Here is a 55,828-nt window from a genome sequence, read left to right as displayed (position 1 = left end):
CTCGCTCTGCGGCTCGACCCGCGTGCCCTCGACCGCCTGCAGGCGCATCGTCGTGGGCTCGGGGACGGGCGGCTGCTGCTCGCCCCGCTCGTCGCCAGTCATGTCGTCCTACCACCCTCTCCGTCGGCGGTCGCCGGGACCTGCCACCCTAGATCACGACGGGACGGAAGTCCCGACCCGGGGGGAAACCGGTTGCGCAGGGCAGCGATCAGGACAGCTGGGCGCGGTAGGCGTCGACGTCGAGCAGGGCCGCGACGGCCGCGTCGTCGGCCGGGCGCAGCTCGTACATCCAGCCCTCGCCGTACGGGTCGGAGTTGACGAGCTCGGGCGTGGCGTCGAGGGCGTCGTTCACGGCGGTGACCTCGCCGGCGACCGGCGCGTAGAGGTCGCTGACCGACTTCGTGGACTCGACCTCGCCGCAGGTGTCGCCGGCGGTGACGGTGGTGCCGACGGCCGGCAGGCTGACGTAGACGACGTCGCCGAGGGCCTCCTGCGCGAAGGCCGTGATGCCGATGCGCACCACGCCGGCCTCCTCGCGGACCCACTCGTGCTCGGCGGTGTAGCGCAGGCCGGCGGGGTACTCGAGGTCGCTCATGGTTCTCCTGTCTCGGACGCGGTCGGCGTCAGGGGGTGGTCGTGGGTACGGGCCGAGCGTACTGAGGCGCGGTGACGCTCAGCAACGCGTCGACCTCCACCTCGTCGCGGATGTCGACGGAGGCCTCGGCGCCGACCCGGCGGGCGGTCGCCGTGACGCCGCCCGGGATCTGCATGGCCCCGGCGAGGGTGTTGGGGTCGCCGATGGCGCGGATGACGTACGGCGGGCTGACCGAGGTGCCGGAGACCGAGATGTCGCCCTCGGGCGTGTCGGCGAACCACGTCGAGGCGACGACGCGCACGTCGCCGACCTGGATGGCCTCGGCGCCCGCGGCCCGCAGCTCCTGGACGGCGTCGAGGAGGAGGTTCTGGCGCACCTGCCGCTGCGGGTCCTCGAGGCGCAGGAGGATGCCGGGCCCCTTCGCCGGGGCGGTGCCGGCGAGGATGGCGAGCGCGTCGAGCCGCTCCTGCGCCGCGCGCTGCGCCTCCTGCTCGCCGGTCGTGCGGCTCTTGAGCAGCTCGAGCGAGGACTGCAGGTCGCGGACCTCGCCGGAGAGCTGGTCGCCGTCCTGGTCGACGTCGGCGAGGATGCGGACGAGCTCGTCCTCGCGGAGGGTCTCCAGGCCCTGGAGCGAGGTCTGGCGCACCTGGGCGATGATCGCGAAGCCGAGCGCGAGGGCGAGAACCATCGCGAAGAGGTTGGAGCGGCTCAGGCGCGGCGAGCCGGCGCGGCGCAGGCGGGACCACGCGTGGTGGGCGTCGCGGGGTCCGCTCGGGGTGGCGTCGTGCGGCTCGGTCATGCGTCGAAGAGGTGGCGTCGGATGGAGGCCACGTTGGAGAAGATCCGGACCCCGAGGACGACGACGACGCCGGTGGAGAGCTGGCTGCCGACCCCGAGCTTGTCGCCGAGGAAGACGATGAACGCGGCGACGACGACGTTGGAGAGGAAGGAGACGACGAAGACCTTGTCGCTGAAGATCCCGTCGAGGATCGCGCGCACCGCGCCGAAGACCGCGTCGAGGGCGGCGATGACCGCGATCGGCAGGTAGGGCTGGAGCCACACCGGCACGGTGGGCTGGAGGAGCAGGCCGACGACGACGCCGATGGCCAGGCCGAGGGCTGGGATCACGACGGGCCGTCCTCCTGGTCGCTGCGCGTCCCGCCGGTCGGGGACGCCCCAGTATCCACCGGCGTCGCCTCGCGCAGCGTGAGGCCCCGGCCCGCGGGCACCGACAGGTCGTCCGACGAGACGTCGGTGTCGGCGCGGATGCCGAACGTGCTGTGCAGCGTCGAGAGGTAGCTGCCACCCACGCCGTCGGCGAACGCGGCGGGCATCGACTGCGGGTCGCCGAGCGCGGTGATCCGGTAGGGGCGGGCCAGCGGGCGGAAGTCGACGACGAGGGCGGAGCCGGCGAAGCGGATCGCGGAGACCGACGTCATCCGGTTGCCGTTGATGCTCACCGCCTCGGCGCCCGCCTGCCACAGGGCGTTGACGACGTACTGGAGGTCCTTGGAGAGCACCCGCTGGTCCTCGGCGGCGTCCGTGCCGTCGGCGGCGTCACCGGCCGGGGCGTCGTCGAGCGTGACGACCATCCCGGGGCCGGTCATCGCGACGGCGCCGACCGCCTGGGCGAGGGTGCGGCCACGGGCACCACCGGCGGCCGAGGGGCCGAGCTGGGCGGCCTCGAGTGTGGACACCTGCGCCTGGAGGCGCTGCTGCTGGGCGGACAGCTGCTCCACCTGGGTGCGCCGCTCCTCGATCTGGCGGACGAGGTCGGCGCGGGCGGCGGAGCGCGGCGTGTCGGGCGCGGTGAGGTTGGAGGCGGCCACCCCGACGACGAGCCCGAGGGCCACGGCCGCGGCGAGCAGCCGCGGGGCGCGCAGGGAGGTCGAGCGGGGCAGGCCGGCTGCCTCGCGCCGGGTCGCGGCCGCCGCGTACCCGGGGTCGAGCGGGCGCTCCATCATCGTCCGGATGAGCGTCATCGACGCGTCCGGACGGCGGCCACCCGCATCGCTCACGCCGGGACCGCCCGCTCGTGCGCGAGGAGGTGGCGCAGCTGCGCGGCGTAGATGAACGCCGAGAGCCAGTACAGGACGATGCCCCACCACGCGAAGCCCCAGCCGACCGGCTCGGCGACCCGCGCGAGGGTGCTCTCGCCGTCGGCGAGGAGGAGCAGCGGGAAGGCGTAGAGGAGGTTGAAGGTCGCGGCCTTGCCGGCGAAGTGCACGGGCAGCCCCACCCATCCGTGCCGCTTGGCCACGAGCACGACGATCGCCATGAACGCCTCGCGGGCGAAGAGGACGACGACGACCCACCACGGGAGGATGTCGCGGTAGGCCAGCCCGAGCAGGGTCGAGGCGATGTAGAGCCGGTCGGCCACCGGGTCGAGGAGCTGGCCGAGGCGCGACTCCAGGCCCCAGGCACGCGCGATCTTGCCGTCGAGGTAGTCGGTGAGGCCCGAGGCCATGAGGAGGACGAGCGCGAGGACGTCCTGCTCGGTGACGATCGCCCAGAGGAAGACCGGTACCCCGACCAGCCGCAGCGAGCTGAGGACGTTGGGGAGGGTGAGGACCCGGGAGCTGGCCGGTGCCGGGGACCCCTCGTGCGTCATGCGCGCCACTGTATGGGGTGGCACCGGGTCGGCGCGTCGTCGCCTCGCCGGGCGGGCGGGCCCAGGCGCCCTAGGGTGGCGGGATGACGACGACGAGCATCCTCGGCGCCTCCGAGACCGAGCTGCGGCGCGACCGCACGAGCGTCAAGTGGCTGGCCTACCCGTCCGACGTCCTGCCCCTGTGGGTGGCCGAGATGGACTGCGACCCCTGCCCCGCGGTCGCCGACGCCGTCGCGTCCGCCGTCTCCCGCGGCGACACCGGCTACGGCTGGGCGCCCCTGTACGCCGCCGAGGTCGCGCGCTACGCCGGGGCGACGTGGGGCTGGGACGTCGACCCCTCCGCGATGCTCGTCGTCACCGACGTGATGATCGGCGCGAGCGAGGTGCTGCGGATGCTCACCGACGAGCGCGGCGCGGTCGTCGTCTCCCCGCCGGTCTACGACTCGTTCTTCGGCTTCGTCGACGCCATCGGCCGGCGGCGCGTCGACGCGCCGCTCGGCGCGGACGGGCGGCTGGACCCCGAGGCGCTGCGCACGGCCTTCCGCGAGGCGACCGCCGGCGGTGGGCGGGTCGGCTACCTCCTGTGCAACCCGCAGAACCCCACGGGCGTGACCCACTCCCCCGACGAGCTCGCGACCCTCGCCGCGCTCGCCCGCGAGTTCGGGGTGCGGGTCGTGGCCGACGAGATCCACGCCCCCCTCGTCCACGACGGCGGCCCGGCGTTCACGCCCTACCTCACCGTGCCGGGCGCCGAGGACGCGTTCGCGGTGTTCTCGCCCTCGAAGGGCTGGAACCTCGCCGGGCTCAAGTCCGCCGTCGTCGTCGCCGGCCCGCAGGCCCGCGCGGAGCTCGCCCGCCTGCCCGAGGTGCACACCCACGGCAGCTCGCACCTCGGCGAGATCGCCCACGTCGCCGCGATGCGCGACGGCCTCGACTGGCACGCCCGGCTGCGCACCGAGCTGACGGCCAACCGCGACCTCGTCGGGCGCCTGCTCGCGCAGCACCTGCCGGACATCCGCTGGACGGCGCCGGAGGCCACCTACCTCGGCTGGCTCGACTGCCGCGCCCTCGACCTCGGCGACGACCCGGCCACCGCCTTCCGCGAGCGGGGACGCGTCGCGCTCGGCTCGGGGCCGCGCTACGGCGCGCAGGCCGGCCGCGGCTTCGTCCGGCTCAACTTCGCGACCTCCCCCGCCATCCTCGAGGAGGCCGTCCGTCGGATGGCGACCGTGGTGGGCTGAGCGCTCACCGAGCGTCTGCGCCGTCACCGTGACGACGTGGAAGTTCCGGGCGGACGCGGATGCATCCCCGTCACCGGCCGGCTTCTGCGCCGTCGCCGTGATGACGCGGAACTTCCCTGATACCCGGGCTCGGCTGACAGGACGCCGCGCTCCTGCCATCCCGTCAGTCCCGACAACGAGAGAGCCGCTGCGGTCGACTCCGTCGATCCACAGCGGCTCTCTCGTTCTGTCGGGCTGACAGGATTTGAACCTGCGACCCCTTGACCCCCAGTCAAGTGCGCTACCAAGCTGCGCCACAGCCCGTGGCTCGCCCCCTCGCGGGAGCGTCGAAACCTTATCCCACGCGCGCCCGCGCGACCCAATCGGCCTGCCCCGCGGACGCGCGCGAGAGGTCAGCGTCGGTCGCGACGCTTCTCGCGCACCCGGACCGAGATCTCGATCGGGGTGCCCTCGAAGCCGAACTCCTCGCGCAGGCGGCGCTCCACGAAGCGGCGGTAGCCGGCCTCGATGAAGCCCGACGCGAAGAGGACGAAGCGCGGCGGGCGGGTGCCGGCCTGCGTCGCGAAGAGGATGCGCGGCTGCTTGCCGCCGCGCACCGGGTGCGGGTGGGCCGCGACGACCTCGCCGAGGAACGCGTTGAGGCGACCCGTCGAGATGCGGGTCTCCCACGACTCCAGCGCGCGGTCGATCGCCGGGACGAGCTTCTCGAGGTGGCGGCCGGTGCGCGCCGAGACGTTGACGCGCGGCGCCCACGGCACCTGGACGAGGTCGCGGTCGATCTCGCGCTCGAGGAAGTGGCGGCGCTCCTCGTCGGTGAGGTCCCACTTGTTGTAGGCGATGACGAGGGCGCGGCCGGAGTCGATGACCTGCTGGATGACGCGGACGTCCTGCTCGGCGATCGTCGCGCTCGAGTCGACGAGGACGACGGCGACCTCGGCCTTCTCCAGCGCCGTCTGCGTGCGCAGCGAGGCGTAGAAGTCGGCGCCGCGGGTCTGGTGCACGCGGCGGCGGATGCCGGCGGTGTCGACGAAGCGCCAGGTGCGCCCGCCGAGCTCGACGACCTCGTCGACCGGGTCGCGGGTGGTGCCGGCGACGTCGTCGACGACGACGCGGTCGGTGCCGGTCAGCTTGTTGAGCATCGAGGACTTGCCGACGTTCGGGCGGCCGAGCAGCGCGACCCGCCGGGGCCCGCCGCGGGCGTAGGCGCCGACGGCCGAGACCTCGGGCAGCACGTCGAGCAGCGCGTCGAGGACGTCACCGCTCCCCCGGCCGTGCAGGGCCGAGACCGGCCACGGCTGGCCGAGCCCGAGGTTCCACAGGGCGGCGGCGTCGGCCTCGGTGCGCTGGTCGTCGACCTTGTTGGCGACGAGGACGACCGGCTTGCCGGCGCGGCGGAGCATCCGGACGACGGCCTCGTCGTCGTCGGTGGCGCCGACGGTGGCGTCGACGACGAACATCACGGCGTCCGCGAGCTCGACGGCGATCTCGGCCTGCTCGGCGACGCGCAGGTGGATGCCGGTGGCGTCGACCTCCCAGCCGCCGGTGTCGACGACGGTGAAGGGGTGCCCGGTCCACTCGGCGTCGTAGGCGACGCGGTCGCGGGTGACGCCCGGCACGTCCTCGACGACGGCCTCGCGGCGGCCGAGGATGCGGTTGACGAGCGTCGACTTGCCGACGTTCGGGCGGCCGACGACCGCGACGACCGGCGCGGGCCCGCCGCGCTCGTCGTCGGCGTCCGGGTCGCCCTCTCCGTCGAGGAGGGCGCGGTCCTCGTCGTCGAGGTCGAAGTCCTCGAGTCCGGCCCGCAGGGCGCGCTCGACGGCCTCGGGGTCCTGCGTCTGCGTCGGGTCGTCGGTGCTCACGGGTCCATCCTCCCGCACGGGACCCCGCTCCCCCGAATCGCGCCGGTCGGACGGGTGTGCGGAGACCCGGCACGTGGAGGCTTTCCGCGATCCGCGGAGGCGACCGGACAGCCATAACCCTGCACGTGCGGGCTCTCCGCGACCCGGGAGGCGACCGGACAGCGATAACCCCGCACGTGCGGGCTTTTCCGGGACCCCCGACCCACCCGACAGCGATAACCCCGCACGTGCGGGGTCGGCCGTCAGGCGCCCGGTTCGTCCGCTGCCGCGACGACGTCGAGGACGGCCTCGATGCTCTGCTCGAGGTCGAGGTCGGAGGTGTCGACGAGGACGACGCCCTCGGCGGCCTCGGTGAAGGTCGAGACGGTCGAGTCGTCGCGGTCGCGGCGCACGACCTGGTCGCGCGTCGCCTCGACGGCGGCGGCGTCGGCGGTGCCGTGCAGCTCGGTGCTGCGCCGGCGCAGCCGGGCCTCCTCGGAGGCCGTGAGCAGGACGCGCACGCGGGCGTCGGGCGCGACGACGGTCGTGATGTCGCGCCCCTCGGCGACGACCCCGCCGGTGCGCTCCGCCGCCGCCGCCATGAGGTCGCGCTGGAGCTGCTGGAGCACCGGGCGCACCTTTCGGTTGGTCGCGACCGCCGAGACGGCGGTGCTCACCTCGGAGGTGCGGATCGCTTCCGTCACGTCGGTGCCGTCGACGAGCACCCGCGGCGAGGACGGGTCGGTGCCGAGCTCGAGCGGCAGCTCGCGCGCCGCGGCCGCCACCGCACCCGTGTCGGCGAGGTCGATCCCCCGCTCGCCGCACCACCAGGTGAGCGCCCGGTAGGTGGCCCCGGTGTCGACGAACCCGATGCCGAGGCGCTGCGCGACGGCGCGCGCGACGCTGCTCTTCCCGGAGCCGGAGGGACCGTCGATGGCGATGGTGAGCGGCGCGGTCATGGGGGGAGAGCCTACTGACGTGCGTCAGCCGTGGAGGCGCCAGCCCCGCTCGGCGAGGGCCTCGGCGAGCCCGGCGGCCGCGCTCGGCACGACGTCGACCTCGGCGAGCCCGAACGGCTGGCCGAGCCCGTGGTCGAGGTGGAACTCCTCGATGTTCGTGCCGATCTCGCCGACGTCCGCGAAGAGCCGGCCGAGCTGGCCCGGCTCGTCGGGGATGAGGACGCGCACGGTCGTGTAGGCCGTCGGGGCGGCGCCGTGCTTGCCGGGGATGCGGGCGTGGCCGGCGTTCCCGGCGGCGATGGTGCGGGCCAGCGTGCCGCGGGCCCCGACCGGGTCTCCCCCGGCCTCCAGCGCCCCGAGCGAGTCGACGACGGCCGACAGGTCGTCGGCCAGCGCGGCGAGGACGGCGCGCACGGCGCCGGCGTTGCCGGCGAGGATCTGGGTCCACAGGTGCGGGTCGCTCGCGGCGATCCGGGTGACGTCACGCAGGCCCTGGCCGGCGAGGGCGACGGCCGGCTCGTCGAGGTCCTCGAGCCGGGCGGCGACGAGGCTGGCGGCCAGCTGCGGCACGTGCGAGACGGCGGCGACGGCCCGGTCGTGGGCGTCCGGGGGCAGGCGGCGCACGGCGGCGCCCGCGGCGGTCGCGACGGCGGTCACGAGGTCGAGGACCTCGGCCCGCGTCTCGTCCGTCGGGGTGACGACCCACGCGCGGCCGTCGAAGAGGTCGTGCCGGCCCGACACCGCGCCGGAGCGCTCGCGCCCGGCCATCGGGTGGGAGCCGCAGTACCGGGTGAGGTCCGCGCCGGCCGCGCGCAGGGCCGAGAGGACCGCGCCCTTGACCGACGCGACGTCCGTGACGGCGGCGTCCGGCCAGCGACGCAGCGCCTCCAGGACGCACCCGGCCGTCACGTCCGGCGGTGCGGCGACGACGACGAGGTCGGGCGCGAGCTCCTCGCCCTCCCCCGGCAGCCGCCCGGCCCCGAGGTCGCGGGCCAGCGCGGCGTGCGTCGGCACGGCGTCCTCGAGCGTCACGTCGTCGCCGTGCCGGGTCAGCGCCAGGCCGAGCGAGGCGCCGATGAGCCCGGTGCCGACGACGTGGACGCGCATCAGAGCCCTGCGGCCTTGTACAGCGCGGCGACCTCCGCGCTCGAGAGCGAGCGGAACTTGCCCGGCTTGGTCTCGCCGAGGCGCACCGGCCCGACCTGCGTCCGCACGAGCGAGAGGACGGGGTGGCCGACCTCGGCGAGCATCCGGCGCACGATGTGCTTGCGCCCCTCGTGCAGGACGACCTCGACGATCGCCTTGCCGGGCTGGGAGTCGACGACCCGGAAGGAGTCGACCTGCACCGGCCCGTCCTCGAGCTCGACGCCCTCGCGCAGCCGCTTGCCGAGGTCGCGCGGGACGGGGCCGGGGATCTGGGCGAGGTAGGTCTTGAGGACGCCGTAGCGCGGGTGCTGGAGCCGGTGGGCGAGGTCGCCGTCGTTGGTCAGCAGCAGCAGGCCCTCGGTGTCGGCGTCCAGGCGCCCGACGTGGAAGAGGCGCTCCTTGCGGTCGCCGAAGTAGTCGCCGATGTCGACCCGGCCGAGGTCGTCGCTCATGGAGGTGACGACGTTGAGCGGCTTGTTGAAGGCGAGGTAGACCCGCGACTCGTCGAGCTGGACGCGCTCGCCGTCGACGTGGACGGTCTGCGTGGCCTTGATGCGCACGCCGAGCTCGCGCACGACCTGCCCGTCGACCTCGACCCGGCCCTGCGAGATGAGGTCCTCGCAGACCCGGCGCGACCCGACGCCGGCGGCGGCGAGCAGCTTCTGCAGGCGCACGCCGTCGGGGTCGTGGACGTCGATGACGGGCCGCTGCGGCTCGCGCTTGGTCTGCGTCGGCTGGCTGGGCCGGGTGGTCCCGGTGCCGCGGGCGCGGCCGGAGCCGGCACCCTGCTGCGGGCGGCCGCCCTGCAGAGGGCGACCTCCTCGTCCGGCGTTCCCACGGTTCTTCGGCGGCGTCATGCGCGGCCTCCTTCGGCGATCTCGTCGAGCACGTCGACCTCGGGCAGGTAGGGGGCGAGCGCCGGCAGGTCGTCGATCGACTGCAGACCGAGGCGCTCGAGGAAGTAGCTGGTGGTGCCGTACAGGGTCGCGGTGGACTCCTCGTCCTGGCCGAGCTCCTCGATGAGCCCGCGGGACAGGAGGGTCCGGATGACGCCGTCGACGTTGACGCCGCGCACCGCCGCGACGCGGGAGCGGGACACCGGCTGGCGGTAGGCGATGACCGCGAGGGTCTCGAGGGAGGCCTGCGTGAGGCGGGCCTGCTGGCCGTCGAGGACGAACTTCTCGACGACGGGGGCGTACTCGTGGCGGCTGTACATCCGCCAGCCACCACCGACCTGGCGCAGCGTGAAGCCGCGCAGCTGCTCGGCGTAGCCGGCCTCGAGCTCGGCGAGGGCCTCCTCGACGTCGCCGACGGGCTGCTCGACGGCCGAGGCGAGGGCCATCGTCGTCACCGGCTCGTCGACGACCATGAGGACGGCCTCGATCGCGCCGCGGATCCCGCCCGGGAAGTCGGCGACGTCGAAGGCCAGCTGGTCCTCCGGGACGGCGTCGGGCACGACGCCGTCGTCGACGTCGGGCACGGGCTCACTCATCGGGGGTCTCCTCGGGGGTCTCGGGCGGGTCGTCGAACTCGTCGGTGACCTGCACCTCGCCGTCGTCCGGGCCGGTCCAGCGCACGGTCAGCTCCCCGAGCGCCTCGGCCTGCTCGAAGCCGATGGCCGCCTCCCGGAAGAGCTCGAGCAGCGCGAGGAAGCGGGCCACGACGACGAGGGTGCTGTCGGCGTCCTGGACGAGGCTGCGGAAGGACGCGACGCGGTCGCGGCGCAGCCGCTCGCCGATGAGCGTCGCCTGCTCGCGCACGCTGACCTGGGGTGCGTGCAGGTGGGCGAGCCCGACCGTCGGGACCGGCTTCGGGGTCAGGGCGCGGGCGGCGATGATGGCCAGCCGGTCCGGCGAGACGGTCATGACGAGCTCGGGCAGGAGCGCGGCGAGGTGCGGCTCGAGCGCCACCGCACGAGGGTGGCGCCGGCCGGCGGTGGCCATCCGCTCGGCGAAGGTGCGCGCGATGTCCTTGAAGGCCCGGTACTGCAGGAGCCGGGCGAAGAGGATGTCGCGGGCCTCGATGAGGGCGAGGTCCTCCTCGTCCTCGGGGCCGGACTGCGGCAGGAGCCGCGCCGCCTTGAGGTCGAGCAGGGTCGAGGCGACGACGAGGAACTCGGTGGCCTGCGAGAGGTCCCACGCGTCGCCCTGCTCGCGCGCGGCGCGGATGAAGGCGATGAACTCGTCGGTGACGGTGGCGAGCGCGATCTCGGTGATGTCGAGCTTGTGCTTGCTGATCAGCCCGAGGAGCAGGTCGAACGGGCCGGTGAAGTTGTCGAGGTGCACCTCGAAGGGCGTGACCGCCGCGCGGCGGGTGAGGACCCCGCCGGGGACGACCGCCTCGTGCTCCGCGGCCCCGGGGGGCGAGGACATCGGGTCAGGCCGCCCCGCCCCGCGCGATGAGCTCGCGGGCCAGCTGACGGTAGGAGTCGGCGCCCTTGTGGGCCGACTCGTACGTCGTGATGGGCTCGGCCGCGAGCGAGGCGTCGGGGAACTTGACGGTCCGCGAGATGACGGTGTGGAAGACCCGGTCGCCGAAGTGCTCGACGACGCTGGCGACGACCTCGCGCGAGTGCAGCGTGCGCCCGTCGTACATCGTCGCGAGGATGCCGTCGATGGTCAGGCGCGGGTTGAGCCGGTCGATGATCTTCTCGATCGTCTCGACGAGCAGGGCGACGCCGCGCATCGCGAAGAACTCGCACTCGAGCGGGATGACGACGCCGTGCGCCGCGGTGAGGGCGTTGACGGTGAGCAGCCCGAGCGAGGGCTGGCAGTCGATGAGGACGACGTCGTAGTCGTCGAGGACCGGGCGCAGCACCCGGGCGAGGATCTGCTCGCGGGCGACCTCGCCGACGAGCTGGACCTCGGCGGCGGAGAGGTCGATGTTGGCCGGCACGACGTCGAGGTTGGCGACCTTCGTGTGCTTGATGACGTCGCGCACGTCGAGGCCGCGCTCGACGAGGAGGTTGTAGATCGTCACGTCGAGGTCGTGCGTCGGGATGCCGAGGCCGACCGAGAGCGCGCCCTGCGGGTCGAAGTCGACGAGGAGCACCTTGCGCCCGAGCTCGGCCAGGGCCGCGCCGAGGTTGATGGTCGTCGTCGTCTTGCCGACGCCGCCCTTCTGGTTGCACATCGCGATGATGCGCGCCGGCCCGTGGGCGGTCAGCGGGGCGGGCTGGGGGAAGTCGGGCATCGGGCGCCCGGTGGGCCCGACCTGTCCGTCGATGCGGATCTGGAACGCCGCCTCGGTCTCCGCCACCTGTGTACTCCCCGGTCCCTCTCGTGCGTCGGTCAGCCTCTCGCTGATCGGTGTCGACCCTATCAGCGTGCGGCGGGGCCGCCGGTTGCGCCTCGGCGGGCGCGCGGGTGGCTCTGGGCGTAGACCTCGCGCAGCTGCTGGACGGTGACCCGCGTGTAGATCTGGGTCGTCGTCACCGACGCGTGGCCGAGCAGCTCCTGGACCACCCGGACGTCCGCGCCGCCCTCGAGCAGGTGCGTGGCGAAGGAGTGGCGCAGCGTGTGCGGCGAGAGGTGCCCGCGCAGGTCGGCGCGGTCGGCGACGGCCCGCAGCACCGCCCAGGCGCTCTGCCGCGAGAGCCGGGCGCCGCGCACGCCGAGGAAGACCGCCGGGGTGCCCCTCCCCTGCCCGGCGAGCACCGGGCGGCCGCGCACGAGCCACGCCGAGAGGGCCGCGGCCGCGTAGGACCCGAGCGGGACGATGCGCTCCTTCCCGCCCTTGCCCCGCAGCCGGACGACTCCCTCGTCGGTGTCGAGGTCGTCGACGTCGAGCCCGACGGCCTCCGAGATGCGCGCCCCGGTGCCGTAGAGCACCTCGAGCAGCGCGCGGTCGCGCAGCGCGGCCGGGGTGTCCCCGAGCGAGGCGGCCTCCAGCAGCCGCTCGACGTCGGCCAGCGCGATGGCCTTGGGCAGCCGGTCCGGTGCGCGCGGCGGGGTGACGTCGCGCGAGGGGTCGGCGTCGAGCACCCCCTCGAGCGCGAGGAAGCGGTGCAGGCCGCGCACCGCGACGAGGGTGCGCGCGGCCGACGACGCGGCCAGGGGCGGGTGGTGGTCGTCGCCCTCGCGCAGCCCGGCGAGGAAGTGGGTGACGTGCGCCTGCGTGACGTCCTCGGGCCGCTGCACGCCGGCCGCGGCGAGGTGCGCGCTCCATCGGGCCAGGTCCCGGCGGTACGCGGCGAGGGTGTTGGCCGACACGCCGCGCTCGACGTCGAGGTGGGTCAGCCACGCGTCGACGGCCCGCCCCACGGGGGTGGGGCGGGCCGTCGGCGTGGGGGCGTCCTGGGTCAGGAGAGCGCCTCGTCGAGCGTGATGCTGTCCATCCCGAAGGCGTCGGCGACGGCCCCGTAGGTGATGTGGCCGTCGTGCGTGTTGAGGCCCAGGGCCAGCGCGCGGTCGGCCCGCGAGGCCTCGAGCCAGCCGTGGTCGGCGAGCTTCGTGGCGTACGACAGGGTCGCGTTGGTCAGGGCCCACGTCGAGGTGTGGGGCACCGCGCCCGGCATGTTCGCGACGCAGTAGTAGATCGAGTCGTGGACCTGGAAGGTCGGCTCGGCGTGCGTGGTGGGGCGGGAGTTCTCGAAGCAGCCGCCCTGGTCGATGGCGACGTCGACGAGGACCGAGCCCGGCTTCATCTGCGCGACCATCTCGTCGGTGACGAGCTTCGGGGCCTTGGCGCCCGGGATGAGGACGGTGCCGATGACGAGGTCGGCCTGGAGCACCTGCTCGCGCACCGACATCGCCGAGGACGCGATCTGCGCGACGCGGTTGTCGTAGCGCCAGAAGCTCATCCGCAGCTTGTCGAGGTCGGTGTCGAGGAGGGTGACGTCGGCGCCCATGCCCAGCGCGATGTTCGCCGCGTTCTGGCCGGCGACGCCCGCGCCGAGGACGACGACCTTGGCGTTCGCGACGCCGCCGATGCCGCCCATGAGGACACCACGGCCGCCCTGCGCCTTCATCATCGAGTGCGCGCCCACCTGGGGGGCGAGGCAGCCGGCGACCTCGGACATCGGGTAGAGCAGCGGCAGCAGGCCCGAGGGCAGCTGCACGGTCTCGTACGCGATGGAGGTGACCTTCTTCTCGACGAGCTCGCGGGTCAGCGGCTCGTCGGCGGCGAGGTGGAGGTAGGTGAAGAGGGTCAGGCCCTCGCGGAGGCGGTGGTACTCCTCGGCGACCGGCTCCTTGACCTTCATGACCATGTCCGACGCGCCCCAGAGGTCGTCGGCGGAGTCGACGATGCTCGCGCCCTGCGAGACGTACTCGTCGTCGGTGATGGAGGAGCCGAGCCCCGCGCCCTTCTGGACGAGGACCTCGTGCCCGCGGCGGACGAGCTCGTGCACGCCGACGGGGGTGATCCCGACGCGGAACTCGTTGTTCTTGACCTCGGTGGGGATGCCGACCTTCACGGATACCAGCCCTGTCTCGTGTCGATGACCCCGGGCGACGCTGCCCGTGGTGGCGCACCCCGACGGGAGTGCGGTGGAAGTCTAGTGCCGAGCCGGACCGGCCCCCGACACCGCAGGAGACCAGCGTGAAGCCCTACAGCGACCTCCCCGCCCGCCGCACCGTCCAGGTGCTCGCCGACGTCGGCGTGGTCGCCTGGGTGTACCTCTGCGTCCGGGTCGCGCAGCGGGTCCACGACGCGACGCTCGGGCTCGCCGAGCCCGGGCGCCGGCTCGAGGCGGCGGGCACCGGGTTCACCGACCGGATGAACGCCGCGGGCAGCTCGGTCGACGACCTGCCGCTGCTCGACGACCGCATCGCGGCGCCGTTCCGGTCGGCGGCCGGGGTGGGCGACCAGTTCTCCTCCGCCGGACGCGACCTCGTCGGGGCGGTCGAGCGCTTCGCGACCGTCCTCGGGCTCGTCACGGCCCTCACGCCGATCGTGCTCGTCGTCGGGCTGTGGCTCGTGGTGCGGGTGCGCTTCGTCCGGCGGGCCACGGCGGCGCAGCGCTTCGTCGACGGCGCGCCCGACCTCGACCTCTTCGCGCTGCGGGCGATGGCCAACCAGCCGATGACGCGCCTCGCGCGGATCTCGTCAGACCCGGCCGGGGCGTGGCGGCGCGGCGACCCCGAGGTCGTGCGCGCCCTCGCCGTCCTCGAGCTGCGGGACGTGGGCCTGCGCCCGCCGCCGGTCGGCTGACCCTGCCCGGTCCGGACCTCACGAGTATCGGGTCACCCGATACGGGCGCGCTTCACCCCGGAACCGTTCCGGGGTGAAGCGCAGCGGTATCGGGTCACCCGATACGCGAGTGACTCGCGGGTGGGGTCAGCCCTCGCGGGTGACGATGCCCGGGCACAGGTCGGCCTCCGGGCACGCCCACGCGCCGGCGTCGGCGTCGACCTGGTCGCCGGAGCGGATGTCCTTGACCTGGTCGCCCCCGTCCTCGCCGGCACCCGGGAACCAGACGAACGGGATGCCGCGGCGGTCGGCGTAGCGGATCTGCTTGCCGAACTTCGCCGCGCTCGGCGCGACCTCGCAGGGCACGCCCCGGGCGCGCAGGGCGGCGGCGACGGCGACCGAGCGGGAGCGGGTCTCCTCGTCGACGACCGCGACGAGCACGGCGGCCGGGGTCGAGCGGCTCGCCGTCAGCCCGCGCTTGGCGACGAGCAGGTGCACGAGCCGCGAGAGGCCGATCGAGATGCCGACACCGGGGTAGGTGGTGCGGCCGTCGGAGGCGAGCGAGTCGTACCGGCCGCCGGAGCAGACCGAGCCCCACTCCTCGTTGCCCACGACCTGGGTCTCGTACACGGTGCCGGTGTAGTAGTCCAGGCCGCGTGCGATCGAGAGGTCGGCGACGAGCGTCCCCGGCGCCTGCTCGAGGCCGGCGCGGATGACGGCGGCCAGCGCCTCGAGCCCCTCGTCGAGCACGGGGTGCTCGACCCCGAGGGCCCGCACCGCCTCGACGAACGAGGTGTCCTCGCTGCGGATGCCGGCCAGCGCCAGGCACAGCCGGGCCTGCTCGTCGGTGGCCCCGGCCTCGACGAGCTGCGCCGCGACCTTCTCGGGGCCGATCTTCGCCAGCTTGTCGACGACGCGCAGCGTCCCCGCGACGTCGGTCAGGCCGATCCCGAGGTAGAACCCCTCGGGCACCTTGCGGTTGTTGACCTGGATGCGGAACTCCCCCACCGGGAGGCGCCGGAAGGCCTCGGCGATGACGAGCGGCATCTCGGCCTCGAAGTGCGGCGCGAGGGTGCCGACGTCGACGACGTCGATGTCGGCCTGGGTGAACTCGCGGAAGCGGCCCTCCTGCGGGCGCTCGCCGCGCCAGACCTTCTGCACCTGGTAGCGGCGGAACGGGAAGGAGAGCTTCCCGGCGTTCTCGAGGACGTAGCGCGCGAACGGCACGGTGAGGTCGAAGTGCAGCCCGAGGTCGGACTCCTTGCCGGTGTCCTCGCCCGCGAGGCGGCGGATCCCGTAGATCTCCTTGTCGGCGTCGCCGCCCTTGCCGAGCAGGCGCTCGACCGGCTCGACGGCCCGGGTCTCCAGCGGCGCGAAGCCGTGCAGCTCGAAGACCTCGCGGACGGTGTCGAGGAAGTGCAGCTCGAGGAGCCGCTCGGCGGGCAGGAGCTCGGGGAAGCCCGAGATGGGCGTCACCTTCTGGGCGGGAGCGTTCACGCGTCCAATCCTCGCAGGTACGGGTTGCTCGCCCGCTCCCGGCGCATCGTCGTCGCCGGGCCGTGCCCGGTGAGCACGAGCGTGGAGTCCGGCAGCGGCAGCACGACGTCGCGCAGGGAGCGCTGCATCGCCGCGCCGTCGCCGCCGGCGAGGTCGGTGCGGCCGATGGAGCCGGCGAAGAGGACGTCGCCGGAGACGACCGTGCGGTCCAGGCCCTCGTCGGCGGGCAGGCCGTCCGGGACGGTGTCGAGGGCGAACATCACCGAGCCCTCGGTGTGGCCGGGGGCGTGGAGCACCTCCAGCGGCAGGCCGGCGAGGTCGATGCGCTGGCGGTCGGTCACCTCGAGCACGCGCTCGGGCGCGCGCCAGGTGGCCCGCTGCCCGAACTGGGACTCCATCATCGCCAGGGTGCCCGGGTCGATGGTCGACAGCGGGTCGTCCAGCCGGTAGCGGTCGTCCGTGTGGACGTAGGCCGCGGTGTCGCCGCCACAGACCGGGGTCACCGAGTAGACGTGGTCGAGGTGGCCGTGGGTGAGCAGCACTGCGGCCGGGCGCAGGCGGTGCTCGGCGAGCACCTCGCGCAGCGTGTCCTCGACGCCGATGCCCGGGTCGACGACGAGGCACTCCTCCCCCGGGCCCGTCGCGAGGACGTAGCAGTTGGTGGCGAAGGCGGCGGCGGGGAACGCGACGGCGAGCACCCGGCGAGCCTAACGGCGCCGTGCCTACACTGGGCGCCGCTGGCGATCGACGACGACGACGAAGGACCACGGGTGACGAAGAAGCAGGAGCGGGCGCGGGCTCGCCGCCGCTGGGAGAAGCAGCAGGCCAGGCAGTCGCAGCGGCAGAGCGACCGGGCCCGTCTCCAGCGCCTCGTGGCGGTCGTCGGGGTGGTCGTCGTCGTCCTCGGCATCGTCGGCGTGCTCGCCGTGACCGTCGGGCGCGGGGACGGCGGCGGGGGCGACACGCCCGGGAGCGACAACACCCCGGCCACGGTCGTCGCCGGCTGCCAGCCGCCGCCGAGCCCGCTCGGCACCAAGGCCGAGCTGACCCTGCCCGACGCGACGACCGCGCGCGGCAAGGTCTTCGACGCGACGATCGCGACCAACTGCGGCGACATCGTCGTGCGCCTCGACGGCACCAAGGCCCCCCAGGCCGTCGCCTCGTTCCTCCAGCTCGCTCGCGAGAGCTACTGGAAGGACTCCCCCTGCCACCGGCTGACGACCGCCGAGAGCCTCAAGGTCCTCCAGTGCGGGGACCCGACGGGCACCGGCCAGGGCGGCCCCGGCTACGGCTTCGGCGTCGAGAACGCCCCCCAGGACGGCGCCTACCCGCGCGGCACGCTCGCGATGGCCCGGACCCAGGACCCGAAGGAGGGCAACGGCGGCCAGTTCTTCATCGTGTACGGCGACTCGAGCCTCCCGGACCCCGACGGGTACACCGTGTTCGGCACGGTCACCTCCGGGTTGGATATCGTCGACCGCGTCGCCGCCGAAGGGGTCGCTCCCAACACGAGCTCCCCGGACGACGGATCGCCTGCCGCACCGATCAGCATCCTCAGCGTTGCTGTCACCGAGGAGAAGTCCTGACCGTGTCCGAGGACCAGCCCACACCCCGTCCCGCCGTGCCCTCGCCGGCCGCGCTCGCCAAGCGCGTCGCGCCCCGGCCGGCGGCGCCGCCCGCCGCCGTGCCCGAGCACTCCGAGTCCGCCCGCTTCGGGCGCGTCGACGACGAGGGCCACGTCTTCGTCACCGTCGGTGACGAGGAGCGCGAGGTCGGCTCCTACCCGGGCGCCACGCCCGACGAGGCGCTGCAGTACTTCGCCCGCAAGTACGACGAGCTCGCCGCGTCCGCCACGCTGCTCGAGGCGCGCCTGGCCATCCCCGACGTCTCCGCGAAGGAGGTCGCCGACGGGCTCAAGACGCTCCAGGAGCACCTCGAGCAGGCCAACGTCGTCGGTGACCTGCCCGCCCTGCACGCCGTCGTCGAGCGGGTCGAGGCCGGCCTCGAGGCCAAGCGCTCGGCGGAGTCCGAGCAGCGCCGGGCCGCGCGCGCCGAGGCGGCGGCCCGCCGCGAGGCCGTCGTCGCCGAGGCCGAGACCATCGCCGCGCAGCCCCCGGGCAGCACGCAGTGGAAGCAGAGCGGCGAGCGGATGCGAGCCCTGCTGGACGAGTGGAAGACCCACCAGCGCAGCGACGTCAAGCTCGACAAGCCCACCGAGACCGCGCTCTGGCAGCGCTTCAGCCACGCGCGCAACGCGTTCGACAAGGCGCGGCGCTCGTGGTTCGCCGAGCTCGAGACCACCCGGGCCGACGCGAAGTCGACCAAGGAGTCGCTCGTCGCGCAGGCCGAGGCGCTCTCGACGAGCACCGACTGGGGCCCCACGGCCCGCGCCTACAAGCAGCTGATGGACCGCTGGCGCCAGGCCGGCCGGGCCAGCCGCAGCGACGACGACGCCCTGTGGGAACGCTTCCGGGCGGCCCAGGACGCGTTCTTCACCGCGAAGGACGCCGTCTCGGCCGCCGAGGACGAGGAGTTCCGCGGCAACCTCGCCGTCAAGGAGGAGCTGCTCGTCGAGGCCGAGGCGCTGCTCCCGGTCACCGACCTCGAGGCCGCCAAGACGGCCCTGCGGGGCATCCAGGACCGCTGGGAGGCCGCCGGCAAGGTCCCGCGCGGCGACATCGAGCGCGTCGAGAAGCGGATGCGCCGCGTCGAGACCGCGGTCCGCGAGGCCGACGACCAGCGCTGGAAGGCCACCAACCCCGAGCTCTCGGCCCGGGCGCGCAGCATGGCCGAGCAGCTCGAGGCGGCCGTCGCGAAGGCCGAGGCCGACGTCGCGAAGGCGGAGGCCTCCGGCGACGAGCGCAAGGCGGTCGCGGCCCGCGAGCGGCTGGCCTCCCAGCAGCAGTGGCTGGACCAGGCCCGCGCGGGCCTGGACGAGTTCGGCGGCTGACCCGCGACCGGCGGGGCGCCGCGGACCTCAGTGGTCCCGGCGCCCGCCGGTGACGCGCTCGGCGTCGAGGACGCCGTCGACGTTCTGCACGGCCCGGATGACGTGCCCGAGGTGGCCCGGGTCCCCCATCTCGAAGGTGAACCGGAGGATGGCCACCCGGTCGCGCGAGGTCTGCACCGACGCCGACAGGATGTTGACCCCGTGGTCGGAGATGACCCGGGTGACGTCCGAGAGCAGGCGCGAGCGGTCGAGCGCCTCGACCTGGAGCTGGACGAGGAAGAGGCTCGCCGAGGTCGGCGCCCACTCGACCTCGATGATCTTGTCGGACTGCGCGAGGAGCGAGTCGGCGTTCGTGCAGTCGCGGCGGTGCACCGAGACGCCGTTGCCCCGGGTGACGAAGCCGAGGATGTCGTCGCCGGGCACCGGCGTGCAGCAGCGCGCGAGCTTCACCCAGACGTCCGACATCCCCTTGACGACGACCCCGGGGTCGCCCGAGCGGCGCGAGCGCGGCCGGCTGAGCACCGGGGAGGCGACCTCGGCGATGTCCTCGCTGGCGCCCTGCTCGCCGCCGACGGAGGCGACGAGGCGCGAGACGACGTGCTGGGCGCTGACGTGCCCCTCCCCGACCGCGGCGTAGAGCGCGTCGATGCCGGGGTGGCGCAGCTCCTCGGCGACGCCGGTCAGCGACTCGACGGAGGTGAGCCGTTGCAGCGGCAGGCCCTGCTTGCGCATGGCCTTCGCGAGGGCTTCCTTGCCCTCCTCGATCATCTCCTCGCGGCGTTCCTTGGTGAACCAGTGCTTGATCTTGTTGCGCGCGCGGGCGGAGCGCACGAACGAGAGCCAGTCGCGCGAGGGGCCGGCGGAGTCGGCCTTGGAGGTGAGCACCTCGACGACGTCGCCGTTGTCGAGGCGGCTCTCGAGCGGGACGAGGCGCCCGTTGACGCGCGCCCCGATGCAGTGGTGCCCGACCTCGGTGTGGACGGCGTAGGCGAAGTCGACGGGCGTCGCGCCGGCCGGCAGGCCGACGAGCTGGCCCTTGGGCGTGAAGACGTAGACCTCGCTCGCGGTGATCTCGAAGCGCAGCGACTCGAGGAACTCGCCGGGGTCGGAGGTCTCCTTCTGCCAGTCCAGGAGCTGGCGCAGCCAGGCCATGTCGTTGACCGGGCCGGTCTGGCCGTCGCGGGCGTGGGCGCCGGGCGCGGGACCGTTGGGGTCCTCCTTGTACTTCCAGTGCGCGGCGACGCCGTACTCCGCCCGACGGTGCATGTCGTGGGTGCGGATCTGGATCTCGACGGCCTTGCCGCCGGGGCCGATGACCGTCGTGTGCAGCGACTGGTACATGTTGAACTTCGGCATCGCGATGTAGTCCTTGAACCGGCCGGGGACCGGGTTCCACCGCGCGTGGAGGGCGCCGAGCGCCGCGTAGCAGTCGCGCACCGTGTCGACGAGGACGCGGACCGCGACGAGGTCGTAGATCTGGTCGAAGTCGCGGCCGCCGACGATCATCTTCTGGTAGACGGAGTAGTAGTGCTTCGGGCGGCCGGTGACCGTCGCCTTGAGCTTGGCCGAGCGCAGGTCGGAGCCGACCTCGTCTCGCACCTGGGTCAGGTACTCCTCGCGGGCGGGGGCGCGCTCGGCGACGAGCCGGACGATCTCGTCGTAGACCTTCGGGTAGAGGGTCTGGAACGAGAGGTCCTCGAGCTCCCACTTGATCGTGTTCATCCCGAGCCGGTGCGCCAGCGGAGCGTAGATCTCGAGCGTCTCCTTGGCCTTGCGCTGCGCGCTCTCCTGGCTGACGTAGCGCCAGGTGCGGGCGTTGTGCAGGCGGTCGGCGAGCTTGATGACGAGGACGCGGATGTCGCGGGCCATCGCGACGACCATCTTGCGGACGGTCTCGGCCTGGGCGGCCTGCCCGTAGGTGACCTTGTCGAGCTTGGTCACGCCGTCGACGAGCATCGCGATCTCGTCGCCGAAGTCGCGGCGCAGCGCCTCGAGGCTGTAGGCGGTGTCCTCGACCGTGTCGTGCAGGAGCGCGGCCGCGAGCGTCGTCGGCGTCATGCCGAGCTCGGCGAGGATGGTCGTCACGGCGAGCGGGTGGGTGATGTAGTCGTCGCCGCTGCGGCGCTTCTGCCCCTGGTGGGCGCGCTCGGCGACGGCGTAGGCGCGCTCGACGAGCCCGATGTCGGCCTTGGGGTGGGTGCTGCGGACCGTCTGGAGCAGCGGCTCGAGGACCGGGTTGCTCGGCGGGCGGTTGCGCCCGACCCGCGCGAGGGCGGCCCGCGCCCGCGCCCGGGACCCCACCCCGGCAGCGCTGTTCCCCGGGGTGGCGGCTGTGGTGTGCTCCGCCATGCCGGGAGTCTAGTCGCGCGTCAGGCGACGACGTGCAGCGCCCGCACCTCGCGGGCACCGAGGCGCTCGCGCCCGCCGAGGAAGGCGAGCTCGACGACGCAGTCGAAGCCGACGACGTGACCGCCGACGCGCTCGAGCAGCTCCCACGCGGCGAGGGCGGTGCCCCCGGTCGCGAGGACGTCGTCGACGAGGACGACCCGCGAGCCGGCGGGCACGGCGTCGGCGTGGACCTCGATGGTCGCCGAGCCGTACTCGAGGTCGTAGGACGCGGCGACGGTGTCGCCGGGCAGCTTGCCGGCCTTGCGCACCGGCACGAACCCGACGCCCATCGCGTGGGCCAGGGCCGCCCCGACGACGAAGCCGCGGGCCTCGACCCCGGCGACGAGGTCGACCTCGCCGCGCCGGCCGTCGGCCAGCGCCCCGATGACCTCGGCGAAGGCCACCGGGTCCGCGAGCAGCGGGGTGATGTCCTTGAAGACGACCCCGGGGCTCGGGAAGTCGGCGACGTCGCGCAGCGAGCGGGCGACGACCTCGTCGACGCCGCCGTGGGGCAGCGCGCTCACCGCTTGGACTTCGGGGTGCGCCGCGGCTGGTTGCGCGGGCCGGAGCGCGCGTACTCGTGGACGGTGCGGCCGGTGAGGGTCGCCCCCTCCACGCGGTCGACCTGGCCGGCCGCGACCGAGGCCGCGGGGGCCGCGGCGTCGCCGGAGGTGGGCACGGCCTCGCCGGCGTCCTTGGCCTTCTTCGTCTGGTGGCGCAGCGCGCGCTTCTCGAGGTCGACGACCTTCTCCTCGTTGCGTCGCAGCGAGACGAGGACCGGGGTGGCGATGAAGATCGAGGAGTAGGCGCCGACGAGGATGCCGACGAACAGCACGAGCGAGAGGTCGACGAGCACGCCGGGGCCGAGGAAGACCGAGCCGACGGCGAGCACCGCGGCGATCGGCAGCAGGCCGATGACCGTCGTGTTGATCGAGCGGACCATCGTCTGGTTGACCGCGAGGTTGGCGGCCTGCGCGAAGGTCATCCGGCCGTTGGCGAACGCCTCGTTGGTGTTCTCGCGGACCTTGTCGAAGACGACGACGGTGTCGTAGAGGCTGTAGCCGAGGACGGTGAGGAAGCCGATCATCGTGGCCGGCGAGATCTCGAAGCCGCTCAGGCTGTAGATGCCGACGGTGATGACGAGGTCGTGGACGAGCGCGACGAGTGAGGCGGCCGCCATCTTCCAGTTGCGGAAGTAGATGCTCAGCATGATGACCACGGCGACGAGGAAGATGAGCAGCGCGCGCAGCGCCTGCCCGCTGACCGAGGCGCCCCAGGACGGCCCGATGAACGTCGCGCTGACGTTCTCCTCGGGCACCCCGAAGGCCTGCGCGAGCTCGCCGCGGACCTGCTGGCTGTCGGTGTCGGTCAGCTTCTCGGTCTGGACGCGGACGGTGTTGGTGCCGACGAGGGTGACGTTGACGCCGCTGGCGTCCTCGGCGGCGCCGACGGCCTGGCGGGCGGTCTGCTCGTAGTCGCTCGGCGTCGAGCCGGTCGCGATGCGGAACTCGGAGCCGCCGCGGAACTCGAGGCCGAGGTTGAGGCCCTGCACCGTCAGGCCGAGGACCGCGACGACGATGAGGACGAGCGAGCCGAGGTAGAACGAGCGGCGCTTGGCGACGACCGGGATCGAGCGCTTGCCGGTGTAGAGGTCGTTGCCGAAGTCGGAGAACGAGGTGCTCACGCGCGGCTCCCTTCGGTGGCGGGGGCGGAGGGTTCGACGGGGGTGAACCGGCCGCGACCGGCGTAGCTGCGCTTCTTCGCGCCGAGCTTGCGCGGGTCGAGCCCGGAGAACCGGTGCCCGTCGCGGAAGAACGGCACCCGGGTCAGGAGCGTGAGCAGCGGGTGGGTGAACCAGAAGACGACGAGCAGGTCGATGAGCGTCGTCAGGCCGAGCGTGAACGCGAACCCGCGCACGCTCGAGCTCGCGAGCAGGTAGAGGACGATCGCCGCGAGGAAGTTGACGCCGTCGGCGATGAGGACCGTGCGCTTGGCGCGGTTCCACCCGGTCTCGACGGCGCTGGCGAGGGAGCGGCCCTCGCGCAGCTCGTCACGGACCCGCTCGAAGTAGACGATGAAGCTGTCGGCGGTGAACCCGATGGCGACGATGAGGCCGGTGACGCCGGCCATGTCGAGGCGGAAGTTCTGCGCCCAGCCGAGCACCGTGATCGCCAGGTACGTGAGCAGGCCGGCGACGACGATCGAGCTGATCGTCACGAAGCCGAGCATCCGGTACTGGAAGAGCGAGTAGACGACGACGAGCAGGAGGCCGATGAGGCCGGCGACGAAGCCGTAGCGCAGCTGCTCCCCACCGAGGGTCGGGCTGATGTCGACGCTCGACTGCTCCTCGAAGGACAGCGGCAGCGCGCCGAACTTCAGCTGGTCGGCGATCTCCTTGGCCCCGGCGAGGGTGAAGCCGCCGGTGATGCTCGCGCGGCCGTTGGGGATGGCCTCGTTGAACTGCGGCGCGACGATGACGCGCGAGTCCAGGACGGTGGCGAGCTGGTTCTGCGGCGAGGGCAGCCCCACCATCGTGCGGCTGATGTCGGCGTACTGGCGGGCCCCCTCGCTGTTGAAGGTGAGGGCGATCTCGACGGTGCTCGTGACGGCGCCCTGCGGGTTGCTCTGGTAGCCGGCGGTGGCGTCGGTGATCTTGTCGCCGGAGACGGCGACCGGGCCGAGGATGTACTTGGTCGAGCCGTCCTCGGAGCAGGTGACGAGCGGCTCGGCTGCGACGTCGCGGACGGTCTCGAGGGCCTTCGGGTCGGCGCAGTTCAGGGCGTCGTAGGCCTGCTGGACCTCGGGGGTGATCCACGCGAGGTCGGTGGGGCCGCTCGGCGCGGCGGAGCCGCTGCCGCTCGCGCTCGGGCTGGGGCTCGCGCTCGGCGAGGCGCTCGCGGAGGCCGAGCCGCTGGGGCTCGGGCTCGGGCTGGCGGCGGTCAGCGCCTCGTTGACGGCGCTGTTCTGCGTCGAGGAGGCGCTGGGGGCCGGCGAGGCGGTGGAGCCGGCGGACGGCGAGGCCGAGGGCGAGGCGGACCCGCTCGCCGACGCGCTCGGCGCGGCGCTCGGGGAGCCGGTCGGGACCGGGATGCCCGAGCCGATCGCGAGGACCGCGCGGAACTGCATCTGCGAGGACTGGCTGATCGCGTTGCGGACGGCCTGGGTCGGGATCTCGGGGATGCTCACGACGATGTTGCTCTCGCCCTGGGTCGTCACCTCGGCGCCGGAGACGCCGTTGGAGTCGACGCGCTGGACGATGATGTCGCGGGCCTGGGCCAGCGACTCCGCGGAGACCGCCTGGCCGTTGGTGACCCGCGGCTCGAGGATGATCTGGGTGCCGCCCTCGAGGTCGAGGCCGAGCTTCGGCGTGGTCTGCCCGTCGCCCCAGACGACCGAGCCGGTGAGGACGCCACCGAGGGCGACGACGAGGACGGTCAGCGCGATGAGGGCCCGGCGGGCCGCGGTGCGCGGTGCGGTGCTCGCCACGTCAGCCCACCTCTCCCGCGCGCATCCCGATGGCCCGGCGGTCGAACCGCAGCGTGACCCCGTTCCCGACGTCGAGCGTCGCGACCCGGTCGTCGAGGGCGGTGAGGGTCCCGTAGAGACCGGACGTCGTGACGACCTCCTCCCCGACGGCGAGGGAGGCCTGGAGGGCCTGGACCTGCTGTCCGCGCTTGCGCTGGGTGAAGAACATCCAGACGAGGAGGAGGAACGGCAGTCCCAGGATCAGGAGGTAGGTCAGGCCGGAGCCGGAGCCGGAAGACATCGGAGTTGGTCCTTCGGAGCGGGGGTCCCCCGCGCTGTGGTGAACAGTGGGTCGGCCCGGGAGCACCGGGCCGAGGACTCACTGTAGGCGAGACGCGGACGCCCCACCAACGATCCGACACGCCCGCGCGTGCCCCGGGGGGCGCCCGGGAGCGGGGTCAGCCGCCCAGCCGTCCGGGGCCGTCGTCGAGCAGCGGCAGCGCGCCCTGCTGCGGCGCACCGGCGGGGGGACGCAGCCCGAGGTGGCTCCAGGCCCGGGCGGTCGCGGCCCGGCCGCGGGGGGTGCGGGAGATGAAGCCCTCCCGCACGAGGTAGGGCTCGGCGACGGTCTCGACGGTGTCGGACTCCTCCCCCACGGCGACGGCGAGGGTCGAGAGGCCGACCGGCCCGCCGGCGAAGCGGCGGCACAGCGCCTCGAGGACGGCGCGGTCGAGGCGGTCCAGCCCGGCGTCGTCGACGTCGAACAGCGCGAGGGCGGCCCGGGCGGCGGCGTGGTCGACGTGCCCGTCGCCGTGGACCTGGGCCCAGTCGCGCACCCGGCGCAGCAGCCGGTTGGCGATGCGGGGCGTGCCGCGGGAGCGGCCGGCGACCTCGGTGATGCCCTCGGCGTCGGCCTCGACCCCGAGCAGGCCGGCCGAGCGGCGCAGGATCGTCACGAGGTCGGCGACGTCGTAGTAGTCGAGGTGGCCGGTGAAGCCGAAGCGGTCGCGCAGCGGCGCCGGGAGCAGCCCGGCCCGGGTCGTCGCGCCGACGACGGTGAACGGCGGCAGCTCGAGCGGGATGGCCGTCGCGCCCGGGCCCTTGCCGACGATGACGTCGACCCGGAAGTCCTCCATCGCGAGGTAGAGCATCTCCTCGGCGGAGCGGCTCATCCGGTGGATCTCGTCGAGGAAGAGGACCTCGCCCTCGTCGAGGCTGGAGAGGACCGCGGCGAGGTCGCCGGCGTGCTGGATGGCCGGGCCGCTCGTGACCCGGATCGGGCGCTCGAGCTCGGCGGCGACGATCATCGCCAGCGTCGTCTTGCCCAGGCCGGGCGGGCCCGAGAGCAGGACGTGGTCGGGCGGGCTGCCGCGGCGGCGGGCGGCCTCGAGCACGAGCCCGAGCTGGTCGCGCACCCGCGGCTGGCCGGGGAACTCGGCGAGGCGGCGCGGGCGCAGGGCGGCCTCGACGACCCGCTCGTCGTCGCTGCCCCCGGCGTCGACGACGCGGGCGGTGGCGTCGAAGGAGCCGTCGTCCTCGCGGTCGTCGGCCTCGTGGACCTCGCTCCCCCAGCCGCGGGCCGCGCTCACGGCCGCAGCTCGCGCAGGGCCAGGCGCAGCAGCGCGGCGATGTCGGCGTCGGCCGGGGCGGTGCCGGCGACCCGCTCGACGGCGTCACCGGCCTGCTTCGCCGACCAGCCGAGCCCGACGAGGGCCTCGGCCACCTGGCCGCGCCACGGCTCCTCGCCCGGGACGACCGGCGCGGGGGCACCGGGGCCGGCGCCGGTGCGCACGGCGCCGACCTTGTCGCGCAGCTCGAGGACGAGCCGCTGGGCGGACTTGGCGCCGATGCCGGGGATGGCCGTCAGGGCCTTGGCGTCGCCGGAGGACAACGCCGTCGCGAGCTGGTCCGGGCCCATGACCGAGAGCATCGCGAGGGCCAGGCGCGGCCCGACGCCCGAGACCGTCTGGACGGTCTCGAACATGTCGCGCTCGGCGGGGCTGCCGAAGCCGTAGAGGGTGAGGGAGTCCTCGCGCACGACGAGGGTCGTCGCGAGCGAGGCCTCCTGCCCGCGATGGCAGGCGGCGGCGGTCGCCGGGGTGGCGTGCACGAGCATCCCGACCCCGCCGACCTCGAGGACGACGTGGTCGAGGCCGACGTGCGTGACGGCCCCGCGCAGCGAGGCGATCATCCGCGGGCCGCCTTCGCGAGGGCGTCCAGGCGCGCGGACTGCGCGCCCCGCCAGGTGTGGCAGATGGCCAGGGCGAGGGCGTCGGCGGCGTCGGCGGGCCTCGGCGGCGTCGCGAGGCCGAGGATGCGGGTGACCATCGCGGTCACCTGCGCCTTGTCCGCGCGCCCGGAGCCGGTGACGGCGGCCTTGACCTCGGTCGGGGTGTGGAAGACGACGGGCACCTCACGCTTGGTGGCGGCGAGCAGCGCGACCGCCGTGGCGTGCGCGGTGCTCATGACGTTGGTGATGTTGGAGTCGGCGAAGACCCGCTCGACGGCGACGACGTCGGGGCGGTAGCGGTCGAGCCAGCCCTCCATCTCGCGCTCGAGGTAGACCAGGCGCTCCCCCGGGTCGCCGTCGCTCGGGGTGCGCACGACGCCGACGGCGACCATCCGGGCACGCCCGAGCCGACCGTCGACGACCCCAAGGCCGCAGCGGGTGAGACCGGGGTCGACACCGAGGACGCGCACGCGGGCTCCTTCACCGAGCGATGGAACAGGTGTTCGACGCCCACGCTACGGCCCCGCCGGGTGCTCCCCCGGCACCGACACGCGGCGCCGCTCAGTCCTCGGCGTCGAGCTCGGCGAGGACGGAGTCCGGGATGTCGCCGTTGGCGAAGACGTCCTGGACGTCGTCGGAGTCCTCGAGGGCCTCGATGACGCGGATCATCTTCTTCGCGCCGTCGGCGTCGAGCGGCACCTGGAGGTTGGGGACCCAGGAGGCCTCGGCCGAGTCGTAGTCGATGCCGGCGTCCTGGAGGGCCGTGCGGACCGCGACGACGTCGGTCGCCTCGGAGACGACCTCCCACGAGTCGCCGTTGTCGTTGACCTCCTCGGCGCCCGCCTCCAGGACGACCTCGAGGATCTCGTCCTCGCCCTTGTCGTCGCTCTTGGGGACGATGACGACGCCCTTGCGGTGGAAGACGTAGGCCACCGAGCCCGGGTCGGCGAGCTGGCCGCCGTTGCGGGTCAGGGCGGTCCGGACCTCGGCCGCGGCGCGGTTGCGGTTGTCGGTGAGGCACTCGATGAGCAGCGCCACCCCGCCGGGGGCGTAGCCCTCGTAGGTGATGGTCTGCCAGTCGGCGCCGCCCGCCGTCGCACCGGACCCGCGCTTGACCGCGTTGTCGATGTTGTTGTTGGGGACCGACGACTTCTTGGCCTTCTGGATCGCGTCGTAGAGCGTCGGGTTGCCCGTCGGGTCACCGCCGCCCGTGCGGGCCGCGACCTCGATGTTCTTGATGAGCTTGGCGAAGAGCTTGCCGCGCTTGGCGTCGATCGCCGCCTTCTTGTGCTTGGTGGTCGCCCACTTGGAGTGGCCGCTCATGAACGCTCCCTCTGGCTCTGCTGCACGATGTCGACGAAGAGGCGGTGGACCCGGTGGTCACCGGTCACCTCCGGGTGGAAGGACGTGACCAGCAGGTTCCCCTGCCGCGCGGCGACGATCCTACCCGCGGCCGGACCCTGCTCGACCCGCGCGAGGACCTCGACGGCCTCCCCCGCCTCCTCGACCCACGGCGCCCGGATGAACACCGCGCGCACCGGCTGGCCGCCGAGCTCGCGGATGTGCAGGTCCTCCTCGAAGGAGTCGACCTGCCGGCCGAAGGCGTTGCGGCGCACGAGGATGTCCATCCCGCCGAGGGTCTGCTGCCCGTCGGCGCCGTCCGCGAGGCGGTCGGCGAGGAGGATCATCCCCGCGCAGGAGCCGTAGACGGGCAGGCCGTCGGCGATGCGGGCGCGCAGCGGCGCCTGGAGGTCGAAGGCCCGGACGAGCTTGTCGATCGTCGTCGACTCCCCGCCCGGCAGGACGAGCCCGTCGACGGCCTCGACCTCGGTGGGGCGGCGCACCGTGACGGCGTGGGCGCCGCCGCGCTCGAGCGCGACGAGGTGCTCGCGCACGTCGCCCTGCACGGCGAGCACGCCGACGGTGGGGGTGGTGGTCACGCCGACCGACTCTACGGCCCGCCGCGACCTAGGCTGCACCGGTGCCCGAGCCCACCGTGCGTCCCCGTCGGCCCGCCGACGTCCCCGCGCTCGTCGAGGTCCTCGCGGCCCAGCAGCCCGCCTCGCGCTACCCCGTGCGCTGGCCGCTGCCCTTCCCCGTGGAGGAGTTCGTCGTGCGGCCGGGCGAGCTCGGGGCGTGGGTGGTCATCGAAGCGGGCGCGGTCGCCGGTCACGTCGCCGTGCTCGAGCCGGGCGAGGGCTGGGAGACCGAGGCGTTCGTCGACGCGACCGGGCTGCCCGCCACGGACCTCGGCACCGTGTCGACCCTCTTCGTCGACCCCGCGCGCCGGGGGCTGGGGCTCGGCTCGCGCCTGCTCGGGACGGCGGTGGAGCACGTGCGCAGCCTCGGCCGGGTGCCGGTGCTCGACGTCGTCCAGGAGCACTCGGTCGCCGCCGACCTCTACCGGCGGCGCGGCTGGCGGGTCGTCGGCGAGGCACGGCCGCACTGGCTGCCGGCCGACCGTGCGCCGGTGCTGCTCATGACGCTCGACGCCTGACCGGCGCCGCCCGGCTCAGGTCGCGACGCCGTCGCGGCCGCGCTCCTTGGCCCGGTACAGCGCCTGGTCGGCCATCTGCCGCAGGCCGTCGAGGTCGGCGACCTTGCCGACCGCGAGGCCGACGCTCACCGTGACCCGCAGGTCGGGGGCGAGGTCGTCCCAGTGGTCGCGGCGCACGAGCTCGACGAGCTCCAGGCACCGCTGGCGGGCGGTGTCGACCCGGTCGGTGTCGAGCAGGAGAAGGAACTCGTCGCCGCCCCAGCGCACGACGAGGTCGGTGCCGCGGACGACCGTCCGCAGCGCCGCCGCGACGCGCACGAGCACCTCGTCGCCGACCTCGTGGCCGTGGGTGTCGTTGACGCCCTTGAAGTGGTCGACGTCGACGAGGACGAGGGTGACCTCCTCCCGCGCGGGGCCCTGTCCGTCGTGCAGTGCGTCGACGTGCGCCTCGAGCCCGCGCCGGTTGGCGACGCCGGTCAGCGCGTCGACCTCGGCCGCGACGCGCAGCCGGGCGTGTTCCGACGCCAGGTACTCGTTCTGGATGAGCGAGCCGATGGCCTCGACGGCGGCGATGCGCGCCTCCTGCCGACGCTGGGCCAGCTCGCGCGCGACCCGCAGCCCGGCCGTCTCGTGGCCGAGCTCCTCGGCCTCGAGCTCGGCGTCGCGGGTCAGGGCCAGGAGGTAGAGCTCGGGCATCCGGACCCGGTCCCACGCCTCGATGGCGGCCGCGAGGTGCTCGCGGGCCCGGCGCGGGTCGGGCTCGGTGAAGGAGCGCGCCAGGCCGAGATAGGTGGCGAACTCGGCCTCGTCGCCGTCCGCGGGCGGCCGGGGCGTGCCCGAGGCCGGCGGGGCGATCGCGTCGATGAGGTTCTCGAAGATGTGCAGGTCCACGCGCCAGCTCTCGGGCAGCAGCTCGAGCGGGACCCGCTGGACCGCGCCCCGGGCGAGGATGCCGAGCTCGTGGAGGTCCTCGCCGGGCCCGGTCTGCCGGGTGACGCAGAGGCGCCGGAGCTGGATCTCGGCCCGGTTGTACATCGCCGTCGCCATCCGCCAGGCGTCCTGCTCGTCGTTCTTCAGCTGGTCGGCCGCCGACGAGGTGTGCTCGAGCGCGAGGTCCCACATGTCGCGGTCGAGGTAGCCCGTGGCGCACTCGACGTGGGCCGACGCGAGCATCTCGTGGGCGCGGGGGGCGCCGCGCAGGAGGACGGTGGCCCGGGTGAGGTCGCGGTCGGCGTCCAGGCGGGGGCGGTCGTCCCACATCTCGGCGGTGGCGCCCTGCGCCAGGGCCAGCGCCTCCCAGACGATGTCTCCCTGGGCCCGGGCGCGCTCCCGGAGCATCACGAGGTGGTGACGGCGCTCGGCCGCGCCGTCGGCGGCCAGGAGGCGCACGTACTCGGCGACCATGAGGACGTCGACCCACCCCTGCTCGGTCGCCTGGGCCTCGAGGGCGTCGAGCTGCCCGGCGTCGAGCGCGTCCGGCGTCTGCGCCGTGAGGATGAGCTCCCGGGCCTGTTCGAGCAGGGCCTGGTGCTCGGACGTGCGCGCGTGCGGGCACTCCTGCGTCTGGTCGGTGGTGGCTCCCCCCATGGGGTCGAGTGTGCGGTGTGACACACCTGTGCCGCAGCGAAGTCCGCCAGATGACCCCGAGGTCTGTCCGAACGTCCATGACCCGCCGGAGGTGCTTGCCCGACGGCCTCCTCGGTGCAACGACGCCGGCAGGCTAGCGTCGGACCCATGTCGTCAGCGCTGACCGCCCGGGCCGAGGCCCTCGACTCCGACCACGCCCGCACCGACCTGCGTTCGCGCTTCGTGCTGCCGGACGGCGTCGTCTACCTCGACGGGAACTCGCTCGGCGCGCTGCCGGTCGGGGTCGCCGAGGCGGTCGCCGACGCCGTGCACCGCCAGTGGGGCGAGCGGCTCATCGCCAGCTGGAACGAGGCCGACTGGTGGGGCGCCCCGACCCGGGTGGGCGACCGCGTCGGCGCGCTCGTCGGCGCCGCTCCCGGCCAGGTCGTGTGCACGGACTCGACGACGGTCAACCTCTTCAAGGTCGTCGTCGCCGCCGCCCGGATGCGCCCCGGCCGCCGGGTCGTGCTCATCGACCCCGCGTCGTTCCCCACCGACCTCTACGTCACCGCCGCGGCCGCCCGCGACACCGGCCTCGTCGTCGAGCACGTCTCCCCCGCCGACGCCCCCGCCCGCATCGCCGAGCTCGGCGACGACCTCGCCCTCGCCTCGTACAGCTCGGTCGACTACCGCACCGGCGAGCTCTGGGACCTGCCGGAGATCACCCGGGCCGCCCACGCGGTCGGTGCGCTCGTCTGCTGGGACCTGTGCCACTCGGCCGGCGTCCTGCCCGTCGACCTCGACGCGCACGAGGTCGACCTCGCCGTCGGCTGCGGCTACAAGTACCTCAACGGCGGCCCCGGCGCACCGGCCTTCCTCTACGTGGCCCACCGCCACCAGGACGCCTTCGACCAGCCGCTGTCGGGCTGGAACGGGCACGCCACCCCCTTCGCGATGGCCCCGGACTTCTCGCCGGCGCCCGGCATCGCCCGCGGACGGGTCGGCACCCCGCCGCTGCTGTCGATGCTCGCGCTCGAGGCCGCGCTCGGCGTGCACGAGGGCGTCGCGCTCGCCGACCTGCGTGACCGCTCGCTCTCGCTCACCGGGTTCTTCCTCGAGTGCCTCGACGAGCTGCTGCCCGGGCTCGAGGTCGCGACGCCCCGCGAGGGCGCCCGCCGCGGGTCGCAGGTCAGCGTCCGCCACCCCGGCGCGTACGGCGTCGTGCAGGCGCTCATCGCGCGCGGCGTCGTCGGCGACTTCCGCGAGGCCGACATCGTCCGGCTCGGCTTCGCGCCGATGTACCTGACCCACGCCGACGTCCTGCGCGCGGCGCAGGAGCTGCGGGCGGTCCTCGACGGCGCGGAGCACGAGCGTCCCGAGTTCGCCGAGCGCGCGCAGGTGACCTGAGCCCCGCCGGCTGGTTCGATGGCCCGGTGAGCGCCACGTCCGCGACCGTCGACCGGGGCCTCCCGCTGGCCTCCCCCGGCGGGCGCCGGCTGCTCGCGGCGTCCATCCTCGGCTCGGCCCTCGCGGGCATCGACGCGACGGTCGTCAACGTCGCCCTGCCCGCCGTCGGGGCCTCGCTCGACGCCGGGTTCGCGACGCTCCAGTGGGTGGTCTCGGCCTACGCCCTGACCCTCGCGGCCTTCATCCTCCTCGGCGGCGTCCTCGGCGACCGGTTCGGGCGGCGCCGGGTGTTCGTCGTCGGCGTCGTGTGGTTCGCGCTCGCCTCGCTGCTCTGCGGCGCCGCACCGGACGCCACCCTCCTCGTCGCGGCGCGCGCCCTCCAGGGGGTCGGGGCGGCCCTGCTCACGCCGGGCAGCCTCGCGATGATCCAGGCGAGCATCGCCGCGCAGGACCGCGGGCGAGCCATCGGCGCGTGGTCGGGCCTGGGCGGCGTCGCCACCGCGGTCGGGCCCTTCCTCGGCGGGTGGCTCGTCCAGTCGCTGTCCTGGCGGTGGGTCTTCCTCGTCAACGTGCCGCTCGCCGCGGTCGTCGTCGTCCTCGCGCTGCGGCACGTGCCCGAGAGCCGGGACCCGGACGCCGACGGGCCGGTCGACGTCGCGGGCGCGGCCCTCGGCGCCCTCGCCCTCGCCGCCCTCACGTGGGCCCTCATCGCGGCCGGGGAGTCCGGGGCGACGCCGGCCGTGCTCGCGGCCGCCGTCGTCGGGGTCCTCGCCGCCACCGCGTTCGTCCTCGTCGAGCGGCGGGTCCGCGCCCCGATGCTCCCCCTCGACGCCTTCGCGCGGCCGCAGTTCCGGGCCGTCAACCTCGTGACCTTCCTCGTCTACGCGGGGCTCGGGGCGGTGTTCCTGCTGCTCGTCGTGCAGCTGCAGGTCGTCTGCGGCTTCTCGCCGGTGGCGGCCGGGACGGCCCTGCTGCCGGTCACCGGCGTCATGCTCCTGCTCTCGTCACGCTCGGGCGACCTCGCGGCCCGGCTGGGTCCGCGGCGGCAGCTCGCCGCCGGCCCGCTGGTCGCCGCGGCCGGGGTCCTGCTCATGCTGCGCCTCGGGCCCGGTGCCTCCTACGTGCTCGACGTCCTGCCGGCGGTGCTCGTCCTCGGCCTGGGGCTCGTCGCGATGGTCTCGCCGCTCACCTCCACGGCGCTGTCGGCGGCGCCGGCCGAGCACGCCGGCCTGGCGTCCGGCGTCAACAACGCCGTCGCCCGCACCGCCGGGCTGCTGGCGGTCGCGGTCGTCCCCGCCGTCGCGGGGCTCACCGGCCGGGCGTACGACGACCCGGTGGCGTTCGACGCCGGCTTCGCGGTGGCCCTGTGGGTCAGCGCGGCCGCGCTCGCCGCGGGCGGGGTGCTCGCGGCGCTCGTCGTCCGCGACGACGACGTCCCCGCGCCGTCGCCCGGCGACCGCCGCCTGTGGTTCTGCGCCGGACTCGTCGGCCCGCCGCCGGCCACCCGGGTCGACGCCACCGGCCGCCCCGACTGCGACCCCGTCCCGCTCGTCACGACCCGCCCGGAGGACCCGATGCCCTGCTCCCACCTGACCGACACCACACCCCCGACCCCGCGCACCGACGGCTGCGAGGAGTGCCTGCGCGACGGTGGCACCTGGGTGCACCTGCGGCTGTGCCAGGCGTGCGGCCACGTCGGCTGCTGCGACTCCTCACCGGGGCGGCACGCGACCGCGCACGCCCGGACGAGCGAGCACCCGGTCGTGCGCTCGTTCGAGCCCGGCGAGGAGTGGTTCTGGTGCTACGTCGACGAGGTGGCGCTCGAGGTGCCCGGCGCCCCACCGGCGCCGAGCCACCCCTGAGCGCCCCGCGTCACCAGCCGCGCTCGGCGAGCCGGTGCGGCTGCGGGATCTCGTCGACGTTGATGCCGACCATCGCCTCGCCGAGGCCGCGCGAGACCTTGGCGATGACGTCGGGGTCGTCGTGGAAGGTCGTCGCCTTGACGATGGCCTCGGCGCGCTCGGCCGGGTTGCCCGACTTGAAGATGCCGGAGCCGACGAAGACGCCCTCGGCGCCGAGCTGCATCATCATCGCGGCGTCCGCCGGGGTGGCGATGCCGCCCGCGGTGAAGAGGACGACGGGCAGCTTGCCGGTCTCGGCGACCTCCTTGACGAGGTCGTACGGGGCCTGGAGCTCCTTGGCCGCGACGTAGAGCTCGTCGGGCTCCATCGAGCGCAGGCGGTTGATCTCCTTGCGCAGCGAGCGCATGTGGGTCGTCGCGTTCGAGACGTCGCCGGTGCCGGCCTCGCCCTTGGAGCGGATCATCGCCGCGCCCTCGGTGATGCGGCGCAGGGCCTCGCCGAGGTTGGTCGCGCCGCAGACGAAGGGGACGGTGAACTGCCACTTGTCGATGTGGTTGGCGTAGTCGGCCGGGGTGAGGACCTCGGACTCGTCGATGTAGTCGACCCCGAGGGACTGCAGGACCTGCGCCTCGACGAAGTGGCCGATGCGCGCCTTGGCCATGACCGGGACGGAGACGGCCTCGATGATCGAGTCGATCATGTCGGGGTCGCTCATCCGCGAGACACCGCCCTGGGCGCGGATGTCGGCGGGGACCCGCTCGAGGGCCATGACGGCGACGGCGCCGGCGTCCTCGGCGATCTTCGCCTGCTCGGCGGTGACGACGTCCATGATGACGCCGCCCTTGAGCATCTCGGCCATGCCGCGCTTGACGCGGGTCGTGCCGGTGCCGGTGGTCGTGGGGGCGCTCTGCTGCTCGCTCATGGGCGCGATTCTAGGACTCTCGGGCGGGTGCTCCCGACCACGGTTCGACAGCGGTCAGCGGGCCAGCGCGGACGGCAGGTCGTCGTCGAACTCGACCCGCTCGGGCAGCGTGGCGTGGCCGGCCAGCCGGAAGACGCGCACGACCCACTTGCCGCGCACGCGCCGCACCTCGCGCACCGCGTCGTTGTGGAAGCGGCGGGCCATCCGGACCCGCAGCGAGCTGGCGGCGATGCGGTCGAGCGACTCCTCGACGAGCTCGTCGCCGTCGGCCCGCAACCGGGCCACGACGTCGTCGGTGAGCGTGACGGCGAGGATCTCGCTCAGCGCGCCCTCGACCTCCTCGCGCCCGCCGAAGTGCTGCCCGTCGAGGAGGTCCTCGGCGAGCGGGTGCTCCGTCGTGCGCTCGACCGACTCGGTTGCGGCGTCGGCGAGCAGCAGCGCGGTGGCGGGGTCGAGCGCGCCGGAGTTCGCGAGCTCGAGGGTGGCCTCGGCGCGGCGGACGAGCTGGGCGTCGAGCGCCGACATCGCGCCCTCCGCCTTGGCGTGCAGCCGGTCGAGCCGGGCCGCGGCGTAGGAGAGGTACCAGGCGGCGACGATGAGGACGATGACGACGAAGGTCGTCACCTGGAGGATGTCGATGTCGCTCACGAGACCCCCGTCCCGGGCACGCTGCGCACGAAGCGGCTCCAGAGGCCGCGCTGCGGCTCGGCGAGCTCGGCGTGGGCGCCCTCGAGCACGGTCTCGTAGACCGCCATCACCTGCCCCGAGACACGCGACCAGTCGAAGGTGCGGGCGCGCTCGCGGCCCTCGCGGCCGAGGTGCTCGCGGCGCGCGGGGTCGGCGAGCAGCCCGACGACGGCCTCGCCGAGCGCGGCGGCCGACCCGGTCTCGAAGGTGACGCCGACGCGCCCGCCGTCGAGGACCGCGACGAACGCCGAGAGGTCCGAGGCGACGACCGGGGCCCCCGCCGCCATCGCCTCGACGAGGACGATGCCGAAGCTCTCGCCGCCGAGGTGCGGCGCCAGGTAGGCGTCGACCGAGCGCAGCAGGCTCGCCTTGTCGGCGTCCGAGACGGCGCCGAGGACGACCGTGGCGTCGGCGACGCGCGGCTCGACCCGCTTGAGCAGGTCGTCGGCCTCCCCCGGCCCGGCGACGAGCAGGCGGGCCCGCGGGTGGGCGTCGAGGACCGCCGGCAGGGCCGCGAGCGCGACCTCGAGGCCCTTGCGGGGCTCGTCGACCCGGCCGAGGAACGCGAGGGTCGGCGCGTCGGCCGTCCCGGTCCACTCCGGTCGGCGCGGGGCGACGTCGAAGGCGTCGACGTGCACGCCGTTGGGGATGATGTACGTGTCGCCGCCGAGGTGGCGGCGCACGGTGCGGGCGGCGTCCTCCGAGACGGCGATCCGGGCGCGGATCTTCTCGAGCGAGGGCCGCAGCAGCGGGTTGGCGGCGTGCATCGCGCGCGAGCGCACCGTCGAGGTGTGGAAGGTGGCGACGACCGGCTCCTCCGCGGCCCACAGGGCCATGAGCGAGACCGACGGCGTGACCGGCTCGTGGAGGTGCACGACGTCGAAGCCGCCGGACTCCAGCCACCGGGTGACCCGGGCGGAGGTGACCGGCCCGAAGGTCAGCCGGGCGACGGAGCCGTTGTAACGCACCGGCACGGCGCGCCCGCAGGAGGTGAGGTACGGCGGCAGGTCGGAGTCCTCGTCGGCCGGGGCGAGCACCGACACCTCGTGGCCCTGCGCGATGAAGACCTCCGCGAGGTCGCGGACGTGGAACTGCACGCCCCCCGGCACGTCCCACGAGTAGGGGCAGACGATCCCGATCCTCACGAGGCCACACCCTGCCGCGCCAGCCGCTCCTCGTCGAGGTCCTCGAGGAAGACGCGCTGGAGCATGTGCCAGTCGCCCGTGTGCTCGCGCACCGCGGCGCCGAGGGCGTCGGCGCACTGCTGCGTCATCGCGACGACCTTCTCGCGGGTCGCGCCGGTCGTCGGCACCGTGACGGCCGGGTGGAAGGTGATGACGATGCCCCAGCCGCGCCCGCGGCGCTCGTGCCGGATGGACACCGGGAACAGCGGCCGGCGCTCGGCGAGCGCGAGGGCCGCGGGGCCGGGGGCCATCCGGGCCGGGCGCCCGCACAGCTCGACGGTGACTCCGCGGTGGGTGAGGTCGCGGTCGGCGAGCAGCGGGATGAGCCCGGGCCGCCGGGCGGCCTCGCGCAGCGCGGGGAAGACGTCGGGGCCGCCGGTCAGCGGCAGGATCGTCATCCCGAGGCCCTCGCGGAAGGCGAGGAACTCGCGGAAGACCTCCTCGGGCTCCAGGCGCTCGGCGACGGTCGTCACCGGGCCGAGGTGCACGGTGCCCCAGGCACCGGCGAGGTCCCAGTTGCCGAGGTGGCCGAGGAAGCAGACGACGCTGCCGCCGGCGTCGAGGACCTCGCGCACGGGGGCGTCGCCCTCGAGCCGCACGCGCGCGGCGAGCTCGTCCGGGCCGAGCACGGGCAGCCGGAAGGCCTCGCAGTAGTAGCGCAGGTAGGAGCGCATCCCCGTCCGGACGAGGGCGTCCAGGGCCGCGTCGTCGAGCTCGGGGCGCACCCGGGCGTAGTTGGCCCGCATCCGGGCGGCGCCGCCGCGGGCGACGGTGAGGTCGGCGACGGCGTCGAAGAGGCGGTAGGCGGCGCGCTCGGGCATCCGGCGCACCGCGGCCCAGCCGACCCGGTGCCCGGCGACGACGACCGCGTCGCCGAGCCGCGCCGGCACTCCCCTCACGCGGCGCCCAGCGCCTGGCGGCGGACCTCGAGGATCCGCTGGACGACGGTCACGAGGCTCGCGAGCGCGAGCACGGCGAGGACGACGCCGAGGAAGACGGTCGGGATGGAGAACAGCCCGGTGAGGCCGGTGGCCACGAGGACGGCGACGAGCCGGTCGGCGCGCTCGGCGATGCCGACGTTCGCGGTCATCCCCAGGCCCTCGGCGCGGGCCTTGGCGTACGAGACGACGCTGCCGAGGATGAGGCAGGCGAGCGCGAGCGCCGCCATGTAGGAGTTGCCGCCGCCGCCCGCGTACCAGAGCACGAGCCCGCCGAAGACGGCCGCGTCGCCGACCCGGTCGAGGGTGGAGTCGAGGTAGGCGCCCCAGCTGCTGGAGCGCCCGAGGCGCCGCGCCATGATGCCGTCGACGGTGTCGGAGAAGACGAACGCCGTGATGACGAGGGTGCCGACGAAGAACTCCCCACGGGGGTAGAACACGAGCGCGCCCCCCGCCACGCCGATCGTGCCGATGACGGTGACGACGTCGGGGCTGATGCCGAGCCGCAGGAGCAGCGAGGCGACCGGGGTGAGGAGCTTCGTGAAGAAGGCGCGGGCGTATCGGTTGAGCATGGTCCCGCCAGCGTAGTGGCGCCGCGGACGCCGCCACGCCACCGCGCCGCCCGCCGGGGTGGCGCAGGTCTCTCCGCGGGCCGCGCGATCCCCTTGTGCGCCGCTGCGGGGAGGAGTTGATTGGAGGCATGAGCGGAACACCGGCCCCCACCGTCACCGACACCACCCGCCTGCGCACCGTCCTCCTCCTCGGCCCGTCCGGCGCCGGCACCTCGCGGCTGTTCGACCGCGTCGTCGCGGAGCTCGCGCCGCGGTCGGGGACGCGGGCCAGGGGGGCGGAGCCGGCGGGGCTGCGGGCCGCCACGCTCGCGTGCGGGGAGGTGGTGCTGACCCTCCTCGACGCCCCGGGGCACCCCGACTTCGTCGGGCAGGTGAGGGCGGGTCTGCGCGCGGCGGACGCCGCCCTCTTCGTCGTCTCGGCCGCGGACGGCGCGGACGCCCGATCCCGGCAGCTGTGGCACGAGTGCGCGGTCGTCGGGATGCCCCGGTCCGTCGTCGTGACCCAGCTCGACGCGCGGGACGCCGACTTCGCCGCGACGCTCGAGGACTGCCGGGCGCACTTCGGGGCCGGCATCCAGCCGCTCGGGGTGCCGGTGGCCGGGCCGGACGGCGCCGTGACGTCGATCGCCGACCTCCTCCTCGGCGAGATCCACGACTACTCCGGGGGTGCCCGCACGGTGCGCCCGGCCGGCGCCGAGCACGCCGCGGCGTTCGACGACCACCGTCCCGGCCTCGTCGAGGGGATCATCGAGGAGTCCGAGGACCCCGAGCTCATGGACCGCTACCTCGCCGGCGAGGACCTGCCGTTCGCGACCCTCGAGCGCGACCTGCTCCAGGCCGTCGCCCACGGCACCTTCCACCCGGTGCTGCCGGTGTCCGGCGAGAGCGGCGCGGGGCTCGACGTCCTGCTGCACCTCGTCGAGGCCGCCTTCCCGCACCCCGGGATGCGCCCGCTGCCGACGGTGACCCCGGTCGACGGCGGGGACCCGGTCGGGATCACGGCCGACCCGGACGGCCCGCTCGTCGCCGAGGTGGTCCACACCGAGTCCGACGCCTACGTCGGCCACCTCTCGCTCGTGCGCGTCTTCTCCGGGACGCTGCGCGCCGACCGCCCGGTCCACGTCTCCGGGCACCTCGAGCGGCTCGACGGCCCGACCGGCGAGGGGCACGAGGCGCACGACGACGACGTGCGGCCCGGCGCCCTCGGCGCACCGTGCGCCGGCGAGCTGCTCACCAAGGAGCACGCCGTCGCCGGTGAGGTCGTCGTCGTCACCAAGCTCGCCGGGGCGCAGACCTCCGACACGCTCTCCGACCCCGCCCGGCCGCTGCTCGTCACCCCGTGGGCGCTGCCCGACGCCCTGCTGCCGGCGGCCGTGCGCGCCGCGACGCGGGCCGACGAGGACCGGATGCCCGTCGCCTTCCGCGAGCTCGCGGCGGAGGACCCGGCGCTGCGCATCGAGCACGACGCGGAGACCGGCCAGGTCGTCCTGTGGACCACCGGCCCGGCGCACCTCGAGCTCGTCCTGCACCGGCTGCGCGAGCGCTTCAACGTCGGCGTCGAGCAGGAGCCGGTGGCCGTCGCGTTGCGCGAGACGGCGCTCGTCAGGGCCGAGGCGCAGGGGCGGCACGTCAAGCAGTCCGGCGGCCACGGCCAGTACGCCGTCTGCCACCTGACCCTCGAACCGCTCCCCCGCGGCTCCGGCGTCGAGTTCACCGAGGTCGTCGTCGGCGGCGCCGTGCCGCGGCAGTTCATCGGCAGCGTCGAGAAGGGCGTCCACGCGCAGCTCGCGAAGGGCCTGCTCGCCGGCTGGCCGGTCACCGACGTCCGGGTCACGCTGACCGACGGCAAGGCGCACAGCGTCGACTCCTCCGACCAGGCCTTCCAGACCGCGGCCGGCCTCGCGCTGCGCGAGCTGGCCTCCCCGCAGTCGATGTGCCTGCTCGAGCCGATCGACACGGTCACGGTCGCCGTCGACGACGAGCACCTCGGCGCGGTGATGACCGACGTCAGCACCCGGCGCGGGCAGATCGTCGGCTCCGAGCCGGTCGACGGCGAACCGGGGCGCTCGGTCCTCGTCGCGGCGGTCCCCCGGCTCGAGCTGCTCGACTACGCGGTCGTGCTGCGCTCGCTCGCCCATGGCACCGGCACCTTCCGGCGCGAGCCGCGCGGCTACGAGGTGCTGCCGGACCGCCTGGCCCGCGAGCACCTGCGCGCGGGCGCCGGGACCGCCTGAGGCGCGCTCAGGCCGGCCAGTGCTCCGCGAGCCGCGCGCGGACGTCCTCGAGGAGCATCGGCAGCGCCTTGGTGCGCGCGACGATCGGCAGGAAGTTGCTGTCGCCGCCCCACCGCGGCACGACGTGCTGGTGCAGGTGGGCCGCGACCCCGGCGCCGGCGACGGCGCCCTGGTTCATCCCGAGGTTGAAGCCCATCGGGGCCGACGCCGCCTCGAGCGCCCGCACGGCCTGCTTGGTGAGCAGCGTGAACTCACTCGTCTCCTCGTCGGTGAGGTCGACGTAGAGCGGGACGTGGCGGTAGGGGCAGACGAGGACGTGGCCGGGGTTGTACGGGAAGAGGTTCATCACGACGTAGCAGTGCTCGCCGCGGTGCACGACCAGGCCCTCCTCGTCGCCCTTGCCGGGGGCCGCGCAGAACGGGCAGCCGTCCCCGGCGTCCGGGTCGGGCCGCTCGCCCTGGATGTAGACCATCCGGTGCGGGGTCCAGAGGCGCTCGAAGCCGTCCGGCTCGCCGGTGAAGTCGGCGGGGCTCTCGAGGTCGGGCATGCCCCGATCCTAGGTGCGCGTGCTCAGCGCAGGTACGACGCCCCGTTGAAGTCGAGAACGGCCCCCGAGGCCCACTCGGCGGCCGGCTCGGCGAGCGCCACGACCGCGGCCGCGACCTCCTCGGGCTGCGCGACGCGGTGGAACGGGCTCTGCGCGCGCGTGGCCTCGGCGGCCTCGGGGTCGGCCATCGCGTAGCCGGCCATCTCGGTCGCGATGAAGCCCGGCGCGATGCTCGTGACGGCGATGCCGTGCCGGCCCAGGTGCTGCGCCATCGACTGCCCGAAGGCGTGGAGGCCGGCCTTGGACGCCCCGTACGCCGGGATGTCGGGCTCGCCCCGGAAGGCGCCGCGCGAGCCGACGTTGACGACGCGGCCCACGGGGACGCCGTCGGCCGGCGGGACGTCGAGCATCTGCCGCGCGACGCACCACGTGAGGTTCGCCGGGCCGAGGAGGTTGGTCGCGAGCGTGCCCTGCCAGACCTGCACCCAGTCCTCGTACGACGTCGCGTCGAGCGGGTGGTCGCCGCGTCGGCTGCCGGAGGAGGCGGGCGCGGCGATCATCGCGGCGTTGTTGACGAGCACGTCCACCCGCCCGAGGGCGGCGGCGGCCTCCGCGGCCAGCGTGGCCACCGCGGCGGGGTCGGCGAGGTCGGCCGCGCGGCGGACGTGCCCCTCCCCCGGCAGCCCGGCGAGGACGGCCTCGGCGCGCTCGGTGCTGTCGGGTCCTCGGTGGTGGACGACGACGCGGTCGCCGCGCTCGGCGAAGGCCCGCGCGACGGCGGCCCCCACCCCCCGGGACGCGCCGGTGACGAGGACTCCGCGGGAGGTGGTGGGGTGCATCGGCCCACCCTAGGTCGGGCGGTCGAGCCTCAGCTCCATGAGGCGCTCGGAGGGCGCGCCGAACCCGACGCGCTCGTAGAGGCCGCGGGCCGCGGGCACGGCGTTGAGCTGGATGCGGGTGACGCGGTCGGTCGCCGCCCACGCGACGAGCGTGCGCAGGAGCCGCTCCCCGACGCCGGCGCCGCGGGCATCGGGCGAGACGTAGAGCAGGCTGACGTGGAACCACGCGTCCGCCGGGCGGCGCGCGCTCGGCAGCTTCTGCACCCGGGTGCCGTGGACGAGCCCGAGCGGGCGGCCGCTGGGGTCCTCGGCGAGCCAGGTGCGCCGGGCGCGGTCGGCGAGCCACGCGTCGGCGAAGGAGTCGAGGAAGCCGGGCGGCAGGGCGTACCCCTGCTCGCGCTCGTCCTGGATGTGCAGGGCAGCGACCGAGAACGCGTCGGTGGGCAGCGCCTCGCGCACGCGCACGTCCCGCACCGTCTCCACGGGCCCAGCATGGACCATCCGGCGCCGTGGTGGGAGGTGGAATGGGTGAGGCCCCGAAACCGGTATGAGCGGTTTCGGGGCCTCGGGTGACGCGGCGTGATGCTCCGTGTCTCGCGGCGCGGATCCCCGGTCACCACCACCGCCATCACGCGGTGGCTCCTCGCAGCGGGGCCGCGGGGCCTGGTGTCCTTCGTCCGTTCCGGTCCCTCCGCCACCGTGGTGGTGGAGTGCTCTGATCTTGCTCCTCGGTCGGCCTGCGCCGCAAGGCTTTCGCGTCAGGAACGTCGGACCTGTGCGGCGCGCGGCGTGTCGTCGGCGTGTCGTGTGACGGGCGTGACGGGTGGTCAGACCTGGCTCTTGGTGCGGATGGCCTCGAGCACCTCGGCCACCGCCTCCTCGACCGGCACCCCGTTCTTCTGCGACCCGTCGCGGTAGCGGAACGACACCGCGCCCGCGTCCCGGTCCTCGCCGCCGGCGATGAGGACGTAGGGCACCTTGGACTTGCTCGCGGTGCGGATCTTCTTCGGGAAGCGGTCGTCGGACTCGTCGACCTCGAAGCGCACGCCGTGCTCCGCGAGCTTCGCGCCGACCTCGCGCAGGTAGGGCACGAACTCCTCGGCCACGGGCACGCCGAGCACCTGGACCGGCGAGAGCCACACCGGGAAGGCCCCGGCGTAGTGCTCGACGAGCACCCCGATGAAGCGCTCGATCGAGCCGAACTTCGCCGAGTGGATCATCACCGGCTCCTGGCGCGAGCCGTCGGCGGCCTGGTACTCCAGCCCGAAGCGGTGCGGCTGGTTGAAGTCGTACTGGATGGTCGACATCTGCCAGGTGCGGCCGATGGCGTCGCGGGCCTGGACCGAGATCTTCGGGCCGTAGAACGCGGCGCCGCCCGGGTCGTCGACGAGGTCCACGCCGAAGGTCGAGGCGGTGGAGCGCAGGACCTCGGTCGCGACCTCCCACTGCTCGTCCGAGCCGATGAACTTGTCCTTCTTGTCGCCCTCGGTCGCGCGGGTCGAGAGCTCGAAGTAGTAGTCGTCCAGGCCGAAGTCCTCGAGCAGGCCGACGACGAACTTCAGCAGGTGCTCGATCTCGCCCGGGGCCTGCTCGGGGGTGACGTAGGAGTGCGAGTCGTCCTGGGTCATCGCCCGCACGCGGGTCAGGCCGTGGACGACGCCGGACTTCTCGTAGCGGTAGACCGAGCCGAACTCGAACAGGCGCATCGGCAGCTCGCGGTAGGAGCGCCCGCGCGAGCGGAAGATGAGGTTGTGCATCGGGCAGTTCATCGCCTTGAGGCGGTACTCGGCGTGCTCGAGCTCCATCGGCGGGAACATCGTGTCGGCGTAATACGGCAGGTGGCCCGAGGTGTGGAAGAGGCCGTCCTTGCTGATGTGGGGGGTCCCGACGTACTGGAAGCCCTCCTCGATGTGCCGCCGGCGGACGTAGTCCTCCATCTCGCGCTTGATGACGCCGCCGCGCGGGTGGAAGACGACCATCCCGGACCCGATCTCGTCGGGGAAGGAGTAGAGGTCGAGCTCGGCCCCGAGCTTGCGGTGGTCGCGCTTCTCGGCCTCGGCGAGCCGGTCGAGGTAGGCCTTGAGCTCGTCCTTGGTCGGCCAGGCGGTGCCGTAGACGCGCTGCAGCTGCGGGTTCTTCTCCGACCCGCGCCAGTAGGCGGCGGCGCTGCGCATCAGCTTGAAGGCGTTGCCGAGGACCTTGGTCGACGGCACGTGCGGGCCGCGGCAGAGGTCGCCCCACGCGACGGTGCCGTCGCGCCGGACGTTGTCGTAGATGGTCAGCTGCGCGCCGCCGACCTCGACGCTCGCACCCTCTGCGGCGTCCTCGGCCGCCCCGCCCTTGAGGCCGATGAGCTCGATCTTGTACGGCTCGTCGGCGAGCTCGACGGCGGCGTCGGCGTCGGACACCTCGCGCCGGTGGAAGGTCTGGCCCTCGTTGACGATCCGCTGCATGACCTTCTCGAGGGCCTTGAGGTCCTCGGGGGTGAAGGGGGTCTCGACGTCGAAGTCGTAGTAGAAGCCATCGCGCACGGGCGGGCCGATGCCCAGCTTCGCCGACGGGTGGACCTCCTGCACGGCCTGGGCCAGGACGTGGGCGGCGCTGTGCCGCAGGACGTCGAGGCCGTCCTGCTCGGCGGCGGTCACCGGCTCGACGGCGTCGCCGTCGGCGGCCGCGACGTGGAGGTCGCGCAGCTCGCCGCCGACGCGGGCGACGAGCACGGCCCGGTCGCCCTCGAAGAGGTCGCCGTAGGTCGTGCCCTCGGCCACCGATCGCTCGCTCCCGGCGACGTGGACGGTGATCTGGGCAGACATGGTGAGGGTCTCCTCGCGGTGGTGGGCGTGCCGGGAACCCGGTACGGCCCCGATGCTATCGAGGCACGGACCGGGCGGTCGCGGCAGTTCCGGTCGCGGGGGCGCTCAGCTCGTCGCGGCGGTCGTCGCCGCCGTCGCGGCGATGACACCGGCCATGACCGCGGCGTTGACCTCCTCGACCGCGGCCCGCACGGCGGGAGCCGCCCAGTCGCCGGCCGTCACGGCGTCGGCGCGCCGCTTCGCCTCGCGCTCGGGCATCCCGGTGACGGCCGACAGGCGGTCGACCGACGCCAGGAGCGCGACGAGGGCCGCCGTCCTGGCGTCCGGCGCCGGGGCGCTGTCGGCGAGGGCGGCGGTGACGCGGCCGCGGAGCCGGTCGACGACGGCCGGGTCGGTCACCGTCCAGCGGGTGCGCGGGAAGAGGCCGAGGACCTTGGTCTCCTCGGTCCGCAGGACGCCCGCAGCCGTCATCGAGGACAGCGCGAGCTCGCGCAGTGCCCCGGCGCGGTCGCGCCAGGCGCCGGCGCCGCCGAGCTTCGAGACGACGTCCTTGGGGCGCCGCCCCTCGGCCAGCTCGAGCACCTCGCGCAGCCGCGGCTCCGTCGGCTCGGCCGTCCCGGTGCGCCGCAGCCGGGCCTTCTTGTCGGTGCCGTCCAGGGCGAGCGCGCCGTCGAGCACGAGGCCGGCCACCGTCGTGCCCGCCACGACCGCGCGCAGGCGGGTGCTGTCGAGGGCCGGGCGGCCGCTCGCGGGGTCGAGGACGAGCAGCAGCAGCTCGTCGGTCAGCGAGAGGGTCATCGTCGTCTCCTCCGGGTGTCGGTGCCCCCCATCCGACCACCGCCGCGGGGTCCGCGCCTCCGCCCCGAGGAGGAGTCAGCCCTCGACGTCGAGGCGGAAGGTGCCGGTGGCGGACCAAGCGCGCAGCCGTGCCACGGTCGTCCCGAGGTAGTCGGCGGCCATCGCCCGGAGCGAGGCCGTGCTCGACCCGAGCAGGTCGTTGGCCAGCAGCAGCTGGCGCGACGCGACGAGGGCCTCGAGGTCGCCGGGCGCGACGTCGGGCCACGGCAGCACCTCCGTGTACCCCTCGCGCAGCGCCGCCTCGGCCGCCTCGGCCCCGCTGCGACGCAGGTAGAACGTCGTGATCGCGAGGTCGAGCACCGGCAGGCCGAGGCCGGCGTCGTCGAAGTCGAAGACGGCCAGGCGGCCCTCGTGCCACTTGAGGTTGCCGCCGTGCAGGTCCGCGTGCAGCGGCACGACCTCGGCGCCCGCGTGCAGGCGGGCGAAGACGTCCCGGGCGCGCGCCATCCCCGTGGCGACGACGGCCCGCCCGTCCGCGTCGAGCCCCGGCGCGGTGCTCAGGACGTCCTCGTCGCCGAACAGCGGCTCGTCGAACCGCGGGAGGGCGGCGCCCTCGGGGATCCGCCACGTCGCGGCGTGCCGGTGCAGCTGCGCCGTCGCCCGACCGAGGGCGCGCGCCCACTCGGCGCCGGCGCCGTCGCGCGCGTCGTCCCCCTCGAGCCACGACGCGGCGGTCACGAGGACCGGCCGCCCCAGCGCCGCCGGCTCGCTCCGGACGAACCACTCATCCCGGGTCGACCGCAGCGATCGCGGGACGACGACCTCCGTCTCCGTCGCGATGGCCTCCTGCCACGCCTGCTGGGCCAGGACGTTCGCGGGGGTGCTCTTGGAGTTGGTCCCGACCCGCAGCGCGCACCGCTCGCCGTCGCGGGTGTCGATGCGGAAGGTCGTGTTGTAGGCGTGGAGCAGCACCTCCATCCGCTCGACGTCCAGCCCGAAGGCCTCGGCCGCGTCGAGCGCGGTCGGGCGCAGCGCCTCGACCTGGCCCTCCTCGTCGAGCTCGTCGTACCGCCGGGGCCCGGGCGTCACGCGTCGCTCCCGGCCCGGCGCGCGCGGTCCTTGATGGCCTCGATCACGTCGCCCTTCGCGTCGGAGTACGCGTTGACGTCGGCCCAGTCACGCTGTGCCAGCGCCCTCTTGGTGTCCTCGTACAGCTGCCGGTCTGCTGCGTCGGCGCGCAGCCGGTCGCGCAGGAGCAGGTAGTCGTCCGCGCTCGGGTCGTCGTCCTCGAGGACGTGGACGTTGACGTCGCGCTCCGGGGTCCGCACCAGGCGGTGGCCCGGCTCACGGACCCGGAGCTCGTAGCCGGCCCGGACGAGCGGCTCGACGTGGTCCTCCTCGGCGGTGATGTCCTCGACCGTCACGAGCACGTCGACGATCGGCTTCGCGGCCAGCCCGGGCACGGCCGTCGACCCGATGTGCTCGACGCGCAGCGCCGTGCCGGCGAGAGCCCGACGGATGCGGGACGCGTGCGCGGCGTAGCCCGCCGCCCACGCCGGGTCGTGGTCCACGAGGAGGATCGCCCGCCGCTCGACCCCGCCGACGAGCTCGACGGTCTCCACGTCCGGCCGACGACGACCTGCCCCATGCGTCATGGCGGTGAGTCTCGCACCGACCGCTGCCACCGCGCCCGCATGATTGGCCGATGGCCCCGCCCTCCGCCGACGCCGCCGCCGTGCCCACCCCCGGGCTCGTGACGCGGCTGCTGCGCGAGCAGGTGCCCGAGCTCGCCGGGCTGCCGGTGCGGCCGAGCCCGACGAGCGGGAGCAGCAACTCGGTCTTCCGCCTCGGGGACGACCTCGCGGTGCGGATGCCCCGCGAGGAGCGGTACGTGCCGGACCTCCTGACCGAGGTCCGCTGGCTCCCCCACCTGGCACCGTCGCTGCCGGTCCCCGTCCCGCAGGTCGTGGCCGTGGGTCGCCCGGCGGCCGGGTTCGAGCGGCCGTGGTCGGTCGTCACCTGGCTGCCGGGCGAGGTGCCGCTGGGCCTGTCCGCCGACGACGAGCACCGCCTCGCGCGCGACCTCGGCGCCTTCGTCGGCGCTCTCCACGCGGTCCCCGTCGCCGGCGCACCGGTCGGCCCGGAGCACTGGGGCTACCGCAGCGGCGAGCCGGTGACCGACGCCATCGACGCCTGGGCCGACGAGGCCGCGGACGCCCTGTCCGGTCTCTTCGACCCGGCCGCGGTCCGTGAGGCGTGGCGCCGGCTGCGGGACGTCCCTCCGGCCTCCGGTCCTCCCTGCTGGGTGCACACCGACCTCTCGCCGGAGAACGTCCTCTGCGGGGACGACGGGCGGCTCACCGGTGTCGTCGACTTCGGCGGTCTCGGTGTCGGCGACCCCTCCGTCGACCTGCTCTACGCGTGGGGGATGTTCGGAGCGCCGGCCCGCGAGACCTTCCGGGCGGCCGCGGGCGCCGACGAGGCGACCTGGCTGCGGGCGCGGGCCTGGTCCTTCGTCGGCCCGGGCGTCCTCACCCTCGCCGCCTACCGCCGCTCGATGCCGGCCCGGGCCGCGAGCCTGACGACGATGGTCGAGGCGGTGGCCGCCGAGGTCGCCGTGCGCCTGCGCTGAGGCCGTCCCGCGGGCCGGGCGTCGACGGCGGAGGGGCTGTCGGCGGTCGCGTCCAGGTTTGGGTCATGGAGGGGATGGTCCGCACCACGACCCTCGACCGGGGGCCGGTCGAGGCGGTGGCCGACGTGCGAAAGGCGGTCGCGCACATCGACATCGGGGCGATGACCGACCACGACCGGCTCGCCCTGGTCGACGAGCTGGAGCGCCTCAAGGGCGCCGCGACCGCGGCCCAGGCCCGCGCGGTCCACGCCGTCCGCCGGTCGCGTGAGGCCACGGCCCCGCAGGACGCGCTGCGCTCGGTGGGCTCCGAGGTCGCGCTCGCCCGTCGGGAGTCGCCGACGCTCGGCGACCGCTTCGTCGGTCTGTCCCGCGCGCTCGTCGAGGAACTACCCGCGACGATGGCGCACCTCACCACCGGGGCGATCGGCGAGCGGCACGCGCTCGAGATGACCCGTGAGACGGCCACGCTCGCCCTCGGGGACCGCGGCCTGGTCGACGCACGGCTCGCCGACGTCATGCCGTCCCTCACGCCGCGCGCGCTCGGGCGGGCCGCCCGCCGGGTCGCCGCCGAGCTCGACGCCGCCTCCGTCGTCGCCCGGATGGAGGCCGCCGTCCGCTCCAGACGGGTCTCGGTCCGCCCGGCCCCGGACGGCATGGCCTGGCTCACCGTCCTCGGCCCGATGCGCGAGGTCATCGGCGCCCACGCCGCCCTCGCGGCCCGCGCGCGTGCGGTCGTCGGCGGCCGGGCCCCGGACGAGGCGCCCGAGGGGCGAGGCGTCGGGGCCGTCGCGGCCGACACCGCGCTGCGGCTGCTCGCCGGGCTGCTCCCCGGCCAGGTGCAGCCGGTCGAGGTCCACCTCGTGATGACCGACCGGGCGCTCCTCGGCCTCGGCGACGCCGACCGTTCCGTCGACGAGCCGGCGCGCCTCCCCGGCCACGGCTCGGTCCCCGCCCCGGTCGCCCGCGCCTGGGTCCGCGACGCCGGGCCGGCCTCGGTCTGGTTGCGGCGGCTGTTCACCACCCCGGACGGACGCGACCTCGTCGCGATGGACTCGCGCCGCCGCACCTTCACCGGCCTGCTGCGCCGGATGGTCGTCCTGCGCGACGACGTCTGCACCACCCCGTGGTGCGACTCCCCCGTCGTCCACGCCGACCACACCGAGCCCGCCCGGCTCGGCGGCCCCACGAGCCTCGCGAACGCCGGCGGGCGGTGCGCCCGGTGCAACCACGTCAAGGAGGCCCCCGGCTGGCGGGTCGACCTCGTGCGGGGCTCCCCGCACACCCTGCGCACCACGACGCCGGCGGGCCGCCGCCACCACGCCACGGCGCCGCCGCTCCTCGGCTGGGGCACCGACCCGCCCCACAGGTCCGCCCTCGAGGACCACCTCCTCACACTCCTGCCCGCCTGAGCCCCGGGGCACCTAGGCTCGACCGATGCGCACCCTCCCCCACGGCACCTGGCCCTCGCCCATCTCCCCCGAGGACCTGACCGGCGGCCAGGTGGCGCTCGACGAGGTGCGCACCGACGGCGCGCACACCTGGTGGCTCGAGTCCCGCCCGCGCGAGGGCGGCCGGCAGACCCTCGTCCGCCACGACGGCGAGACGACGACCGAGCTCCTCCCGGCGCCGTGGAACGTCCGCACCCGCGTCCACGAGTACGGCGGCGGCGCCTACGCCGTGGCCGACGGCACCGTCGTCTTCTCCCACCTCGGCGACGACCGCCTGTACCGCCTCGACCCCGGCAGCAGCGAGCCCGTCGCCATCACCCCCGAGGCGGCCCGCCGGTACGCCGGGATGGTCCTGACCGGCGAGCACGTCCTCGCCGTCCGCGAGGACCACACCCGCGGTGGCGAGCCCGCCAACGAGCTCGTCCGGCTCGACCTGCACGGCGACAACACCGACGGCGGCCTCGTCCTGCACACCGGCACCGACTTCGTCTCGCGCCCGGCGGTCTCCCCCGACGGCACGAGCCTCGCATGGGTCGTCTGGGACCACCCCGACATGCCGTGGGACTCCACCCGCCTCCTGCGCGCCCGGCTGACGCCCGAGGGGGCCGCCGAGCCCCACGTCGTGGCCGGCGGCGACGAGGTCTCGGTCTCGCAGCCGACCTTCGGCCCCGACGGCGCGCTGTGGTTCGTCTCCGACGAGTCCGGGTGGTGGCTGGTGCACCGCGACGCCGGCGACGGCCCGCACCCGGTGCACGCCACCGAGGCCGACCACGCCCAGCCGCAGTGGTCGCTCGGGATGGTCGACCTCGCCGTCCTGGACGCCGACCGCGTCCTCGTCCGCTGGTTCGAGGAGTCGGGTCAGGGCCTCGGCGTGCTCGAGGCCTCGACCGGGGACGTCGTCCCGAGCGCCGGCGCCGGCTCGTTCCACGACCACCTGACGGCCGCCGGGGACGAGGTGGCGTTCAAGCGCGGGCGCACCGACGGCCTCCCCCAGGTCGTCCGCGGCCCGGCGAGCGGCCCGTTCCGTGTCCTCGCCTCCTCCGCCCCGTCCGACCCCGACCCGGCGTCCGTCTCGCGGCCCGAGCCGTGGTCGTGGACCAACTCCGACGGCGACGTCGTCCACGGGTTCCTCAACCCGCCCTGCCTCGACGGCGTCACCGGCCCGGAGGGTGAGCAGCCGCCGCTCCTCGTCCTGGCGCACGGCGGGCCGACGAGCCGCGCCGAGACGTCGTACCTGTCCTCGACGCAGTTCTGGACGACCCGCGGCTTCGCGGTCCTCACCGTCAACTACTCGGGCAGCACCGGGTACGGCCGCGCCTACCGCAACCGCCTGCGCGGCCGGTGGGGCGTGCTCGACATCGACGACTGCGTGACGGGCGCCCGCTCCGTCGCCGATGCCGGCCGCGCGGACGCGACCCGGATCGCCGTGCGCGGCGGCAGCGCCGGGGGCTACGTCGTCCTGCGGGCGATGACGACGAGCGACGTCTTCGCGGCGGGCACCAGCCTCTTCGGCGTCGCCGACCTCGCTGCTCTGGCCCGCGACACCCACAAGTTCGAGTCCCGGTACTGCGACCGCCTCGTCGCCCCGTGGCCGGAGGGCGAGGAGGTCTACCGCGACCGCTCGCCCATCCACCACGTCGACCGGCTGCACGGCGAGCTCCTGCTCCTCCAGGGCACCGACGACAAGGTCGTCCCGCTCGCCCAGGCGCAGGACATGGCGACCGCGATGCGCGCCGCGGGCCACGACGTCGAGCTCGCCGTCTACGAGGGCGAGGGCCACGGCTTCCGCCGGCCCGAGACCGTCGTCGACGCCCTCGGGCGCGAGCTGGCGTTCTACAGGCGGGTGCTACGCCTCGGGTCCTGAGGGCCGGTCGGCGTCCTCGCGCCGGCGCAGCACCTCCTGCGCGCGGGCCCCGGCCATCCCGGCGATGCCCTCGGCCAGCGGCGCCCGCAGCGGCCCGGTGTCGGTCGGCACCGAGGCCCCGGCGTGCCCGGCCCGGATCTCCTCGACGAGCCGGTGGGCCTCGACGATGAGGGTGCCGTACGCGGGCCACGCGCGCGGGTCGTCGAGCGGCGTCGAGCGCACCTCCTCGCCGAGCCCGTCGAGGGCGGCGACGGCGGCGTCGAGGTGCTCCTGCACCTCACGGTCGGACGCGCCCCGGTGCACCCCGAACCGGGCCGCGGCCGCCCCGAGGTGCTCGAGCACCTCGGCGTAGCACCCGAGCCACTCCGGTGACGGAGCGGCCTGCCAGGGGGCCTCGTCCGCCGCGTCGGCGAGCGTGCGGGCGATGCCGGCCACCGGCCACTGGCTGCGCTGCACGGCGTGCGCGGCCCCGACGTAGCCGTCCCAGTCGATGCGGGCCGGGCGCAGCCGGTGCCGCAGGTTGAAGCGCGTGCTCTCGCGGCCGGTCTCGACCGCCTCGACGACGGCCGGCACGTCGACGCCGACGCGCGTGGCCCGGTCGTGCCACTGCCGGGCGGCGTCCGCGTCCCAGCCGGAGCGCAGGCCCTCGGCCATGTCGTCGAGCAGCCCGCGCAGGCGCTCGGTCAGCTCGAGGACCGCCCGGCGCGGCCCGGTGAGGTGCAGCGGCCCCAGGACGACGGCGTTGACCACGACGCCCACGACACCGCCGAGGGTCGTGTCGAGGATGGTGGACGCGGTGAAGGAGACGCTGTCCCACTGGAGGCTGAGCAGCGAGAGCAGGACCATCGTCGGCACCTGGATGCCGTGCGCCCCGAGGCGGTCCCACCGGCCGATGACGAGCGCGAGCAGGAGGACGAGCACCATCGACCACCACGTGACGCCGACGAGGTTGCCGACGCCCCACGCGACGCTCATCCCGACGACGACCGCGACGAGGCGCTCGACGCTCTGCCAGAGCGAGCGCACGATGGTCCGGTCGACGACGAGCAGCGCGGCGAGCGGGGCGTAGAACGAGGTGCTGCTGTCGACGACGACGACGGCGAGCTGCCACGCCAGCACGGCGGCGGCGGCCGACTTGACGAGCATGAGCGCGTCGTCGCGCTCGGGCCCGGGTCCGCGCAGGACGGCCCGGACGGTGTCGCCCCACTGCTGCAGGGTGGCCCGCACCCCGCGGCGGGAGCTGGCCTGGGTCGTCATCCTGCGACCCTAGCCACGGGCGGCGCGGGGCGGTCGCCCCGGGTCAAGCCTCCAGCGTGAGGACCAGGTGCGTCGTCGCGGGGTCCCGCCGGGAGCGCAGGGCCGCGGTGGCGCCGCTCGGCGAGCGGTCGACGAGCAGCTCGACCGTGCTCGGGAGGAAGACCGGCTTCGTGAACCACACGTGGCTGCTCGAGGGCCCGAGCGAGCCCCGGCCGAGGGCGGCGAGGGTGCGGGCGCAGGTCCACATCCCGTGCGCGAGGTGCCGCCGGAAGCCCATGGCCCGGGCCGCCAGCGGGTGCAGGTGGATGGGGTTGACGTCGCCCGACACCCCGGCGTACTCGCGCCCCAGGTCGTCGGGCAGACGCCACACGGCGGCAGCCGGTCCGTCCGGAGCCGGCGGCGGGGCCTCGCCGCGCGGGGCGTCGTCGTCTCCACGTCCGCGTGAGAGGTAGACGCTGTCGCAGTCCCACACGAGCTCGTCGCCGACCCGCGCCTCGAGGTGCACGTCGAGCGTGCGTCCCCTGCGGTGCGGCCGCAGGGTCCCGGCGGTGACCTCCAGCGTCAGCGGCTCGGACGCGTCGAGGGCGCGGTGGGTGGTCACCCGGTTCTCGAGGTGCACCATCCCTGGCAGCGCGAGCGGGAAGTCGGGCCGGGTCATCAGAGCGGTCTGGAGCGGGAAGGCCAGCACCCACGGGTACGGCTGCGGCAGGGCGTCGGACACGGCGTACCCGGTGAGCCGCTGGTAGGCCGCCAGCCGCGACCGGTCGACGCGCACGTCGTCGACGCGCAGGGTCCGGGCCGGCACCTCGCCCCCGCTCCGGCCCCGCGCGGTCAGCGCCGCCCGGGCCAGCAGCGGCGCCGTCGACGGCAGAGCGGGCAGCGTCTCGACGGTCATCGTCACGCCCCGAGCAGGCTCTGCCCGCAGACGCGGACGACGTTGCCCGACACCGCGGCCTGCGCGTCACCGGCGAAGAAGGCGATGGCCTCCGCGACGTCGACGGGCAGCCCGCCCTGGCTGAGGCTGTTGAGCCGCCGGCCCACCTCACGGGTGGCGAGCGGGATGCGGGCGGTCATCTCGGTCTCGATGAACCCCGGGGCGACGGCGTTGACCGTGATCCCGCGCCGGCGCAGCCCGCGGTCGGCCGCGTAGCCGTCGACAAGCCCGATGACGCCGGCCTTGGACGCCGCGTAGTTCGCCTGCCCGCGGTTGCCCGCGACGCCGGCGATCGACGACACGAGCACGACCCGGCCGCCCTCGCGCAGGCCGTCCTTCGCGAGCAGGGCCTCGTTCATCCGCAGGATCGAGAGCAGGTTGACGCGCAGGACGGAGTCCCACCGGTCGGCGTCGGTGTTGGCGAGGAGCTTGTCGCGGGTGATGCCCGCGTTGTGCACGACGACGTCGAGGCCGCCGTGGCGGGTGCGGGCGTGCTCGAGGATCCGGGCGCCGGCGTCGTCGGCCGTGACGTCGAGCTGCAGCGCCGTGCCACCGACGGCGTTCGCGACGGCGGCCAGCGCGGCGCCGGCCGCGGGCACGTCGACGCAGACGACCGTGGCGCCGTCGCGGTGCAGCGTGCGCGCGATGTCGGCCCCGATGCCGCGGGCGGCCCCGGTGACGACCGCGACCTGGCCGGCGAGCGGGCGCTCGGCGTCCGCGGTGGCCGGGGCCTCGCCCTCGCCGACCCGGAACACCTGGCCGTCGACGTAGGCCGACCGCGCCGACAGGAGGAACGTGACCGTCCCGAGGGCCGCGGCCTCGGACCCGTCCGCGACGAGGACGAGGTTGGCCGTGGCGCCGGACCGCAGCTCCTTGCCGACCGAGCGGGTGATGCCCTCAAGGGCGCGTCGGGCGGCCCGCTGGGCGACGTCCGACGCCCCCTCGGGGTGGCGCCCGACGACGACGACCCGCGCACAGCGGCCGAGCCGCTTGAGGGCGGGCGCGAGCGTCCCGCGCAGCGACTCGAGGTCGGCCGGGGTCGTCGCGGCCGTCAGGTCGACGACCACCCCGCCGAGGCGACGGCCGTCCGGCACGGTGTCGACGAGCTCGGCTCCGGCAGAGACCAGCCCGTCACGCAGCGCCACCACGGCGGGGGTGTCGGCGTGGCCCCCGACGAGCACGGGGCCGTCGACGAGGGGCGCTCCCGGGGCGTACCTACGCAGCGGCACCGGCTGCGGCAGCCCGAGCGATGAGGCGAGACGGCGGCCGAGGCCGCTGTTGACGAACGAGGTGTAGCCGTCGGACCGGGGCACGTCAGGCCGCCTCGAGGATCGCGACGACACCCTGCCCGCCGGCGGCGCAGATCGAGATGAGACCCCGTGCGCCGGAGCCCTTCTCGTGCAGCTGCTTGGCCAGCGAGGCGACGATGCGGCCGCCGGTGGCCGCGAACGGGTGCCCCGCCGCGAGCGAGGAGCCGTTGACGTTGAGCTTCGAGCGGTCGACCGGGCCCAGCGGCGCGTCGAGGCCGAGCCGCTCGCGGCAGAACGCCGGGCTCTCCCACGCAGCGAGGGTCGAGAGAACGGTCGCGGCGAAGGCCTCGTGGATCTCGTAGAGGTCGAAGTCCTGCAGGCTCATCCCCTGGCGGGCGAGCATCCGCGGGACGGCGTAGGCGGGCGCCATGAGCAGGCCCTCCTCGCCGCCCAGGTAGTCGACGGCGGCGGTCTCGCCGTCGACGAACCACGCGAGGGGCCTCAGCCCGTGCGCGGCCGCCC

55 protein-coding genes and 1 tRNA gene (2 of these 56 running past the window's edge) are annotated in these 55,828 nt (G+C 74.7%); 11 read left to right on the top strand and 45 right to left on the bottom strand.

Going from position 1 to position 55,828, the window contains the following annotated elements:
• From HL663_RS12765 to clsA, 6 genes are all read right to left on the bottom strand, one after another.
• Positions 1–102, bottom strand: the 5' end (the start) of a protein-coding gene (locus HL663_RS12765) for an FHA domain-containing protein (protein WP_173028731.1). Its footprint begins 354 nt before the window's first position; 102 of the gene's 456 nt are visible here — the first part of the coding sequence; its start codon is at positions 100–102; its stop codon lies beyond the left edge, outside the window.
• Between the two features lie 106 nt (positions 103–208).
• Positions 209–595 (bottom strand): glycine cleavage system protein GcvH, encoded by a 387-nt coding sequence (gene gcvH, locus HL663_RS12760; RefSeq protein ID WP_173028730.1) that lies wholly within the window; start codon positions 593–595, stop codon positions 209–211.
• A 28-nt stretch (positions 596–623) separates the two neighbouring features.
• Complete coding sequence (locus HL663_RS12755; RefSeq protein ID WP_173028729.1) at positions 624–1,394, bottom strand: DUF881 domain-containing protein; 771 nt, start codon at positions 1,392–1,394, stop codon at positions 624–626.
• Positions 1,391–1,723 carry a small basic family protein gene (locus HL663_RS12750; protein WP_173028728.1) on the bottom strand — a complete coding sequence of 111 codons (333 nt, stop codon included), beginning with the start codon at positions 1,721–1,723 and terminating at the stop codon, positions 1,391–1,393. The genes HL663_RS12755 and HL663_RS12750 overlap by 4 nt, the downstream gene beginning before the upstream one ends.
• Complete coding sequence (locus tag HL663_RS12745; RefSeq protein ID WP_173028727.1) at positions 1,720–2,577, bottom strand: DUF881 domain-containing protein; 858 nt, start codon at positions 2,575–2,577, stop codon at positions 1,720–1,722. The genes HL663_RS12750 and HL663_RS12745 overlap by 4 nt, the downstream gene beginning before the upstream one ends.
• Positions 2,578–2,609: 32 nt before the next feature.
• On the bottom strand, positions 2,610–3,206 hold the full coding sequence (clsA, locus tag HL663_RS12740) for a cardiolipin synthase ClsA (RefSeq protein ID WP_173028726.1): 597 nt from the start codon (positions 3,204–3,206) through the stop codon (positions 2,610–2,612).
• Between the two features lie 83 nt (positions 3,207–3,289).
• On the opposite strand from clsA, the gene HL663_RS12735 reads away from it, so the two are divergent.
• Positions 3,290–4,447 (top strand): MalY/PatB family protein, encoded by a 1,158-nt coding sequence (locus tag HL663_RS12735; RefSeq protein WP_173028725.1) that lies wholly within the window; start codon positions 3,290–3,292, stop codon positions 4,445–4,447.
• A gap of 229 nt (positions 4,448–4,676) precedes the next feature.
• On the opposite strand, the gene HL663_RS12730 is transcribed toward HL663_RS12735, so the two are convergent.
• From HL663_RS12730 to ald, 10 genes are all read right to left on the bottom strand, one after another.
• Positions 4,677–4,750, bottom strand: a tRNA-Pro gene (locus HL663_RS12730).
• An 89-nt stretch (positions 4,751–4,839) separates the two neighbouring features.
• A complete protein-coding gene (gene der / locus HL663_RS12725) occupies positions 4,840–6,309 on the bottom strand; it encodes a ribosome biogenesis GTPase Der (protein ID WP_286175609.1) in 1,470 nt (489 codons plus the stop codon).
• 242 nt (positions 6,310–6,551) lie between these two features.
• On the bottom strand, positions 6,552–7,247 hold the full coding sequence (cmk, locus tag HL663_RS12720) for a (d)CMP kinase (RefSeq protein ID WP_173028723.1): 696 nt from the start codon (positions 7,245–7,247) through the stop codon (positions 6,552–6,554).
• Positions 7,248–7,271: 24 nt separating this feature from the next.
• Positions 7,272–8,354 (bottom strand): prephenate dehydrogenase, encoded by a 1,083-nt coding sequence (locus tag HL663_RS12715; RefSeq protein WP_173028722.1) that lies wholly within the window; start codon positions 8,352–8,354, stop codon positions 7,272–7,274.
• Positions 8,354–9,250 (bottom strand): pseudouridine synthase, encoded by an 897-nt coding sequence (locus HL663_RS12710; protein WP_173028721.1) that lies wholly within the window; start codon positions 9,248–9,250, stop codon positions 8,354–8,356. The genes HL663_RS12715 and HL663_RS12710 overlap by 1 nt, the downstream gene beginning before the upstream one ends.
• Entirely contained in the window at positions 9,247–9,885 is a 639-nt protein-coding gene (gene scpB, locus HL663_RS12705; RefSeq protein ID WP_173028720.1) for an SMC-Scp complex subunit ScpB, read from the bottom strand. The genes HL663_RS12710 and scpB overlap by 4 nt, the downstream gene beginning before the upstream one ends.
• Positions 9,878–10,765, bottom strand: coding sequence for a segregation and condensation protein A (locus tag HL663_RS12700; RefSeq protein WP_173028719.1), 888 nt, complete (start codon positions 10,763–10,765; stop codon positions 9,878–9,880). The genes scpB and HL663_RS12700 overlap by 8 nt, the downstream gene beginning before the upstream one ends.
• A gap of 4 nt (positions 10,766–10,769) precedes the next feature.
• Complete coding sequence (locus tag HL663_RS12695; RefSeq protein ID WP_173030160.1) at positions 10,770–11,585, bottom strand: ParA family protein; 816 nt, start codon at positions 11,583–11,585, stop codon at positions 10,770–10,772.
• Positions 11,586–11,713: 128 nt separating this feature from the next.
• Positions 11,714–12,655 carry a site-specific tyrosine recombinase XerD gene (xerD, locus tag HL663_RS12690; protein ID WP_353654101.1) on the bottom strand — a complete coding sequence of 314 codons (942 nt, stop codon included), beginning with the start codon at positions 12,653–12,655 and terminating at the stop codon, positions 11,714–11,716.
• A 38-nt stretch (positions 12,656–12,693) separates the two neighbouring features.
• Positions 12,694–13,809, bottom strand: coding sequence for an alanine dehydrogenase (gene ald, locus HL663_RS12685; RefSeq protein ID WP_173028718.1), 1,116 nt, complete (start codon positions 13,807–13,809; stop codon positions 12,694–12,696).
• Positions 13,810–13,934: 125 nt separating this feature from the next.
• On the opposite strand from ald, the gene HL663_RS12680 reads away from it, so the two are divergent.
• Positions 13,935–14,546: a hypothetical protein gene (locus HL663_RS12680; RefSeq protein ID WP_173028717.1), complete on the top strand. Its 612-nt coding sequence runs from the start codon at positions 13,935–13,937 to the stop codon at positions 14,544–14,546.
• 126 nt (positions 14,547–14,672) lie between these two features.
• Here HL663_RS12680 and hisS read toward each other — a convergent pair whose 3' ends face one another.
• A complete protein-coding gene (gene hisS / locus HL663_RS12675; protein WP_173028716.1) occupies positions 14,673–16,022 on the bottom strand; it encodes a histidine--tRNA ligase in 1,350 nt (449 codons plus the stop codon).
• Positions 16,019–16,720 carry an MBL fold metallo-hydrolase gene (locus HL663_RS12670; protein ID WP_173028715.1) on the bottom strand — a complete coding sequence of 234 codons (702 nt, stop codon included), beginning with the start codon at positions 16,718–16,720 and terminating at the stop codon, positions 16,019–16,021. Before HL663_RS12670 ends, hisS begins: the two co-directional genes overlap by 4 nt.
• A gap of 72 nt (positions 16,721–16,792) precedes the next feature.
• Between HL663_RS12670 and HL663_RS12665 the strand changes: the two genes are divergently transcribed.
• Positions 16,793–17,608, top strand: coding sequence for a peptidylprolyl isomerase (locus tag HL663_RS12665; RefSeq protein WP_173028714.1), 816 nt, complete (start codon positions 16,793–16,795; stop codon positions 17,606–17,608).
• Between the two features lie 2 nt (positions 17,609–17,610).
• Entirely contained in the window at positions 17,611–18,972 is a 1,362-nt protein-coding gene (locus HL663_RS12660; RefSeq protein ID WP_173028713.1) for a DUF349 domain-containing protein, read from the top strand.
• Between the two features lie 27 nt (positions 18,973–18,999).
• Here HL663_RS12660 and HL663_RS12655 read toward each other — a convergent pair whose 3' ends face one another.
• The 10 genes from HL663_RS12655 to pdxT all read right to left on the bottom strand — a co-directional run bounded on the left by HL663_RS12655 (position 19,000) and on the right by pdxT (position 28,995).
• Positions 19,000–21,321 (bottom strand): RelA/SpoT family protein, encoded by a 2,322-nt coding sequence (locus HL663_RS12655; RefSeq protein ID WP_173028712.1) that lies wholly within the window; start codon positions 21,319–21,321, stop codon positions 19,000–19,002.
• A gap of 20 nt (positions 21,322–21,341) precedes the next feature.
• On the bottom strand, positions 21,342–21,875 hold the full coding sequence (locus HL663_RS12650; protein WP_173030158.1) for an adenine phosphoribosyltransferase: 534 nt from the start codon (positions 21,873–21,875) through the stop codon (positions 21,342–21,344).
• A gap of 5 nt (positions 21,876–21,880) precedes the next feature.
• Positions 21,881–23,044: a protein translocase subunit SecF gene (gene secF / locus HL663_RS12645; protein ID WP_173028711.1), complete on the bottom strand. Its 1,164-nt coding sequence runs from the start codon at positions 23,042–23,044 to the stop codon at positions 21,881–21,883.
• Positions 23,041–24,846 carry a protein translocase subunit SecD gene (secD, locus tag HL663_RS12640; RefSeq protein ID WP_173028710.1) on the bottom strand — a complete coding sequence of 602 codons (1,806 nt, stop codon included), beginning with the start codon at positions 24,844–24,846 and terminating at the stop codon, positions 23,041–23,043. Before secD ends, secF begins: the two co-directional genes overlap by 4 nt.
• A 1-nt stretch (position 24,847) precedes the next feature.
• The gene (gene yajC / locus HL663_RS12635) at positions 24,848–25,126 is read right to left on the bottom strand and encodes a preprotein translocase subunit YajC (protein ID WP_173028709.1); all 279 of its coding nucleotides are present in this window, start codon (positions 25,124–25,126) and stop codon (positions 24,848–24,850) included.
• Positions 25,127–25,283: 157 nt separating this feature from the next.
• Entirely contained in the window at positions 25,284–26,414 is a 1,131-nt protein-coding gene (gene ruvB / locus HL663_RS12630; protein ID WP_173028708.1) for a Holliday junction branch migration DNA helicase RuvB, read from the bottom strand.
• On the bottom strand, positions 26,411–27,016 hold the full coding sequence (ruvA, locus tag HL663_RS12625) for a Holliday junction branch migration protein RuvA (RefSeq protein ID WP_173028707.1): 606 nt from the start codon (positions 27,014–27,016) through the stop codon (positions 26,411–26,413). Before ruvA ends, ruvB begins: the two co-directional genes overlap by 4 nt.
• On the bottom strand, positions 27,013–27,525 hold the full coding sequence (gene ruvC / locus HL663_RS12620; RefSeq protein WP_173028706.1) for a crossover junction endodeoxyribonuclease RuvC: 513 nt from the start codon (positions 27,523–27,525) through the stop codon (positions 27,013–27,015). Before ruvC ends, ruvA begins: the two co-directional genes overlap by 4 nt.
• A gap of 91 nt (positions 27,526–27,616) precedes the next feature.
• The gene (locus tag HL663_RS12615; RefSeq protein WP_173028705.1) at positions 27,617–28,378 is read right to left on the bottom strand and encodes a YebC/PmpR family DNA-binding transcriptional regulator; all 762 of its coding nucleotides are present in this window, start codon (positions 28,376–28,378) and stop codon (positions 27,617–27,619) included.
• Positions 28,375–28,995: a pyridoxal 5'-phosphate synthase glutaminase subunit PdxT gene (gene pdxT, locus HL663_RS12610; protein ID WP_173028704.1), complete on the bottom strand. Its 621-nt coding sequence runs from the start codon at positions 28,993–28,995 to the stop codon at positions 28,375–28,377. The genes HL663_RS12615 and pdxT overlap by 4 nt, the downstream gene beginning before the upstream one ends.
• 41 nt (positions 28,996–29,036) lie before the next feature.
• Here pdxT and HL663_RS12605 point away from each other — a divergent pair, with 41 nt between their 5' ends.
• On the top strand, positions 29,037–29,552 hold the full coding sequence (locus HL663_RS12605; protein ID WP_286175606.1) for a GNAT family N-acetyltransferase: 516 nt from the start codon (positions 29,037–29,039) through the stop codon (positions 29,550–29,552).
• A 15-nt stretch (positions 29,553–29,567) separates the two neighbouring features.
• Here the strand turns inward: HL663_RS12605 and HL663_RS12600 are convergent, their stop codons facing one another.
• A complete protein-coding gene (locus tag HL663_RS12600) occupies positions 29,568–31,139 on the bottom strand; it encodes a GGDEF domain-containing protein (RefSeq protein ID WP_173028703.1) in 1,572 nt (523 codons plus the stop codon).
• Between the two features lie 147 nt (positions 31,140–31,286).
• Between HL663_RS12600 and kynU the strand changes: the two genes are divergently transcribed.
• Entirely contained in the window at positions 31,287–32,525 is a 1,239-nt protein-coding gene (kynU, locus tag HL663_RS12595) for a kynureninase (RefSeq protein WP_173028702.1), read from the top strand.
• Between the two features lie 26 nt (positions 32,526–32,551).
• The gene (locus tag HL663_RS12590; protein WP_173028701.1) at positions 32,552–34,387 is read left to right on the top strand and encodes a DHA2 family efflux MFS transporter permease subunit; all 1,836 of its coding nucleotides are present in this window, start codon (positions 32,552–32,554) and stop codon (positions 34,385–34,387) included.
• Positions 34,388–34,397: 10 nt separating this feature from the next.
• On the opposite strand, the gene pdxS is transcribed toward HL663_RS12590, so the two are convergent.
• From pdxS to pgsA, 5 genes are read right to left on the bottom strand one after another with little or no spacing between them, the layout of a single operon-like run.
• Positions 34,398–35,309, bottom strand: coding sequence for a pyridoxal 5'-phosphate synthase lyase subunit PdxS (gene pdxS / locus HL663_RS12585; protein WP_173028700.1), 912 nt, complete (start codon positions 35,307–35,309; stop codon positions 34,398–34,400).
• Between the two features lie 54 nt (positions 35,310–35,363).
• Positions 35,364–35,957, bottom strand: coding sequence for a hypothetical protein (locus HL663_RS12580; RefSeq protein WP_286175605.1), 594 nt, complete (start codon positions 35,955–35,957; stop codon positions 35,364–35,366).
• A complete protein-coding gene (locus HL663_RS12575) occupies positions 35,954–37,141 on the bottom strand; it encodes a glycosyltransferase family 4 protein (protein ID WP_173028699.1) in 1,188 nt (395 codons plus the stop codon). The genes HL663_RS12580 and HL663_RS12575 overlap by 4 nt, the downstream gene beginning before the upstream one ends.
• Entirely contained in the window at positions 37,138–38,079 is a 942-nt protein-coding gene (locus HL663_RS12570) for a phosphatidylinositol mannoside acyltransferase (protein WP_286175603.1), read from the bottom strand. The genes HL663_RS12575 and HL663_RS12570 overlap by 4 nt, the downstream gene beginning before the upstream one ends.
• Positions 38,076–38,690: a phosphatidylinositol phosphate synthase gene (gene pgsA, locus HL663_RS12565; RefSeq protein WP_173028698.1), complete on the bottom strand. Its 615-nt coding sequence runs from the start codon at positions 38,688–38,690 to the stop codon at positions 38,076–38,078. Before pgsA ends, HL663_RS12570 begins: the two co-directional genes overlap by 4 nt.
• 128 nt (positions 38,691–38,818) lie before the next feature.
• On the opposite strand from pgsA, the gene HL663_RS12560 reads away from it, so the two are divergent.
• A complete protein-coding gene (locus tag HL663_RS12560; protein WP_173028697.1) occupies positions 38,819–40,924 on the top strand; it encodes an elongation factor G in 2,106 nt (701 codons plus the stop codon).
• Between the two features lie 7 nt (positions 40,925–40,931).
• On the opposite strand, the gene HL663_RS12555 is transcribed toward HL663_RS12560, so the two are convergent.
• From HL663_RS12555 to HL663_RS12525, 7 genes are all read right to left on the bottom strand, one after another.
• Complete coding sequence (locus HL663_RS12555) at positions 40,932–41,471, bottom strand: HIT family protein (protein WP_173028696.1); 540 nt, start codon at positions 41,469–41,471, stop codon at positions 40,932–40,934.
• 23 nt (positions 41,472–41,494) lie between these two features.
• A complete protein-coding gene (locus tag HL663_RS12550) occupies positions 41,495–42,310 on the bottom strand; it encodes an SDR family NAD(P)-dependent oxidoreductase (RefSeq protein ID WP_173028695.1) in 816 nt (271 codons plus the stop codon).
• A gap of 9 nt (positions 42,311–42,319) precedes the next feature.
• Positions 42,320–42,793 (bottom strand): GNAT family N-acetyltransferase, encoded by a 474-nt coding sequence (locus tag HL663_RS12545; protein ID WP_173028694.1) that lies wholly within the window; start codon positions 42,791–42,793, stop codon positions 42,320–42,322.
• A gap of 344 nt (positions 42,794–43,137) precedes the next feature.
• Entirely contained in the window at positions 43,138–45,123 is a 1,986-nt protein-coding gene (gene thrS, locus HL663_RS12540; RefSeq protein ID WP_173028693.1) for a threonine--tRNA ligase, read from the bottom strand.
• Positions 45,124–45,228: 105 nt separating this feature from the next.
• Positions 45,229–45,921 carry a GOLPH3/VPS74 family protein gene (locus HL663_RS12535; RefSeq protein ID WP_173028692.1) on the bottom strand — a complete coding sequence of 231 codons (693 nt, stop codon included), beginning with the start codon at positions 45,919–45,921 and terminating at the stop codon, positions 45,229–45,231.
• A 75-nt stretch (positions 45,922–45,996) separates the two neighbouring features.
• Positions 45,997–47,010 carry a phosphotransferase enzyme family protein gene (locus HL663_RS12530; RefSeq protein ID WP_173028691.1) on the bottom strand — a complete coding sequence of 338 codons (1,014 nt, stop codon included), beginning with the start codon at positions 47,008–47,010 and terminating at the stop codon, positions 45,997–45,999.
• Positions 47,007–47,576 (bottom strand): GrpB family protein, encoded by a 570-nt coding sequence (locus HL663_RS12525; protein ID WP_173028690.1) that lies wholly within the window; start codon positions 47,574–47,576, stop codon positions 47,007–47,009. The genes HL663_RS12530 and HL663_RS12525 overlap by 4 nt, the downstream gene beginning before the upstream one ends.
• 50 nt (positions 47,577–47,626) lie before the next feature.
• Between HL663_RS12525 and HL663_RS12520 the strand changes: the two genes are divergently transcribed.
• The 3 genes from HL663_RS12520 to HL663_RS12510 all read left to right on the top strand — a co-directional run bounded on the left by HL663_RS12520 (position 47,627) and on the right by HL663_RS12510 (position 51,865).
• Positions 47,627–48,553 (top strand): aminoglycoside phosphotransferase family protein, encoded by a 927-nt coding sequence (locus HL663_RS12520; protein ID WP_173028689.1) that lies wholly within the window; start codon positions 47,627–47,629, stop codon positions 48,551–48,553.
• A gap of 65 nt (positions 48,554–48,618) precedes the next feature.
• Positions 48,619–49,962 (top strand): DUF222 domain-containing protein, encoded by a 1,344-nt coding sequence (locus tag HL663_RS12515; protein ID WP_173028688.1) that lies wholly within the window; start codon positions 48,619–48,621, stop codon positions 49,960–49,962.
• Between the two features lie 25 nt (positions 49,963–49,987).
• Entirely contained in the window at positions 49,988–51,865 is a 1,878-nt protein-coding gene (locus tag HL663_RS12510; RefSeq protein WP_173028687.1) for an alpha/beta hydrolase family protein, read from the top strand.
• Here HL663_RS12510 and HL663_RS12505 read toward each other — a convergent pair.
• The 4 genes in view from HL663_RS12505 to HL663_RS12490 are tightly spaced (at most 43 nt apart) and all read right to left on the bottom strand, a layout consistent with a single transcriptional unit that may run on beyond the window.
• Complete coding sequence (locus HL663_RS12505) at positions 51,848–53,122, bottom strand: aromatic acid exporter family protein (protein ID WP_173028686.1); 1,275 nt, start codon at positions 53,120–53,122, stop codon at positions 51,848–51,850. The two genes, HL663_RS12510 and HL663_RS12505, sit on opposite strands and share 18 nt — an antisense overlap.
• Before the next feature lie 43 nt (positions 53,123–53,165).
• Complete coding sequence (locus HL663_RS12500; protein WP_173030154.1) at positions 53,166–54,017, bottom strand: MaoC/PaaZ C-terminal domain-containing protein; 852 nt, start codon at positions 54,015–54,017, stop codon at positions 53,166–53,168.
• A 2-nt stretch (positions 54,018–54,019) separates the two neighbouring features.
• Complete coding sequence (locus HL663_RS12495; protein ID WP_173028685.1) at positions 54,020–55,369, bottom strand: 3-oxoacyl-ACP reductase; 1,350 nt, start codon at positions 55,367–55,369, stop codon at positions 54,020–54,022.
• A 1-nt stretch (position 55,370) separates the two neighbouring features.
• A protein-coding gene (locus HL663_RS12490; protein ID WP_216842561.1) for an acetyl-CoA C-acetyltransferase crosses the window boundary here: on the bottom strand, positions 55,371–55,828 show its 3' portion. The gene runs 826 nt beyond the window's last position; only the last 458 of its 1,284 coding nucleotides appear in the window; its start codon lies beyond the right edge, outside the window; its stop codon occupies positions 55,371–55,373.

Origin of the sequence: Arthrobacter sp. NEB 688 (assembly GCF_013201035.1) — a bacterium.
In the GTDB taxonomy this organism is placed as follows: Bacteria; Actinomycetota; Actinomycetes; order Actinomycetales; family Dermatophilaceae; genus Phycicoccus.
Note: the sequence above shows the minus strand (reverse complement) of the source record. Positions and strands in the feature narration are given on the sequence as shown.

Coding starts and splice junctions, on each gene's coding strand:
- pdxS (WP_173028700.1), bottom strand. CDS start 35,309: ATGAGCGAGCAGCAGAGCGCCCCCACGACCACCGGCACCGGCACGACC.
- HL663_RS12700 (WP_173028719.1), bottom strand. CDS start 10,765: ATGTCCTCGCCCCCCGGGGCCGCGGAGCACGAGGCGGTCGTCCCCGGC.
- HL663_RS12695 (WP_173030160.1), bottom strand. CDS start 11,585: ATGCCCGACTTCCCCCAGCCCGCCCCGCTGACCGCCCACGGGCCGGCG.
- ruvA (WP_173028707.1), bottom strand. CDS start 27,016: ATGATCGCCTCGCTGCGCGGGGCCGTCACGCACGTCGGCCTCGACCAC.
- HL663_RS12555 (WP_173028696.1), bottom strand. CDS start 41,471: ATGCCCGACCTCGAGAGCCCCGCCGACTTCACCGGCGAGCCGGACGGC.
- HL663_RS12735 (WP_173028725.1), top strand. CDS start 3,290: ATGACGACGACGAGCATCCTCGGCGCCTCCGAGACCGAGCTGCGGCGC.
- HL663_RS12550 (WP_173028695.1), bottom strand. CDS start 42,310: ATGCACCCCACCACCTCCCGCGGAGTCCTCGTCACCGGCGCGTCCCGG.
- HL663_RS12560 (WP_173028697.1), top strand. CDS start 38,819: ATGAGCGGAACACCGGCCCCCACCGTCACCGACACCACCCGCCTGCGC.
- HL663_RS12615 (WP_173028705.1), bottom strand. CDS start 28,378: ATGAGCGGCCACTCCAAGTGGGCGACCACCAAGCACAAGAAGGCGGCG.
- clsA (WP_173028726.1), bottom strand. CDS start 3,206: ATGACGCACGAGGGGTCCCCGGCACCGGCCAGCTCCCGGGTCCTCACC.
- HL663_RS12535 (WP_173028692.1), bottom strand. CDS start 45,921: ATGACCCTCTCGCTGACCGACGAGCTGCTGCTGCTCGTCCTCGACCCC.
- kynU (WP_173028702.1), top strand. CDS start 31,287: ATGTCGTCAGCGCTGACCGCCCGGGCCGAGGCCCTCGACTCCGACCAC.
- HL663_RS12710 (WP_173028721.1), bottom strand. CDS start 9,250: ATGACGCCGCCGAAGAACCGTGGGAACGCCGGACGAGGAGGTCGCCCT.
- yajC (WP_173028709.1), bottom strand. CDS start 25,126: ATGTCTTCCGGCTCCGGCTCCGGCCTGACCTACCTCCTGATCCTGGGA.
- HL663_RS12510 (WP_173028687.1), top strand. CDS start 49,988: ATGCGCACCCTCCCCCACGGCACCTGGCCCTCGCCCATCTCCCCCGAG.
- HL663_RS12655 (WP_173028712.1), bottom strand. CDS start 21,321: ATGGCGGAGCACACCACAGCCGCCACCCCGGGGAACAGCGCTGCCGGG.
- HL663_RS12745 (WP_173028727.1), bottom strand. CDS start 2,577: ATGACGCTCATCCGGACGATGATGGAGCGCCCGCTCGACCCCGGGTAC.
- cmk (WP_173028723.1), bottom strand. CDS start 7,247: ATGACCGCGCCGCTCACCATCGCCATCGACGGTCCCTCCGGCTCCGGG.
- HL663_RS12500 (WP_173030154.1), bottom strand. CDS start 54,017: ATGACCGTCGAGACGCTGCCCGCTCTGCCGTCGACGGCGCCGCTGCTG.
- scpB (WP_173028720.1), bottom strand. CDS start 9,885: ATGAGTGAGCCCGTGCCCGACGTCGACGACGGCGTCGTGCCCGACGCC.
- HL663_RS12600 (WP_173028703.1), bottom strand. CDS start 31,139: ATGGGGGGAGCCACCACCGACCAGACGCAGGAGTGCCCGCACGCGCGC.
- HL663_RS12755 (WP_173028729.1), bottom strand. CDS start 1,394: ATGACCGAGCCGCACGACGCCACCCCGAGCGGACCCCGCGACGCCCAC.
- HL663_RS12515 (WP_173028688.1), top strand. CDS start 48,619: ATGGAGGGGATGGTCCGCACCACGACCCTCGACCGGGGGCCGGTCGAG.
- HL663_RS12525 (WP_173028690.1), bottom strand. CDS start 47,576: ATGACGCATGGGGCAGGTCGTCGTCGGCCGGACGTGGAGACCGTCGAG.
- HL663_RS12715 (WP_173028722.1), bottom strand. CDS start 8,354: ATGCGCGTCCACGTCGTCGGCACCGGGCTCATCGGCGCCTCGCTCGGC.
- gcvH (WP_173028730.1), bottom strand. CDS start 595: ATGAGCGACCTCGAGTACCCCGCCGGCCTGCGCTACACCGCCGAGCAC.
- HL663_RS12520 (WP_173028689.1), top strand. CDS start 47,627: ATGGCCCCGCCCTCCGCCGACGCCGCCGCCGTGCCCACCCCCGGGCTC.
- HL663_RS12505 (WP_173028686.1), bottom strand. CDS start 53,122: ATGACGACCCAGGCCAGCTCCCGCCGCGGGGTGCGGGCCACCCTGCAG.
- pgsA (WP_173028698.1), bottom strand. CDS start 38,690: ATGCTCAACCGATACGCCCGCGCCTTCTTCACGAAGCTCCTCACCCCG.
- thrS (WP_173028693.1), bottom strand. CDS start 45,123: ATGTCTGCCCAGATCACCGTCCACGTCGCCGGGAGCGAGCGATCGGTG.